Origin of the sequence: Nocardia exalbida NBRC 100660 (assembly GCF_000308575.1) — a bacterium.
Lineage (GTDB): Bacteria > Actinomycetota > Actinomycetes > Mycobacteriales > Mycobacteriaceae > Nocardia > Nocardia exalbida.
In genome coordinates, this window is the sequence record NZ_BAFZ01000048.1 from 1 (window position 1) to 56057 (window position 56057).

At 69.6% G+C, this 56057-nt stretch carries 57 protein-coding genes, 1 tRNA gene and 1 pseudogene (1 of these 59 running past the window's edge); 42 read left to right on the plus strand and 17 right to left on the minus strand.

From position 1 onward, the window contains the following. A partial coding sequence (locus tag ON29_RS10460; RefSeq protein ID WP_245548894.1) for a DNA glycosylase AlkZ-like family protein occupies window positions 1–669 on the minus strand: 669 nt, incomplete at its 3' end. Window positions 670–781: 112 nt separating this feature from the next. Beyond that, window positions 782–1120, minus strand: coding sequence for an ArsR/SmtB family transcription factor (locus ON29_RS10470; RefSeq protein ID WP_040866015.1), 339 nt, complete (start codon window positions 1118–1120; stop codon window positions 782–784). A gap of 105 nt (window positions 1121–1225) precedes the next feature. On the opposite strand from ON29_RS10470, the gene ON29_RS10475 reads away from it, so the two are divergent. The 9 genes from ON29_RS10475 to hisH all read left to right on the plus strand — a co-directional run bounded on the left by ON29_RS10475 (window position 1226) and on the right by hisH (window position 11879). Continuing rightward, on the plus strand, window positions 1226–2452 hold the full coding sequence (locus ON29_RS10475) for an MFS transporter (RefSeq protein ID WP_051175068.1): 1227 nt from the start codon (window positions 1226–1228) through the stop codon (window positions 2450–2452). Window positions 2453–2464: 12 nt separating this feature from the next. Further along, window positions 2465–3466, plus strand: coding sequence for an alpha/beta hydrolase family protein (locus tag ON29_RS10480; RefSeq protein WP_051175069.1), 1002 nt, complete (start codon window positions 2465–2467; stop codon window positions 3464–3466). 68 nt (window positions 3467–3534) lie between these two features. Next, the gene (locus ON29_RS10485; protein WP_040866085.1) at window positions 3535–4401 is read left to right on the plus strand and encodes an arylamine N-acetyltransferase family protein; all 867 of its coding nucleotides are present in this window, start codon (window positions 3535–3537) and stop codon (window positions 4399–4401) included. 47 nt (window positions 4402–4448) lie between these two features. Further along, on the plus strand, window positions 4449–6200 hold the full coding sequence (locus ON29_RS10490) for a penicillin-binding transpeptidase domain-containing protein (protein WP_051175082.1): 1752 nt from the start codon (window positions 4449–4451) through the stop codon (window positions 6198–6200). 99 nt (window positions 6201–6299) lie between these two features. Continuing rightward, window positions 6300–7931 carry a serine/threonine-protein kinase gene (locus ON29_RS10495; RefSeq protein ID WP_083863349.1) on the plus strand — a complete coding sequence of 544 codons (1632 nt, stop codon included), beginning with the start codon at window positions 6300–6302 and terminating at the stop codon, window positions 7929–7931. Between the two features lie 188 nt (window positions 7932–8119). After that, window positions 8120–9457, plus strand: a complete 1338-nt coding sequence (gene hisD, locus ON29_RS10500; RefSeq protein WP_040866017.1) for a histidinol dehydrogenase — start codon at window positions 8120–8122, stop codon at window positions 9455–9457. Then, entirely contained in the window at window positions 9454–10587 is a 1134-nt protein-coding gene (locus tag ON29_RS10505) for a histidinol-phosphate transaminase (protein WP_040866018.1), read from the plus strand. The genes hisD and ON29_RS10505 overlap by 4 nt, the downstream gene beginning before the upstream one ends. Window positions 10588–10632: 45 nt before the next feature. Beyond that, a complete protein-coding gene (gene hisB, locus ON29_RS10510) occupies window positions 10633–11247 on the plus strand; it encodes an imidazoleglycerol-phosphate dehydratase HisB (RefSeq protein ID WP_040866019.1) in 615 nt (204 codons plus the stop codon). Continuing rightward, window positions 11244–11879, plus strand: a complete 636-nt coding sequence (hisH, locus tag ON29_RS10515) for an imidazole glycerol phosphate synthase subunit HisH (RefSeq protein WP_040866020.1) — start codon at window positions 11244–11246, stop codon at window positions 11877–11879. The genes hisB and hisH overlap by 4 nt, the downstream gene beginning before the upstream one ends. Before the next feature lie 41 nt (window positions 11880–11920). On the opposite strand, the gene ON29_RS10520 is transcribed toward hisH, so the two are convergent. Then, a complete protein-coding gene (locus ON29_RS10520; protein ID WP_040866021.1) occupies window positions 11921–12382 on the minus strand; it encodes an Rv1363c family protein in 462 nt (153 codons plus the stop codon). A 279-nt stretch (window positions 12383–12661) separates the two neighbouring features. Beyond that, window positions 12662–13180: a nuclear transport factor 2 family protein gene (locus ON29_RS33765; RefSeq protein ID WP_051175070.1), complete on the minus strand. Its 519-nt coding sequence runs from the start codon at window positions 13178–13180 to the stop codon at window positions 12662–12664. 99 nt (window positions 13181–13279) lie between these two features. On the opposite strand from ON29_RS33765, the gene ON29_RS10530 reads away from it, so the two are divergent. The 6 genes from ON29_RS10530 (at window position 13280) to hisI (ending at window position 17519) form a co-directional block, all read left to right on the plus strand. After that, on the plus strand, window positions 13280–13741 hold the full coding sequence (locus ON29_RS10530) for a MarR family winged helix-turn-helix transcriptional regulator (protein WP_040866022.1): 462 nt from the start codon (window positions 13280–13282) through the stop codon (window positions 13739–13741). A 63-nt stretch (window positions 13742–13804) separates the two neighbouring features. Next, a complete protein-coding gene (gene priA / locus ON29_RS10535) occupies window positions 13805–14536 on the plus strand; it encodes a bifunctional 1-(5-phosphoribosyl)-5-((5-phosphoribosylamino)methylideneamino)imidazole-4-carboxamide isomerase/phosphoribosylanthranilate isomerase PriA (RefSeq protein ID WP_040866023.1) in 732 nt (243 codons plus the stop codon). Then, on the plus strand, window positions 14533–15348 hold the full coding sequence (locus ON29_RS10540; RefSeq protein WP_040866024.1) for an inositol monophosphatase family protein: 816 nt from the start codon (window positions 14533–14535) through the stop codon (window positions 15346–15348). The genes priA and ON29_RS10540 overlap by 4 nt, the downstream gene beginning before the upstream one ends. Window positions 15349–15352: 4 nt before the next feature. Further along, window positions 15353–16126 carry an imidazole glycerol phosphate synthase subunit HisF gene (gene hisF / locus ON29_RS10545; RefSeq protein WP_040866025.1) on the plus strand — a complete coding sequence of 258 codons (774 nt, stop codon included), beginning with the start codon at window positions 15353–15355 and terminating at the stop codon, window positions 16124–16126. Between the two features lie 59 nt (window positions 16127–16185). Beyond that, window positions 16186–17130, plus strand: a complete 945-nt coding sequence (locus ON29_RS10550) for a TIGR03564 family F420-dependent LLM class oxidoreductase (RefSeq protein WP_040866026.1) — start codon at window positions 16186–16188, stop codon at window positions 17128–17130. A gap of 41 nt (window positions 17131–17171) precedes the next feature. Continuing rightward, window positions 17172–17519: a phosphoribosyl-AMP cyclohydrolase gene (hisI, locus tag ON29_RS10555; RefSeq protein WP_040866027.1), complete on the plus strand. Its 348-nt coding sequence runs from the start codon at window positions 17172–17174 to the stop codon at window positions 17517–17519. A 12-nt stretch (window positions 17520–17531) separates the two neighbouring features. Here hisI and ON29_RS10560 read toward each other — a convergent pair whose 3' ends face one another. The 4 genes from ON29_RS10560 to ON29_RS10575 form a co-directional block, all read right to left on the minus strand. Beyond that, window positions 17532–18047, minus strand: a complete 516-nt coding sequence (locus ON29_RS10560; protein WP_051175071.1) for a MarR family winged helix-turn-helix transcriptional regulator — start codon at window positions 18045–18047, stop codon at window positions 17532–17534. A 144-nt stretch (window positions 18048–18191) separates the two neighbouring features. Then, complete coding sequence (locus ON29_RS10565; RefSeq protein ID WP_040866028.1) at window positions 18192–18746, minus strand: hypothetical protein; 555 nt, start codon at window positions 18744–18746, stop codon at window positions 18192–18194. A 63-nt stretch (window positions 18747–18809) separates the two neighbouring features. Continuing rightward, on the minus strand, window positions 18810–19265 hold the full coding sequence (locus ON29_RS10570; protein ID WP_040866029.1) for a peroxiredoxin: 456 nt from the start codon (window positions 19263–19265) through the stop codon (window positions 18810–18812). Window positions 19266–19417: 152 nt separating this feature from the next. Beyond that, window positions 19418–19729 carry a hypothetical protein gene (locus ON29_RS10575; protein ID WP_040866030.1) on the minus strand — a complete coding sequence of 104 codons (312 nt, stop codon included), beginning with the start codon at window positions 19727–19729 and terminating at the stop codon, window positions 19418–19420. A gap of 188 nt (window positions 19730–19917) precedes the next feature. Between ON29_RS10575 and ON29_RS10580 the strand changes: the two genes are divergently transcribed. The 11 genes from ON29_RS10580 (at window position 19918) to ON29_RS10630 (ending at window position 31618) form a co-directional block, all read left to right on the plus strand. Next, window positions 19918–21477: an anthranilate synthase component I gene (locus tag ON29_RS10580; RefSeq protein ID WP_040866031.1), complete on the plus strand. Its 1560-nt coding sequence runs from the start codon at window positions 19918–19920 to the stop codon at window positions 21475–21477. Then, window positions 21474–22298, plus strand: coding sequence for a TIGR02234 family membrane protein (locus ON29_RS10585; protein WP_083863350.1), 825 nt, complete (start codon window positions 21474–21476; stop codon window positions 22296–22298). The genes ON29_RS10580 and ON29_RS10585 overlap by 4 nt, the downstream gene beginning before the upstream one ends. A gap of 183 nt (window positions 22299–22481) precedes the next feature. Next, complete coding sequence (gene trpC / locus ON29_RS10590; protein WP_040866032.1) at window positions 22482–23300, plus strand: indole-3-glycerol phosphate synthase TrpC; 819 nt, start codon at window positions 22482–22484, stop codon at window positions 23298–23300. Window positions 23301–23305: 5 nt separating this feature from the next. Further along, window positions 23306–24565 carry a tryptophan synthase subunit beta gene (gene trpB, locus ON29_RS10595; RefSeq protein ID WP_373283862.1) on the plus strand — a complete coding sequence of 420 codons (1260 nt, stop codon included), beginning with the start codon at window positions 23306–23308 and terminating at the stop codon, window positions 24563–24565. Beyond that, the gene (gene trpA / locus ON29_RS10600; protein WP_040866034.1) at window positions 24562–25362 is read left to right on the plus strand and encodes a tryptophan synthase subunit alpha; all 801 of its coding nucleotides are present in this window, start codon (window positions 24562–24564) and stop codon (window positions 25360–25362) included. Before trpB ends, trpA begins: the two co-directional genes overlap by 4 nt. 283 nt (window positions 25363–25645) lie before the next feature. Continuing rightward, the gene (gene lgt / locus ON29_RS10605) at window positions 25646–26794 is read left to right on the plus strand and encodes a prolipoprotein diacylglyceryl transferase (RefSeq protein ID WP_245548895.1); all 1149 of its coding nucleotides are present in this window, start codon (window positions 25646–25648) and stop codon (window positions 26792–26794) included. A gap of 241 nt (window positions 26795–27035) precedes the next feature. Then, window positions 27036–27569: a TM2 domain-containing protein gene (locus tag ON29_RS10610; protein WP_040866035.1), complete on the plus strand. Its 534-nt coding sequence runs from the start codon at window positions 27036–27038 to the stop codon at window positions 27567–27569. A 179-nt stretch (window positions 27570–27748) separates the two neighbouring features. Continuing rightward, complete coding sequence (locus ON29_RS10615) at window positions 27749–28501, plus strand: amino acid ABC transporter substrate-binding protein (RefSeq protein WP_040866036.1); 753 nt, start codon at window positions 27749–27751, stop codon at window positions 28499–28501. A 12-nt stretch (window positions 28502–28513) separates the two neighbouring features. Then, window positions 28514–29182: an amino acid ABC transporter permease gene (locus tag ON29_RS10620; RefSeq protein ID WP_040866037.1), complete on the plus strand. Its 669-nt coding sequence runs from the start codon at window positions 28514–28516 to the stop codon at window positions 29180–29182. Window positions 29183–29285: 103 nt separating this feature from the next. Then, window positions 29286–30704, plus strand: a complete 1419-nt coding sequence (gene pyk / locus ON29_RS10625) for a pyruvate kinase (protein ID WP_174371804.1) — start codon at window positions 29286–29288, stop codon at window positions 30702–30704. Between the two features lie 95 nt (window positions 30705–30799). Beyond that, window positions 30800–31618 carry an acyl-CoA thioesterase gene (locus ON29_RS10630; protein WP_245548901.1) on the plus strand — a complete coding sequence of 273 codons (819 nt, stop codon included), beginning with the start codon at window positions 30800–30802 and terminating at the stop codon, window positions 31616–31618. Here ON29_RS10630 and ON29_RS10635 read toward each other — a convergent pair. The 5 genes from ON29_RS10635 to ON29_RS10655 all read right to left on the minus strand — a co-directional run bounded on the left by ON29_RS10635 (window position 31615) and on the right by ON29_RS10655 (window position 34868). After that, window positions 31615–32199: a hypothetical protein gene (locus tag ON29_RS10635; RefSeq protein ID WP_245548896.1), complete on the minus strand. Its 585-nt coding sequence runs from the start codon at window positions 32197–32199 to the stop codon at window positions 31615–31617. The genes ON29_RS10630 and ON29_RS10635 overlap by 4 nt on opposite strands. After that, entirely contained in the window at window positions 32196–32816 is a 621-nt protein-coding gene (locus ON29_RS10640) for an arsenate reductase/protein-tyrosine-phosphatase family protein (protein WP_040866039.1), read from the minus strand. Before ON29_RS10640 ends, ON29_RS10635 begins: the two co-directional genes overlap by 4 nt. Before the next feature lie 244 nt (window positions 32817–33060). Further along, window positions 33061–33573 carry a monooxygenase family protein gene (locus tag ON29_RS10645; RefSeq protein WP_040866093.1) on the minus strand — a complete coding sequence of 171 codons (513 nt, stop codon included), beginning with the start codon at window positions 33571–33573 and terminating at the stop codon, window positions 33061–33063. Between the two features lie 155 nt (window positions 33574–33728). Beyond that, window positions 33729–34427 (minus strand): hypothetical protein, encoded by a 699-nt coding sequence (locus ON29_RS10650; protein WP_157172734.1) that lies wholly within the window; start codon window positions 34425–34427, stop codon window positions 33729–33731. Between the two features lie 354 nt (window positions 34428–34781). Further along, window positions 34782–34868 (minus strand) — tRNA-Leu (locus ON29_RS10655). Window positions 34869–35092: 224 nt separating this feature from the next. Between ON29_RS10655 and ON29_RS10660 the strand changes: the two genes are divergently transcribed. From ON29_RS10660 to ON29_RS10695, 9 genes and pseudogenes are all read left to right on the plus strand, one after another. Next, the gene (locus ON29_RS10660; protein ID WP_040866041.1) at window positions 35093–35710 is read left to right on the plus strand and encodes an ANTAR domain-containing response regulator; all 618 of its coding nucleotides are present in this window, start codon (window positions 35093–35095) and stop codon (window positions 35708–35710) included. 184 nt (window positions 35711–35894) lie between these two features. Beyond that, window positions 35895–37136, plus strand: coding sequence for a branched-chain amino acid ABC transporter substrate-binding protein (locus ON29_RS10665; RefSeq protein ID WP_373283863.1), 1242 nt, complete (start codon window positions 35895–35897; stop codon window positions 37134–37136). A 94-nt stretch (window positions 37137–37230) separates the two neighbouring features. Further along, a complete protein-coding gene (locus tag ON29_RS10670) occupies window positions 37231–38268 on the plus strand; it encodes a branched-chain amino acid ABC transporter permease (RefSeq protein WP_040866042.1) in 1038 nt (345 codons plus the stop codon). Beyond that, window positions 38265–39683 (plus strand): branched-chain amino acid ABC transporter permease, encoded by a 1419-nt coding sequence (locus ON29_RS10675; protein WP_040866043.1) that lies wholly within the window; start codon window positions 38265–38267, stop codon window positions 39681–39683. The genes ON29_RS10670 and ON29_RS10675 overlap by 4 nt, the downstream gene beginning before the upstream one ends. Then, window positions 39680–40636 (plus strand): annotated as a pseudogene (locus ON29_RS36955) (ABC transporter ATP-binding protein); the annotation flags it as partial. The gene ON29_RS10675 and the pseudogene ON29_RS36955, both read left to right, overlap by 4 nt. Before the next feature lie 165 nt (window positions 40637–40801). Then, window positions 40802–41497, plus strand: coding sequence for an ABC transporter ATP-binding protein (locus ON29_RS36960; protein ID WP_245548902.1), 696 nt, complete (start codon window positions 40802–40804; stop codon window positions 41495–41497). 108 nt (window positions 41498–41605) lie between these two features. After that, the gene (locus ON29_RS10685; RefSeq protein ID WP_245548897.1) at window positions 41606–43282 is read left to right on the plus strand and encodes a DUF885 domain-containing protein; all 1677 of its coding nucleotides are present in this window, start codon (window positions 41606–41608) and stop codon (window positions 43280–43282) included. A gap of 73 nt (window positions 43283–43355) precedes the next feature. Beyond that, on the plus strand, window positions 43356–46136 hold the full coding sequence (gene polA, locus ON29_RS10690) for a DNA polymerase I (RefSeq protein ID WP_051175073.1): 2781 nt from the start codon (window positions 43356–43358) through the stop codon (window positions 46134–46136). A 196-nt stretch (window positions 46137–46332) separates the two neighbouring features. After that, window positions 46333–46830, plus strand: a complete 498-nt coding sequence (locus tag ON29_RS10695) for a beta-class carbonic anhydrase (RefSeq protein ID WP_040866045.1) — start codon at window positions 46333–46335, stop codon at window positions 46828–46830. A gap of 69 nt (window positions 46831–46899) precedes the next feature. On the opposite strand, the gene ON29_RS10700 is transcribed toward ON29_RS10695, so the two are convergent. Beyond that, the gene (locus ON29_RS10700; protein WP_040866046.1) at window positions 46900–47214 is read right to left on the minus strand and encodes a DUF6191 domain-containing protein; all 315 of its coding nucleotides are present in this window, start codon (window positions 47212–47214) and stop codon (window positions 46900–46902) included. Between the two features lie 427 nt (window positions 47215–47641). Here ON29_RS10700 and ON29_RS10705 point away from each other — a divergent pair, with 427 nt between their 5' ends. Beyond that, a complete protein-coding gene (locus ON29_RS10705) occupies window positions 47642–48079 on the plus strand; it encodes an alpha-isopropylmalate synthase regulatory domain-containing protein (RefSeq protein ID WP_040866047.1) in 438 nt (145 codons plus the stop codon). A gap of 165 nt (window positions 48080–48244) precedes the next feature. Here the strand turns inward: ON29_RS10705 and trxA are convergent, their stop codons facing one another. Together trxA and ON29_RS10715 are read right to left on the minus strand one after the other, a co-directional pair. Next, window positions 48245–48616 carry a thioredoxin gene (gene trxA, locus ON29_RS10710; protein WP_040866048.1) on the minus strand — a complete coding sequence of 124 codons (372 nt, stop codon included), beginning with the start codon at window positions 48614–48616 and terminating at the stop codon, window positions 48245–48247. Window positions 48617–48663: 47 nt separating this feature from the next. Further along, window positions 48664–49194: a 2'-5' RNA ligase family protein gene (locus tag ON29_RS10715; RefSeq protein ID WP_040866049.1), complete on the minus strand. Its 531-nt coding sequence runs from the start codon at window positions 49192–49194 to the stop codon at window positions 48664–48666. A gap of 78 nt (window positions 49195–49272) precedes the next feature. On the opposite strand from ON29_RS10715, the gene ON29_RS10720 reads away from it, so the two are divergent. The 4 genes from ON29_RS10720 (at window position 49273) to ON29_RS10735 (ending at window position 53271) form a co-directional block, all read left to right on the plus strand. Continuing rightward, on the plus strand, window positions 49273–50367 hold the full coding sequence (locus tag ON29_RS10720; RefSeq protein WP_051175074.1) for an isocitrate/isopropylmalate dehydrogenase family protein: 1095 nt from the start codon (window positions 49273–49275) through the stop codon (window positions 50365–50367). A gap of 292 nt (window positions 50368–50659) precedes the next feature. Continuing rightward, entirely contained in the window at window positions 50660–51523 is an 864-nt protein-coding gene (locus tag ON29_RS10725; protein ID WP_245548903.1) for an ABC transporter substrate-binding protein, read from the plus strand. Window positions 51524–51526: 3 nt separating this feature from the next. After that, window positions 51527–52486, plus strand: a complete 960-nt coding sequence (locus tag ON29_RS10730) for an amino acid ABC transporter permease (RefSeq protein WP_040866051.1) — start codon at window positions 51527–51529, stop codon at window positions 52484–52486. A 32-nt stretch (window positions 52487–52518) separates the two neighbouring features. After that, window positions 52519–53271, plus strand: coding sequence for an amino acid ABC transporter ATP-binding protein (locus ON29_RS10735; protein ID WP_040866098.1), 753 nt, complete (start codon window positions 52519–52521; stop codon window positions 53269–53271). A 6-nt stretch (window positions 53272–53277) separates the two neighbouring features. On the opposite strand, the gene ON29_RS10740 is transcribed toward ON29_RS10735, so the two are convergent. Continuing rightward, window positions 53278–54177: a LysR family transcriptional regulator gene (locus ON29_RS10740; protein WP_040866052.1), complete on the minus strand. Its 900-nt coding sequence runs from the start codon at window positions 54175–54177 to the stop codon at window positions 53278–53280. Between the two features lie 71 nt (window positions 54178–54248). Between ON29_RS10740 and ON29_RS10745 the strand changes: the two genes are divergently transcribed. Continuing rightward, the gene (locus ON29_RS10745) at window positions 54249–55583 is read left to right on the plus strand and encodes an FAD-binding oxidoreductase (protein WP_040866053.1); all 1335 of its coding nucleotides are present in this window, start codon (window positions 54249–54251) and stop codon (window positions 55581–55583) included. A gap of 78 nt (window positions 55584–55661) precedes the next feature. Further along, a protein-coding gene (locus ON29_RS10750; protein WP_040866054.1) for an SPFH domain-containing protein crosses the window boundary here: on the plus strand, window positions 55662–56057 show its beginning. It continues 489 nt past the right edge of the window; the window shows 396 of its 885 coding nt (coding positions 1–396); the start codon lies at window positions 55662–55664; its stop codon lies beyond the right edge, outside the window.

The window sequence follows — 56057 nt, forward strand, 5'->3', positions numbered from 1 at the left end:
GGTCGCCGCGCCGCGGGCCAGCAACGCTTTGTGCGTCTCGGCTTCGACCTCGGCCCACCAGCCGGCCGTATCGCCGTCCCCGATGCCCGCCTGCGTCAGGTACTTGCCGTAGGTGCGCCGCTGCTTGTGCGCCAGGGCGTCCGCGCACGAAGCCTGGAGAATCGGAACCGATTCCACCGGCACGACGAACATGGTGCGCCGCATGGCGAGCATTCGCAGCAGCGAACGATCCTCGTAGAGCGCCTGTTCGACGTCGGAGGGCGTGAGCCCGTCGGCACGGGCCGCGACGGAGAGGTACACGGTCGCCGGATCGGTCGCGTGCAGCGCGACCATCGAGCGGGCGATCTCCGCGACCCGCCCGGTGCGCTCCGGCATCGCCAACCGGTGCCGCACCGCCAGCCGAGCGCGCCGCTGCGCGGCATCAATCGAACGCATAGGCGAATCGTAACGTCCGCGCCGTGGCTCAGAGGCCGCCGGCTTGCCGCCCGCTTCGGCGATCTGCCGCAGCACGTGCGCGCAACCGCGGATCGGATCGTTCGCCAGCCGATTGCAGTTGTCCTCGAAAAGGGCGCGCAAGTCGTCGACCGGGAAATTGCGCAGGACCGGATCGGTCGTGACCAGCTCGGCGACGGTGGCGCGGCCGGTCGCCGCGGTCGCGTCGTCGGCCACGGCGACCAGCGCGCACAGGGCGACGGCGGCGTCACGGAAACTCCCGCCGCGCAGCCGGTTCCGGTCGGCCTAACAGGGCCGCGACGCCGGGGCCTGCCCCCAAAAATCGGAATCAGCTCGCGGGTTCCCAGGCGCGGACCAGGTCGAGCAAGCCAGGGAAGCGCGCTTCGAGGTCGGCGACGCGCACCTGGCTGCGGCGCTCGAGTCCGTAGCGCCGCTGCCGGGTGACGCCCGCCTCGCGCAGCACTCGGAAATGGTGCGTCAGCGTGGATTTCGGCCGGTCGATGCCGAACCAGGAGCAGGGCCGGTCGTTCTCGGGGGAGTCCAGCAGGAGCTTGCGGACCATGGCCAGGCGCAGTGGGTCGCTCAATGCGGCGAGGACCTGGTCGAGGCGCAGATCGGCGTGATCCGGCTCGGGCAGCACGGCGGTGTCCTCGGTAGCCGCTGGCATCGCGTCTCCTCGCTCTCGGCTGCTTTGTACGACTTCTATCGTACTACTGCCGCATGTTCGGTTATTGTCGTACCAGTACGAGTAAATTCGAACAAAGGAGTGGTGATGGGATCGACGGTGACGCGGCCCCGCGCGGAAGTGCGCCGAACGAACGGCTCGTCGGTGTGGCGGGCGGCCTGGCCGGTGTTCGCGGTGTTCGTGCTGTCGAACGCGCCGACGCCGCTGTATGTGGTGTGGCAGCGGACGATCGGTTTCTCGTCCGGGACGCTGACCGCGGTGTTCGCCTGCTACATCGTCGGTTTGCTGGGAGCGCTGCTGGTCGCGGGCGTGGTGTCGGACCGGGTGGGGCGCAAGCCGGTCCTGCTGCCCGCGGTGGCGGCGGCGATGGCGGCCTGCGTGCTGTTCGCGATCGCGCAGTCGGTCCTACTGCTGGCACTAGCACGGCTGCTCACCGGTGTGGCGGTCGGCGCGGCCGTCTCGGCGGGCATGGCGGCGGTCACGGACGTGGGCGGGCCCGACCGCAGACGCGTCGCCGCGCTGGCCGCCTCCACGGCGATGGTGCTCGGGGCCGGAAGCGGCCCGTTGCTGGCGGGCCTCCTGTCCGAAACGCTGCCCGGTCCCACGGTGACGGTCTTCGGGCTCGAGATCGCCGTGCTGGCGACGGCTTTCGCGGTGACAGCCCGGCTGCCGTTGCCCGCGGGTCCCGGCGGACGCGGGCCGTGGATCCGGATTCCTTCGGTCGCGTGGGAGGGGCGGACCGCCGTGCTGCTCGGGATCGCGGTGTTCGGACCGGGGATCACCGCGACGTCGTTCGTCCTGTCGCTGGGGCCGTCGGTGCTGACGCATCTGCTCGGCGCCGCCGACCGGGTGCTCGCGGGTGCGGTGGCGTTCACGATGTTCCTCGCCGCGACCGGAGTTCAGTTCGCCGCGCGGCGATTCGGCGTGCGCACCGTCCTGCTCGGCGGCGCGGCCGCGACCGTGACGAGCATGATCGCGCTGGTGCTGTCGCTCGCGACGACCTCGCTCGCGTTGTTCGTGACGGCCGCCGCGCTCGCCGGGGCCGGTCAAGGGCTCGGCCAGTTCGGGGGCCTGACGGCGATCGGCGCGAGCGTGCCGGGCGGGCGGCTGGCCGAGGCGAACGCCGCGCAGAACGTCGGCGGCTATCTTCCGGCCGCGGCGCTGCCGCTGACCGCCGGGTTCCTCGCCGACGCCTACGGGTTGAGCGCCGGGGTGGCCGTGTTCGGCGCGGTGGTGGGTCTCGCCGCCGCCGGGGGCGGACTGCTCGTCCTGACGCGCCTGCGCCGGGACGCCGCGACGCCGCTGACGGCGTGACATCATCCGAGGATGCGACGGGCCCATCCGGTACTGCTTCTCTGCTGCGCGCTGGCCGGCGTGCTCGTGACGACAATCGCTGCCGCGCCGCGTGTCTCGGCGGATCCGGCTTGCGCGACGGGTGTGACGGTGCGTCCGGTCTCGCTGACCGTGGACGGTGAGGAGGCGACCGGGCGGGTGTACGAGCCCTACCGGTGCGCCGAGGGGGACGTGACCCCGGAGGCGCTCGTGGTCGCGGTGCACGGGCACGACGGGTCGTCGGCGGATTTCGCCGGTTACCTCGAGTCGATCGCGCGGCGCACCGCGACTCCGATCCTGTCGATGGATCTACGCTCCGCCGACAGCCGGTGGCGCACCGGAGAGTGGAATCTGTGGGCGGGCCGGCGCGACGTCGTCGCCGCGACCGCGTGGTACCGCCAGGTCCACGGCTCGATCACCCGCACGGTGCTGTGGGGCTGGAGTCAGGGCGGCATCACCAGCGGTCTCGCGGCGGCGCACGGTCCGCGCGGGATGTTCGACTACTGGGTCGACAACTACGGTCCCGCCGACGATTTCACGATGTGGCTGGGTGCGGTGGCCGTGGACCCGGCACTGCCCGCGCAGATCGAGCGCGACGCGGGTGGCTGCCCGCCCGCCGCTTGCCCGCTCGCCTACGCCGAACGCTCACCCGCCCTGCTGGCGGCCCGGATGGACGTGCGGCGCGCGTTTCTCGTCCACGGCACCGCCGACGACGTGGTGCCCTACGCCACGAGCGTCGAGATGCGCGCGGGGCTGGCCGCCGCGGGCAAGCCCACCTCCATGTACACCGTCGTCACCGGGCGCGACCTGAACGGGCGGGTGGCGCCGGGCGACCACAGCGTCGGCCCGGCCTTCTTCGAAGGCGGCTGCGTCGTCGAGCGCCTGCTGCTCGGCACGGAACCGGTCGACGGCCCGGACCGCGACTACCTCGTCGACGTCGCGCACGGCGTCGTCACCGCCCCGCCCGCACCCGCGGGCGCGAAGTGCGCGGCGTGAGGCGCCGGGAACACGATCGTCGTCCAGCGCGGTTGATCGAGAAGACCGAACGACGAAGCGAGGACGTGATGAGCAAGCCGACCGACCCGGCCTACCACTGGAACGGAGCGGATCTCGATCTGGACGCGTATCTGGCCCGGATCGGTTTCGACGGCGAGCGCGCCCCTACCGTCCGTACGCTGCACGAGCTGGTGCGGGCGCACACCACCGCCATCCCGTTCGAGAACCTGGAGATCATCCTGGGCCGGTCGATTCCCCTCGACCTGGCGACCTTGCAGGACAAGATGGTGCGCCGCCGCCGCGGCGGCTACTGCTACGAGAACGTCGGACTGTTCGCGGCCGCGCTGGAACGACTCGGTTTCGGCGTCACCGGGCTGAGCGGGCGGGTGAGCATGGGCGCGGGCGCCGGGTTGCGGCCCGCCACCCACGCGTTGCTGCGCGTGACGACCACCGACGACGACCGGGTGTGGCTGTGCGACGTGGGCTTCGGCGCCGGACCGCTCGCGCCGTTCGAATTGTCCTCGGAGACCGGCGAATTCGCGGCGGGGGAGTGGAAGTTCCGGCTGGAGCGCACGCGCGGGGAGCTGGATTCCGAGCTGTGGGTGCTGCACCAATACGGCCGCGAGGGATGGATCGACCGGCACAGTTTCACGCTGAATCCGCAGTACCGCATCGACTACGCCGTCGGCAACCACTTCGTGTCGACCTCACCGCGTTCCCCGTTCACCACCCGGCCGTACGTGCAGCGTTTCCACCCGGACGCGCACCACGTGCTGGACGGCACCACGTTCGTCACCGAGTATCCCGACGGCACGAGCGACACGCGGGAACTGGAACCCGCCGAACTCCCCAAGATCCTCGCCGAGGTGTTCGACATCGACCTCACCGACGACGACGCCGCCGCGCTGGCCGAGGCCAGATGGGCGCGCGACTGACATCGCGCCCCGCCCGGCATCGCGCTCGGCCCGATAGGGTCGTCGGCGTGCGTACCAACCGGAAGTCCCTCGTCCTGTTCGCCGCACCGGTGCTCGTGCTCGCCGCCTGCTCATCCGGACCGGATCAACCCGATACCGTGGCCGGGCAGTTCGCCGAGGCGCTGAACCACGACGACGTCGCCGCGGCGGCCGCGCTCACCGACAACCCGGCCCTGGCCTCCGACACCCTCGGCGCGCTCTACGAGGGGCTCGGCAAGGACGTGCGCTATGAGGTCCGCTCGGTCGACGACGAGAGTTTCACGCTGGCCGCCACCTGGAAACTGGGCGGGGACGGCAAGTCCGAGTGGACCTACACCACCAACGGCACCGCGCACGACGACGGGAGGGGGTGGCGGGTGAAGTGGGATCCCGCCACGGTCGCCCCTGGCCTGGCCGGCGGGCCGTTGAGCTACAGCAGGGTCTATCCGGAACCGGCACGCATCCTCGATGCCGCGGGCGGCGAACTGATGACCGAGCAGATCGTCACACTGGTGAATCTGGCCCCCGGCGCCGACCTCGCCGCGGTCGCGGAGCTCCTCGGCCCGCTCTCGCCCGGCCTCGGCGCGCCGTCGCTGCAAACGGAACTGGCCGCGGCGCAAGGCAAGCCGATCACCGCGATCACCCTGCGCGAGACGGACCTCGCCCCGATCCGGGAGCGCCTGACCGCGCTGCCGGGCGTCACCCTCGCCCCGCAGACCCGGCTGCTGACCACCGACAAGGCGCTGGCCGCCCCGACGCTGTCCGGACTGGCCGAGTTGTGGCAGGAGTCCGCCGACGCGAACGCCGGGTGGGCGGTGCGCGCCCAGACCCCGCAGGGCACCCAGCGCGTCGCCGGGACGGACCCGAGGCCCACCGCCGACATCGCGACCACGCTCGATCCCGGCCTGCAGCGCGCGGCCGAGGCGGCGCTGGACCCGGTCGCCCAGCCCGCCGCGATCGTCGCCCTGCGGCCCTCGACCGGTGCGGTCGTCGCGATCGCGCAGAACGCCGCCGCCGACGCGCAGGGCCCGATCGCGCTCACCGGGCTCTACCCGCCGGGATCGACGTTCAAGACGGTCACCGTCTCCGCCGCGCTGCAGGCCGGCGCCGTGACACCCGACACCGTGCTGCCCTGCCCCGGTACGGCGAACATCGAGGGCCGCCGCATCCCCAACGACAACAACTTCGATCTCGGCTCCGTCCCGCTGCACACCGCGTTCGCCCGGTCCTGCAACACCACGATGGGCGCGCTCGGCGCGCAGTTGCCCGCCGATGCCCTGACGAAAGCCGCCGCACAGCTCGGACTCGGCATCGACTACGTCACACCGGGCCTGACCACCGTCACCGGAAAAGTTCCCGCGGCGCAGACCTCGGCGCTGCGGGTGGAATCGGCGATCGGTCAAGGGCAGGTGACAGCGTCGCCGTTCGGCATGGCTCTACTCGCGGCGTCCATCGCCCGCGGCGCCGTGCCCGCGCCCACCCTCGTCGCGGGCAAGCCGGGCACCCCCGACCGGACGGCGGACGCACTGCCGCCGCAGGTCGACGACCAGCTGAAAGCCATGATGCGCGAGACGATCACAGACGGCACCGCGACCCAATTGCGCGACCTCCCGGGGCTGCTCGGCAAGACCGGTACCGCGGAGTACATCGATGACGCCCACGCGCACGGCTGGTTCGTCGGCATCGACGGCGACCTGGCATTTGCCGTGTTCATCAGCGACGCGAGCAGTTCGGCGCCCGCGGTGGACGCCGCGGGCCGGATGCTGCGTGCTCGCGGATAGTCCGTGCCGGGCGATTCGGGGCCGCGGAAAGGTCCGGCTGACGCGTGCGAGTGTTCCGGCGCCCGCTACACTCATCCCCGGACCGCGTGAGTAATCAATATGCGGGATGTCACGATTTCGAGAAGGTTCGGAGTAGGCGCCATCGATACCGGTCAGTTGATCGCGGAGCATTACCGCCTGGTCGAGCGGATTGGTAGCGGCGGCACGGGCGTGGTCTGGCGTGCCGTCGACGAACGCCTCCAGCGCTCCGTTGCCGTCAAGCAGATCCACATCCAGCCGAGCCTGCCCGAGGCCGAACGCGTCGTGGTGCGCCAGCGCGCCATCCGGGAGGCCCGCAACGCCGCCCGCTTCCAGCATCCGAACGCGATCGTGGTGTTCGACATCACCGAGCACGACGGCGATCCCTGCCTGGTGATGGAGTATCTGAAGTCCAAGAGCCTGGCGGCGGTGATCGGCGCCCAGGGCACGTTGCCGCTGACCCAGGTCGCGCGGATCGGCGAGCAGGTCGCCTCGGCGCTGATCGCCGCGCACCAGGCGGGCATCGTGCACCGCGACGTGAAGCCGGGCAACATCCTGCTCGACGATCACGGCACGGTGAAGATCACCGACTTCGGCATCTCCCGGGCGACCGGCGACGTCACGCTCACCGAGACCGGATTGATCTGCGGCACCGCCGCCTACCTCGCGCCGGAGGTCGCCCGCGGCTCCGATCCGAGCCCCGCCTCCGATGTGTTCGCGCTGGGCGCCACGCTGTTCCACGCGCTCGAGGGCGAACCGCCCTACGGCGCGGGCTCCAACCCGCTCGCGGTGCTCTACGCCGCCGCCAACGGTCAGCTGAGCGAACCGCGCAACGCCGGGCCCGCCACGGATTTCCTGCTCGACCTGCTCAGCCCCGAGCCACGCGAGCGCCCGAGCATGCGGGCCGCGCGCGACCACCTCGCCGCGTTCGCCGATGCGGGCCCCGCGCCGGTGGCCGCCGGGTTCGTACCCGCCAGCGAAGCCTTCACCCGGCCGAGGGCGGGGGAGCCGGAATCGGCGACCCGCGCGCTGCGGCCCTCGGCGATGGCCTCGGCGCCCTACACGCCGACCGAGCGCCAGCCGCGTCCCCGTCCCACGCCCCCGCCGCCGGTGCACTCGGACACCGCGGCCCATCCCCGCACCATGGCGCAGCCGCGCCCGGCACCGAGTCAGGGCTCGGGAGGGAAACGGCGTGCGGTGCTGATCGGCGCGCTGATCGGCGCGGTCGTGGTGGCCGCAGCCGTCATGGTGAACATGCTGAGTTCGTCGGGCTCGAACACCAACGCCTCGCAGGGCGGTACCTCGTCGGTGGTCGCCTCCACGCGCCCCGGCGGCAACACGACCTCGGCCGCCGTCCCCGTGGGGGAGACGAAGAGCGTCGGCAAGGCCGACTCGCGGCAGTCCATCGATATGGTGGTGAACTTCTACAACAACCTCACCTACCTGAGCCTCTCCGCTGCCTGGAAGCAGCTGACCCCGGCCGCCCAGCAGGTCTACGGGAGCCAGCAGGCCTTCGAGGACTACTGGACGCAGAACCGGGTCACCGGCTTCAACACCGTCGACACGGCCGGAGGGGGTACCGGTACCAATGCGGACGGTTCGGTGGACGTCAACGTGGCCAGCGTGACCTACGGCGGCCAGAACAAGTCGGTCACGCTCCGGGTGATCAACCCCGGCAGCGGGTCTGTGCAGATCGACAGCGACACTCGCTGACGCGGGCGCAGGAGAGCAACGCCACAGTTCGGCGCACCGCGGGCACCTACCGACCGCCGACCTGCGCACACCGCTGCCTCGCGACCCGGCCGCCCGGACCACCGCGAAAACGGCTCGCGTCGGCCCATTAGGCTGGTAGCGGCAACTTTCCTGTTGCGGATTCAGCTGGAGACAAGGACCGACACCACATGACATCCCGCATCGAGCTCGCCCGCGTCGATCTGCGCGGTCGTACTCCCTCCGTCGCCGAGCTGCGCGCCGCGCTGCCGCGCGGGGGAGTCGACGTGGACTCGGTGCTGCATCAGGTGCGTCCGGTGGTCGAGGCGATCCGTGATCAGGGCGTGTCGGCGGCGCTGGAGTTCAGCGAGCGCTTCGACGGGGTGATCCCGGCGACGGTGCGGGTGCCCGCGGCCGAGCTGGAAGCCGCGCTGGAGCGGCTGGACCCGGCGGTCCGCGCGGCGCTGGAGGAGTCCATCGCCAGGGCGCGCAAGGTGCACGCCGATCAGCGTCGCACGGACAAGACCACCGAGGTGGTGCCGGGCGGCACGGTCACCGAGCGCTGGGTGCCGGTCGAGCGGGTCGGCCTGTACGTGCCGGGCGGTAACGCCGTCTACCCGTCCAGCGTCGTGATGAACGTGGTGCCCGCGCAGACCGCGGGCGTCGGCTCGCTGGTGGTGGCGTCCCCGCCGCAGGCGCGGTTCGGCGGGCTGCCGCACCCCACCATCCTGGCGGCCGCGCAGCTGCTCGGCGTCGAGGAGGTATGGGCGGTCGGCGGAGCCCAGGGCGTGGCGCTGCTGTCCTACGGCGGCGTCGACACCGACGGCGCGCAGCTGGAGCCGGTGGACCTGATCACCGGGCCGGGCAACATCTACGTCACCGCGGCCAAGCGGCTGTGCCGCGGCCTGGTCGGCATCGACGCCGAGGCGGGCCCCACCGAGATCGCCGTCCTCGCCGACGCGACCGCCGATCCGGTGCACGTCGCCGCCGACCTGATCAGCCAGGCCGAGCACGACGTGCTCGCCGCCAGCGTGCTGGTCACCGACAGCGAGCAGTTGGCCGACGCGGTGGACGCGGCGCTGACCACGCAGCTGACCGTGGTCAAGCACGCCCACCGGGTGGGTGAGGCGCTGCGCGGCAAGCAGTCCGGCACCGTCCTGGTCGACGACATCGAGCAGGGCCTGCGCGTGGTGAACGCCTACGCCGCCGAGCACCTGGAGATCCAGACCGCCGACGCCGCCGCGGTCGCGGCGCGGGTGCGCAGCGCCGGAGCGGTGTTCGTCGGCGCGTACGCGCCGGTCAGCCTGGGCGACTACTGCGCAGGCTCCAACCACGTGCTGCCCACCGCGGGCTGCGCGCGGCACTCCTCCGGGCTGAGCGTGCAGACCTTCCTGCGCGGGATCCACGTCGTGGAGTACACCGAAGCGGCGCTGAAGGATGTCGCGGGCCACGTGGTGGCGCTTGCGAACGCCGAGGACCTGCCCGCGCACGGCCAGGCCGTGCAGGCGCGTTTCGAGGCCCTCTCGTGACGCGCGCGGCGAGCGCGCCCGGCGCGGACCTGACCCTGGACGACCTGCCGCTGCGGGAGAACCTGCGGGGCAAGAAGCCTTACGGCGCACCGCAGTTGACGGTCCCCGTGCAGCTGAACACGAACGAGAACCCGCATCCGCCCAGCCGGGCGCTGATCGACGACGTCGCCGAGTCGATCCGCGCGGCCGCCGCGGACCTGCACCGCTACCCGGACCGCGACGCCGTCGCGCTGCGCACCGACCTGGCGCGGTATCTGACCACGCAGACCGGTATCGCGGTGGACACCGGCAACGTCTGGGCCGCCAACGGCTCCAACGAGATCCTGCAGCAGCTGTTGCAGGCCTTCGGCGGACCGGGCCGCTGCGCGCTGGGGTTCGTGCCCTCGTACTCGATGCACCCGATCATCTCCGAAGGCATCGACACCGAGTGGATCGAGGCGAAGCGCAACGCCGACTTCTCCCTCGACATCGACCAGGCTCTGGCCGCGATCGCCGAGCGCGCACCCGACGTGGTGTTCGTGACCAGCCCGAACAACCCCACCGGGCACAGCATCCCGCAGGAGGACCTGGCGCGCATCCTCGCGGCCGCCCCCGGCATCGTGGTGGTCGACGAGGCCTACGGCGAGTTCTCCGCGCAGCCGAGCGCCATCGGGCTGATCGACCGGTTCCCCGCGAAGCTCGTGGTGACCAGGACGATGAGCAAGGCGTTCGCGTTCGCCGGTGGGCGCCTGGGCTATCTGGTCGCCGCGCCCGCGGTGATCGACGCGATGCTGCTGGTGCGGTTGCCCTACCACCTGTCGGTGGTCACCCAGGCCGCCGCGCGCGCGGCCCTGCGGCATGCCGACGAGACGCTCGGCAGCGTCGCCGAACTGGCCGCCCAGCGCGACCGGGTGGCCGCGGCATTGCGCGAACTCGGATTCGACGTGATCCCCAGCGACGCCAACTTCCTGCTGTTCGGCCGCTTCGCCGACGCCGCGCGCAGCTGGCAGCGCTACCTCGAGCACGGCGTGCTGATCCGCGACGTCGGCCTTCCCGGCTATCTGCGCACCACGATCGGCCTCGCCGCCGAGAACGACGAACTGCTGCGGGTCAGCGGGCTGCTGGCAGGCAGCGACCTGGCACCGCGATGAACCAGCGCCGAGAAGCCATCGGCGACAACCCGATTGGACGTGAGCATGAGTAGGACCGCCCGGGTGGAGCGGGTCACCAAGGAATCCGGCATCGTCGTCGAGCTGGATCTGGACGGCACCGGCAAGACCGAGATCGCCACCGGCGTCCCGTTCTACGACCACATGCTGACCGCGCTCGGCGCGCACGCGAGCTTCGACCTGACCGTGCGCGCGGAGGGCGACACCGAGATCGAGGCGCACCACACGGTCGAGGACACCGCGATCGTGTTCGGTCAGGCGCTCGGCAAGGCGCTGGGTGACAAGGCGGGCATCCGCCGGTTCGGCGATGCCTACATCCCGATGGACGAGACGCTGGCGCACGCCGCCGTCGACGTGTCCGGCCGCCCCTACTGCGTGCACACCGGAGAGCCGGAGCACTTGGTGCACACGGTGATTCCCGGGTCCGGTCCCGGCGCGCCGTACTCCACCGTGCTCAACCGCCACGTGTTCGAGTCGATCGCGTTGAACGCGCGCATCGCGCTGCACGTGCGGGTGCTCTACGGCCGCGATCAGCACCACGTCACCGAGGCCGAATTCAAGGCGGTGGCGCGTGCGCTGCGCGCCGCGGTGGAACTCGACCCGCGGGTGAGCGGGGTCCCCTCGACGAAGGGAACGCTGTGAGCGCGAAAACGGTGGCCCTGCTCGACTACGGGTCCGGCAACCTGCACTCCGCCGAACGAGCGCTGACCAGGGCGGGCGCCCGCGTCGATGTGACCGCGGACCCGCAGGCCGTGCTCGCCGCCGACGGGCTGGTCGTGCCGGGAGTCGGGGCGTTCGCCGCGTGCATGGCGGGACTGCGTGCGGTGCGGGGCGAGCGCCTGATCGGTCAGCGGCTGGCCGGCGGGCGCCCGGTACTGGGCATCTGCGTCGGCATGCAGATCCTGTTCGAGCGGGGTGTGGAATTCGGCGAGCAGAGCGACGGGTGCGCCGAATGGCCGGGCACGGTCGAACGGCTGTCGGCGCCGGTGCTGCCGCACATGGGATGGAACACCGTCTCCGCCCCGGCCGACAGCGTGCTGTTCGCGGGCCTCGACGCGCAGACGCGCTTCTACTTCGTGCACTCCTACGCCGCGCAGACCTGGGACCTGCCGCCCAGTGAGCACTTCGCCGCGCCCAAGCTGACCTGGGCCGAGCACGGGGTGCCGTTCCTGGCGGCGGTGGAGAACGGCGCGCTGTCGGCGACCCAGTTCCACCCGGAGAAATCCGGTGACGCGGGCGCCCACCTGCTGCGCAACTGGGTGAACTCGCTGTAGGGCGATCCCGCGCACCGAGGCGCGCGGGACCGCCGCTGCGGTCAGTGCTTGCGGACCTTGCTGACCAGCCAGCGTCCGTCGACGTTGTCCACCGTCACGGTCATCGCCATGCGGCTGGTCTGCGGCAGACCGTCGGTCTCATCGCTGGTCACCGTCCGCACCACGTCGACGTCCACCTCGGCCCGGTTGTCGTCGCCGGAGACGATGCGGCAGTCGGCCGAGTTCGCCTCGGCGCGGATGTGCGCGGCCTCGGCACTGGATTGGATGTTGGCGCGGAAGTTCTCGAACTCGGCGCGGAACTCTCCGGTGCTGAGGTCGAGCATCCGGCGGGTGTGTTCGCCGAACCGCGCGTAGTCGTAGGTCGCCGCGGCGGAGCCGAATTCGCATCCCGCCAGACGCGCCTCCTCGGGCGCGGCGGCGTTGGCGGCGGGCGCGGCGACGAAGGCCGCGAAGCAGGCTGCTGCCGAAAGCGACAGGGCGGCAGCGATTTCAGATCGTGACATGCACTTCCTCGGTGCGAAAGGGAAGCGGCGACCGGGGATGATCACCGAGCGGAGACGTTACCTTCCGCACCGCCCGGGCCGCGGTTATGCCGACGACCGGGCTGGTAGGTCCGGGCATACGCCGACCCGTCTTCGGGGCTCGGTGCGGATTCGCGAGTGGCCGTCCGGTCCTGCGGTCGACGGGGATTCGGTGTTCAACGGCTACCCCGTGGGACGCGTGCGGGGCACAGTGCGCAGTGCTCGCCTCCGCTGTCACCGCACGCGTGCTCGCCGCGCCGATCAAGGACGCGTGCCGGTGGACCAGATCGGGGTGGTCTGCACCCGGGACAGCCGCCAGCCCTCCTCGGTGCGGACCGCGTCGAAACGGTAGACCTCGCCGAGGGTGTACTGCGGACGCGGAATCGTCCCGTCGGAGGAGGCGGGTGCGAACGTGGCGATCAAGTTGGCCCGCACGTCGGCCGTGTCGCCGCGCAGATCGATCAGCACGTTGCCGATCACGTGCTGAATGCGCTTGTCCTCGCCGTGGTTGCGGCGCGCCTGGGCGATCAGCGCGTCGCGCCCCTCGGCGGTACCGCCGGGCGTCTTCGCGGTCGCGTCCGGGGTGTAGATCGCCCGCAGTTCCTCGAAGCGGCCCTCGTCCAAGGCGCGGCCGAGCCGGTCGACCAGAGCGGTGACCTGCCCGCGGTCCAGCATCTCGCGCACCTCCGGCGCGGGGGTCGCGGCGGCGGAGGCGCAGGCGGCGGTCAGGGCGGCCAGCGGGAGAACGAGCAGGGGGAGGGCCGAGCGAATCTTGCGCATCGGAGTCGCCTTCCGAACAGAACGTTGGTGTGTCCAACGTTGGTAGCTCCAACGTAACAGATCGTGGGTGCTGCCAACAAGTCTTGTTAGAGTGGCCGCATGGACATCGCGCACGAAGACGCCGCCGGGCGGCTCCGCGTCCTGCCCACCAGGCTGGTCAATCAGGTCGCGCTGGTGGCGAATCGGGCGACCGAGCGGGCGCTGGAGCCCACCGGCTCCCGGCGGCACCATTACGCGCTGCTGGCCACGCTCGGTGAGTTCGGTCCGGCCAGCCAGGCGGAGCTGGGCAGGCGCACCCGGATCGACCGCAGTGACGTGGTCGCGGCGGTGAACGATCTCGCCGCCCGCGGGCTGGTCGAGCGCAACCCCGACGCCGCCGACCGCCGACGCAACATCGTCACGCTCACCGCGGCGGGCGCGCGCCACCTCGACGATCTCGACGAGCGCCTGAAGGTCGCCCAGGACGAATTGCTCGCGGGCTTCTCCGAGCGCGATCGGCAGACCCTGGTCACGCTGCTGACCCGCATCCTGGACGCGCACGCGGCAGGCCCGTCGCGGTGATCGACGTCCCATCCGCCCAGGCCCTGCACTCGGACGCGGCCGGGTAACCACTAGGCTGCTCTCGTGAGTCTTGTGCTGCTACCCGCCGTCGATGTCGCCAACGGAGAGGCTGTGCGCCTCGTGCAAGGAGAGGCCGGCAGCGAAACCAGCTACGGCTCGCCTCGCGAGGCGGCGCTGGCCTGGCAGGAAGCCGGCGCGGAATGGGTGCATCTGGTCGACCTCGACGCGGCGTTCGGGCGCGGCTCGAATCGGGAACTGCTGGCGGGCGTGGTCGGTGAACTCGACGTCAAGGTGGAACTGTCCGGCGGCATCCGCGACGACGAGAGCCTCGAGGCGGCCTTGTCCACCGGCTGCGCCCGGGTGAATCTCGGCACCGCCGCGCTGGAGGACCCGGTCTGGTGCGCGAAGGCCATCGCCCGGCACGGCGAGCGCATCGCGGTCGGCCTGGACGTGCGCATCATCGAGGGCGAGTACCGGCTGCGCGGCCGCGGCTGGGTCAGCGACGGCGGCGATCTGTGGGAGGTGCTCGAGCGCCTGGAGCGCGACGGCTGCTCGCGTTACGTGGTGACCGACGTGACCAAGGACGGCACGCTCACCGGCCCGAACCTGGACCTGCTGCGCGAGGTCTGCGCGGCCACCGACGCGCCCGTCATCGCCTCCGGCGGCGTGTCCACCATCGCGGACCTGGTCGCGATCGCCGAACTCGTGCCCGACGGCGTCGAGGGGTCGATCGTCGGCAAGGCGCTCTACGCGGGCCGGTTCACCCTGCCCGAGGCGCTGGCCGCGGTGAGATGACCCGGGAACTGTCGAACCTGCTCGCGGCGGCGAGCGAGGTCCTGGATTCGGTGTGTTCGCGGTTCGTCGAGGGTATCGGCGCGCCGAGCGCGGTCGAGAAGGGCCGCAACGATTTCGCCACGGAACTCGACCTGGAGCTGGAGCGCACCGTCTCCGCCGAGTTGCTGCGCCGCACCGGCATCGAGGTGCACGGCGAGGAGTTCGGCGGACCGCAGCTCGCCACCGGCACCGCGTGGGTGCTCGACCCGATCGACGGCACGTTCAACTACTCCTCCGGGCATCCGCTCTCGGGCATGCTGCTCGCGCTGGTCCGCGACGGGGAACCGGTGCTGGGACTGACCTGGCTGCCGCTGCTCGGCCGCCGCTACGCCGCCATGGCCGGGGGCCCCGTGCTGCTGGACGGGCAGCCGCTGCCGCCGCTTCCGCACGGGAAACTCTCCGAGGCCATGATCGGTTTCGGCGCGTTCAACGTGGACGCGCACGGCCGCATTCCCGGACAATTCCGCTTCGACCTGCTCGGACCGCTGAGCAGGCTGTCCTCCCGGGTGCGCATGCACGGCTCGACCGGCATCGATCTGGCGTTCACGGCCTCCGGCGTGCTCGGCGGCGCGATCGTGTTCGGGCACCACCCCTGGGACAACGCGGCGGGCGTCGCCTTGGTGCGCGCGGCGGGCGGCGTGGTCACCGACCTGGTGGGCAGGCCGTGGACCATCTCCTCCGGCTCCGTGCTCGCGGCCGCGCCCGGCGTGCACGAGGAACTGCTCGACATGATCTGCACGGTCGCCGACCCGGCGGCCGCGGAGGAAGGGTGAGGCAATGACGTTGGCCGTACGGGTGATCCCGTGTCTGGACGTCGACGCGGGGCGGGTGGTCAAGGGCGTCAACTTCGAGAACCTGCGCGACGCGGGCGATCCCGTCGAACTGGCCGCCCTCTACGACGCGCAGGGCGCCGACGAGCTGACCTTCCTCGACGTGACCGCCTCCACCGGTGACCGCGGCACGATGATCGACGTGGTGACCCGCACCGCCGAGCAGATCTTCATCCCGCTCACCGTCGGCGGCGGGGTGCGCACGGTCGAGGACGTGGACCGCCTGCTGCGCGCGGGCGCGGACAAGGTCTCGGTGAACACCGCCGCGATCGCGCGGCCGGAGGTGCTGCGCGAGATGTCCGAGCGCTTCGGCTCCCAGTGCATCGTGCTGTCGGTGGACGCGCGCACCGTGCCGGACGGGCAGCCGGAGACGCCCTCCGGCTGGGAGGTCACCACGCACGGCGGCAAACGCGGCACCGGCATCGACGCTGTCGAATGGGCGGCGCGCGGCGCCGAACTCGGCGTCGGCGAGATCCTGCTCAACTCCATGGACGCCGACGGAACCAAGGCCGGTTTCGACCTGCCGATGATCCGCGCCGTGCGGGAGGCGGTGACGGTCCCGGTGATCGCCAGCGGGGGCGCGGGCACGGTCGAGCACTTCGCCCCGGCCGTGCACGCGGGCGCCGACGCCGTGCTCGCGGCCAGCGTGTTCCACTTCGGCGATCTCACCATCGGCCAGGTCAAGGATTCGATGCGGGCGGAGAAGATCGTCATCCGGTAGTAGTCGGCGGAAATCCGCCGAGGCGGAAGGCGCTTCGCGGCAGCACGGTTGCATCGGGGATGAGCATCGGAATCGCGCTGTCCCCGTTCGCCCTCGACGCCACGGGCAATGCCGTGGACGCGGCGGTGTCACTGGGTACGACGGCGGCCGCCGCCGGTTTGTCGTCGCTGTGGTTCGGCCAGACGTTCACCCATGACGCCATCGCGCTGGCCGGGATCGTCGGCCGCGCCGTGCCCGGACTCGCGGTCGGCACCTCCGCCGTGCCGATCACGGCGCGTCATCCGCTGCTGATCTCCGGGCAGGCGCAGACCGCGCAGGCGGCCACCGGCGGCCGGTTCACCCTCGGACTCGGCCTCGGCGCGGAATCCTTCGCGGCCCCCGTGTTCGGCGGATCCTTCGACCGGCCGATCACCCGGCTGCGCGAGTTCCTCACCGCGCTACGCACCGTGCTGCACACCGGCACGGTCGATTTCCACGGCGAGACGCTCACCGCCGCCGCGCCGCTGACCGCCGCGGTGGCCGGGGCGCGTCCACCCGTGCCGCTCCTGGTGGCCGCCATGGGACCGCAGGCGCTGCGCGTCACCGGTGAGCTGGCCGACGGCACCCTGCCCTTCCTGGTCGGCCCCGAGGCGCTGGCCGAGCACATCGTCGCGCCGTTCACCGCCGCCGCCGAGCGGGGGGGCCGGCCCGCGCCACGGGTCACCGTCCTGGTCCCCGGCGTGGTCACCGCCGACCTGGACACCGCGCGCGCGGCGGCCGCCGCCCAGACGGCGTTCTACGACGACATCCCGTCCTATGCCCGGGTGATCGAGCTGTCCGGGGCGGCGCGGGCGGCGGAACTCGTGGTGATCGGTGACGAGGAGCTGATCGCGGCCCGGGTCGCGGAGTACTTCGCGGCGGGCGCGACGGAGGTGGTCTTCTCGCAGACCGATCTGACCACCCCGGAGGACCAGCGGCGCACCTGGGAGGTGCTCGGCGAACTCCAGCGCTCCCGGCTGTGCTGACCGCGTACTCCGCGCCACGACGCCCCTGTTATAACGGTGCCATGAGTCTCGATCCCGCTATCGCCGCCCGTCTCAAGCGCAACCACGCCGGGCTGGTCTCGGCCGTCGCGCAGGAACGCGCCACCGGTGACGTGCTGATGGTCGCGTGGATGGACGACGAGGCGCTGGCGCGCACGCTGGAAACCCGTAAGGCGACGTACTATTCGCGCTCCCGTCAGCAGTACTGGGTCAAAGGGGAGACTTCCGGCCACACCCAGTACGTGCACGAAGTGCGGCTCGACTGTGACGGCGATACGATCCTGCTGGTCGTCGATCAAGAGGGGGCGGCCTGCCACACCGGCACGCACACCTGCTTCGACTCGGATGTGCTCCTGGCCCCGCGATCCTGAGCAGGCGCCGGGCTAGCCGCCGTTCGGGCGTCGGTCGTCCGTCGCCGGGGTGAGTCCGCCGAGCTGGTCGAGTTGGTCGAGCGCGTCGACGAGCCGCTCGGCCAGCAGTTCCCCCAGTTCGGCGACCTGGGCCTTCTGCGCGTCGTCCAAGCCGTCGAAGACCAGGTGCCGCACGGCCGCCAGATAGCCCGGCGCGGCCTCGACCACCTTCAGATACCCGTCGTCGGTGAGCACGGCGTGCACACCGCGCCGTCCCGCCGTCGCCGAGCGCTGCGCCCAGCCCATCCGTTCCAGCTTGGAAACCACGTGTGACAAGCGCGATAGCGATGCATTTGCCTTGTGGGCAAGCTCACTCATCTGCAATCGGTGGCCCGGTTCCTCCGACAACAGGGTCAGTACCCAGTACTCGAAATGCGTCACGCCGGACTCGCGCTGGAGCTGGGTGTCCAGAGCCCCTGGCAGTCGCGTCATCAACGCCACGATCGCACGCCAAGCGCGTTGTTCGACCGGGTCGAGCCACTTCGTCACTGTGTGCCTTCTTTCAAGCCAAGTGACGTGGTTTTGTTCGTTGTCCTAGTGATTGTCGAGAAGCTTGTGCACAGTCACCCGCGACAACGAGTTTGCCACGACTTCGCTCGACCGTCATAAAGATGCCGCATGACGTGAGTTCACTCACACGCCGCTCGCGGGCGTCTCCTCTGCCTTCGGTCGGCGCGGGTGCGTGCGCCGCCACCGGCGCAGCAGCAACAGCGCTACCGCGAGCAGGAGCAGCAGTGCCGCGACGACGGCACCGGTGAGCGCGGCACCACGGAAGGCGGGCGCGTCGACATCCAGGATCCGTTCGCCCGCGTGGGCGGCGCTGCTGTTGCCGAGCACGATGGTCAGCGTCATCAGGTTGGGCAGCGCGAACAGGATGGCGACGACCCCGGCCGCACCGGCGAGAAACTTGCCGGCCTTGCGCCGCCACACCAGCACGGCGAACAGCAGCAGGAAAAGGGTGACGAGGGTGCAGATCCCGCCGAAGAACAGGCCCCAGCCGATGCCCTTGGCGAAACTACCGTGCACCATCGACCCCACCCGCTGTGCCCACCAGCGCGGGATGAACGCGGACAGGATGAAGTAGAGAACGACGAGGACGGCCAGCAGCACGGCGCCGCCGATGATCCGGGTGCGCCAGACCGCTGCGGTGGGTTTGCCCTCGCCGGGCTGGACCTCGGTCGAAGTCATGGATCCAGCCTAGGCCGCACCGCCGCCCGGCAACGGCTGCGCGGCCGCGGCGCGCCGCGCGGACTACCTGGTGCGCAGGTAGTTCAGGGCTTCGTCGGCGTGCACCGCGGCGCGCAACTCGCCGGTAATGATCTTGCGAACGGTGCGGTCCGTGTCGATGACGAACGTTTGCCGCTTCACCGGCGCGAGTTTGCCGAGCAGTCCGCGCTTCACGCCGAACTTCGCCGAGACGGCGCCGTCGGCGTCGGAGAGCAACGGATAACCGAGACGCTGCTTGTCGGCGAATCCGGCCTGGGTGTCCACGTTGTCGGTGCTGATGCCGACGCAGGTGGCGCCGAGCGCGGCGAACTCGGCGGCGAGGTCACGGAAATGACAGGCCTCGGCCGTGCACACGGGCGTATTGGCGGCGGGATAGAAGAAGAGGACCAGGGGGCCGTCCGCCAGCAGCGCGTCGAGCGAGCGGGGGGTGCCGGACTGATCGGGAAGCTCGAAAGCGGGGGCGAGCTGTCCTTGCTGCATGTCGAAAGCCTACCGGGCGCTTGGTCGAATCGGGTATCCCGCTTTCCGGCGACGGCGGTCGGGAAACCGCGCTCCGTTGCTCGTGCCCGTCGAAGCGCCGTCCGCGCTCCGATCGCCGCGCCGGTGGCCGGGCACGAGCCGAGGTGTGGCGGCTACGCGCCGATGAGCGCTGCCACCTCAGGGTTCTTGATCGCCATCACATCGAGGATGCCATGGGCTCGCAGGAACGGCCGAAGCTCTTTGATGCGGTGGCTGTGGACGGCGTATTCGTCGGGAAAACGGTTCTTGTCCAGGGACTCCAGTGCTTTGACGTAGGTGACGAAGGACGCGAGCGCGTTGCTCGGAGCACCCTGGGGGTAGGCCGGATGGCCGGTGGCCCCTGGGTGCGGGGCGTGCGGGCGCGGGACGCTGTGGTTCGGAATGTGCCGAGGACCCTCGGGCGCTACCGATTGCGAGGGGTACATCAGTTGTCTCCTCTCGAGATGGATACCGCATGCGACGTGGAACGCCGCGAGTGTAGTGAGCGCCGCCACACCTCCGGCGGCCGCGTGAGAACCGGACGGTCGACCTGATTTGTCGCGTTTGTCGCGTCCGGCCCCGTGTCACCGGCACCGCTCACCGGTCGATCGGCCCGGCCTGGGATGATGAGTGCATGCCAGGCGCGTCCACTCCCACCACCACGACCCGTGAACAGTTCCATCAACTGGCCGCGGAGCACCGGGTGGTCCCGGTGACCCGAAAGGTCTTGGCGGACTCCGAGACTCCGCTGTCGGCCTACCGCAAACTCGCGGCCGACCGGGCGGGCACCTTCTTGTTCGAGTCCGCGGAGAACGGCCGGTCGTGGTCGCGCTGGTCGTTCATCGGCGCGGGGAGCCCGTCGGCGCTGACCGTGGTGGACGGCGAGGCGGCCTGGCTGGGCAGCGTCCCGGCCGACGCGCCCTCCGGCGGCGATCCGCTGGTCGCGCTGCGCGAGACGCTGGAGTTGCTGCGCACCGAGCGCTTGCCCGGACTGCCGCCGCTGACCGGCGGCATGGTCGGGTACCTCGGCTACGACGCGGTGCGCCGGATCGAGCGGCTGCCCAGCCTGGCGCTGGACGACTTGCGGCTGCCGGAGATGGTCCTGCTGCTCGCCACCGACCTGGCCGCGTTCGACCACCACGAGGGCGCCATCACGCTGATCGCCAACGCGGTCAACTGGAACGGCACCGCCGAGCGCGTCGACGAGGCCTACGACGACGCGGTGGCCCGGCTGGACCGGATGACCGCCGCACTCGGCGCGCCCGCCGAATCCACCGTGTCGGTCTTCGACCAGCCCGAGCCGCGGTACCGGCGCAGGCGCACCACCGAGGAGTTCGGGGCGGGCGTGCGCCGCCTGGTCAAGGAGATCGAGGCGGGCGAGGCGTTCCAGGTGGTGCTGTCCCAGCGTTTCGAGATGGACTACGACGGGTCGCCGATCGACCTGTATCGGATGCTGCGCGCGTCCAATCCCAGCCCGTACATGTATCTGCTGCACGTCCCGGACGGCCAGGGCGGCACCGCGTTCTCCATCGTCGGCTCCAGCCCGGAATCGCTGGTCACCGTGAAAGACGGTGTGGCGACGACCCATCCGATCGCGGGCACCCGCTGGCGGGGCGGCACCGAGGAGGAGGACCTGCTGCTGGAGAAGGGTCTGCTCGCCGACGAGAAGGAGAACGCCGAGCACCTCATGCTCGTCGACCTCGGCCGCAACGACCTGGGCCGGGTGTGCGAGCCGGGCACCGTGCGGGTCACCGAGTACCGGCACATCGAGCGCTACAGCCACGTCATGCACCTGGTGTCGACGGTCTCGGGCCGGTTGGCGCCCGGCCGGATCGCGCTGGACGCGGTGCGGGCGTGCTTCCCGGCGGGCACCCTGTCCGGTGCGCCCAAGGTGCGCGCGATGGAACTGATCGAGGAACTCGAACCGACCCGGCGCGGCGTCTACGGCGGCGTCGTCGGGTACCTGGACTTCGCCGGTGACGCCGATACCGCCATCGCCATCCGCACCGCGCTGCTGAAGGACGGCACGGCCTACGTGCAGGCGGGCGCGGGCGTGGTCGCGGACTCGAATCCGGAATACGAGGACGTGGAGTCGCGTAACAAGGCGATGGCGGTGCTGAAGGCGGTCGCGGCGGCCGGAACGGTGCGGGCCTACGGCACGGAGCCGGATGCGGCGGACGGCGGATCGCTATGACAGCTGCCCATCCCGAAGACGAACCCGGCACGGCGCGGGAGTCCGCCCCGGAGACCGGCGGGCCGGAAGCCGGTCCAGCCGCGGCGGATTCCGCCGCACGCACCGAGCCGCCGGACACCGGAAGCGACTCGCGCCGGAGATACCCCGTGGCCCCGGTCGCGTTGCTCGCCGTCGCCGCCGCCGCGCTGTGGGCGTCGTCCAGGATGACCTGGGTGACCGTCAGCTCTTCCGACGGCCTCACCCAGCCCCGCACCGATCATCTCGAGGGCGGGGTGTGGTTCGGCGCGCTCACGCCGCTGGCACTCGTGCTGCTCGCCTCGATCGCGGCCGTGCTGGCCACCAGGGGCTGGTTGCGCCGCGTGGTCGGCGTGCTGATCGCGTTGGTCGCGGCGGTGGCCGCGGTGCCCGCGTTCGCGCTGCTGACCGATTCCGGCAAGATCGCCGAGCGGGCCGCGACACTCGCCGAGCTCCCGGCGCGCGCCCAGGTGGAGACGGCGATCACGTCGGGGTTCCCGGCCGTGCTCGCGCTGCTCGGCGCGCTCGCCGCGTTCGGCGCCGGCGCGCTGCTGGCCCGGATGCCCGCCGAGGCGGCACGGATGTCCGGCAAGTACGACAACCCGGTCTTCCGGCGCGCCGACGCCACCGCGGAGGTCGCGCAGCGGCGCGCGCAATCCACGGACGATGTGTCCTCGCCCCAGCTGTCCGAGCGCGTGCTGTGGGACGCGCTGGACGCCGGGACCGACCCGACCGACGAGCCCGCTGCCGGGCCGTCGGGCCCGGAGGACACGAAGCACGGTGAGGCGGACCGACGTGGCCGCTGAGCTGTTCCCGCCCGGCGGGTGTGGCGGGTACCACCTTGCGCGGAGCCCTTCCGCGTGGTTGAACCCGAGCCCCGGCGCATCCGCGCCCGGTAGGTCCATTTATTCTTTGTCAGCATCGGTGAGACAGCGCCTGGGGGGATTCTCAGGTAGCAAGTCCGTCTCCCCAGAAAGGATTCGAGCCAGATGACGGTACTCGACTCGATTCTCGACGGGGTCCGCGCGGATGTGGCCGCTCGGGAAGCCCTTCTCGACTTCCAGGCGGTCAAGGCGGCCGCCGCGGCCGCGCCCGCGCCGCTGGACGCCCGCGCGGCGCTGCTCGAGGACGGCATCGGCGTGATCGCCGAGGTCAAGCGGGCAAGCCCGTCCAAGGGCGAGCTGGCGGACATCCCGGACCCGGCGAGCCTGGCCAAGTCCTACGAGGACGGCGGCGCGCGGATCATCAGCGTGCTCACCGAGGGCCGCCGCTTCCACGGGTCGCTCGACGACCTGGACGCGGTCCGCGCCACGGTGAACATCCCGATCCTGCGCAAGGACTTCGTCGTCGGCCCCTACCAGATCCACGAGGCGCGCGCGCACGGCGCGGACGTCATCCTGCTGATCGTCGCGGCACTGGAGCAGGACGTGCTGTCCTCCCTGATCGACCGCACCGAGTCGCTCGGCATGACCGCGCTGGTCGAGGTGCACACCGAGGAGGAGGCCGACCGCGCGCTGGAGGCGGGCGCGTCGGTGATCGGTGTGAACGCCCGCAACCTCAAGACGCTCGAGGTCGACCGCGACGTGTTCGCGCGGATCGCGCCCGGACTGCCCACCGAGGTGATCCGGATCGCGGAATCCGGCATCCGCGGCACCGCCGACCTGCTGGCCTACGCGGGCGCGGGCGCGGACGCCGTTCTCGTCGGCGAGGGCTTGGTGACCAGTGGCGACCCCCGCGCGGCGGTCTCGGAACTGGTGACCGCGGGCACCCACCCGTCCTGCCCGAAGCCCGCACGGCGGGGCCGGTGACCGGCGTGGCAGCGGTACCACAGGCCAGTGACGGCGTCGCCCAGCGCAGTGGCCACGAGCCGGATGTGGGCGGACACTTCGGCGTCTACGGCGGCAGGCACGTCCCCGAGGCCCTGATGGCAGTCATCGAGGAGGTGACCGCCGAATACGAGAAGTCCCGGATCGACGAGTCCTTCCTCAACGAGCTGGACCGGTTGCAGCGTGACTACACCGGGCGCCCGTCGCCGGTGTTCGAGTGCACGCGCCTGGCCGAGCACGCGGGCGGCGCGCGCATCCTGCTCAAGCGCGAAGACCTGAACCACACCGGCTCGCACAAGATCAACAACGTGCTCGGCCAGGCGCTGCTCGCCAAGCGGATGGGCAAGACCAGGGTGATCGCGGAGACCGGCGCGGGCCAGCACGGCGTCGCCACGGCGACCGCCTGCGCGCTGCTCGGCCTGGACTGCGTCGTCTACATGGGCGCGGTCGACACCGCCCGCCAGGCGCTGAACGTGGCGCGCATGCGCCTGCTCGGTGCCGAGGTGATCTCGGTGACCTCCGGTTCGCAGACCCTCAAGGACGCCATCAACGAGGCGCTGCGCGACTGGGTGACCAACGCCGACGACACCTACTACTGCTTCGGCACCGCCGCGGGCCCGCACCCGTTCCCGATGCTGGTGCGCGATTTCCAGCGCATCATCGGCATGGAGGCTCGCGCCCAGGTGCAGGCCGCCACCGGCGGGCTGCCCGACGCGGTCGTCGCCTGCGTCGGCGGCGGATCCAATGCCATCGGCATCTTCCACGCGTTCCTCGACGACGCCGGCGTCCGGCTGATCGGCTACGAAGCGGCCGGTGACGGCGTCGACACCGGCAGGCATGCGGCCACCTTCACCGGCGGCACGCCGGGAGCGTTCCAGGGCGCCTACTCGTACCTGCTGCAGGACGAGGACGGCCAGACCATCGAGTCGCATTCGATCTCGGCGGGCCTGGACTATCCGGGTGTCGGCCCGGAGCACGCCTACCTCAAGGACGTGGGCCGCGCCGAGTACCGGCCGATCACCGACACCGAGGCGATGGACGCGCTGCTGCTGCTCAGCCGCACCGAGGGCATCATCCCCGCGATCGAGTCGGCGCACGCGGTGGCCGGCGCGCTGCAACTGGGCAAGGAACTCGGCCCCGGCGCGGTCATCCTGGTGAACCTCTCGGGCCGCGGTGACAAGGACATGGACACGGCAGCGCGGTGGTTCGGGCTGTTCGACGACGAGTCGAAGGAGGAGGGCCGGTGAGCCAGCAGTCCCGCTTGGCGAACACCTTCGCCGCCTGCCGCGCCGAAGGCCGCGCGGCGCTGATCGGCTACCTGCCCGCCGGCTACCCCGATCTGGCCGGTTCGATCGAGGTCGTGCGCGCCATGGTCGACGCCGGATGCGACATCGTCGAGGTCGGCGTCGCCTACTCCGATCCGGTGATGGACGGCCCGACCATCCAGGCCGCCGCCGAGCAGGCACTGCGCGGCGGCGTGCGGGTGCGCGACGTGTTCACGGTGGTCGAGGCGATCACCGGCGCGGGCGGCAAGGCCGTCGTGATGAGCTACTGGAACCCCGTGCTCCAGTACGGCGTGGATCGCTTCGCGCGGGATCTGGCCGCCGCGGGCGGCGCGGGCATCATCACCCCGAACCTGATTCCGGAGGAGGCCGACGACTGGTTCGTCGCCTCGTCCACGCACAACCTGGACCGCATCTTCCTGGTCGCGCCGTCGTCCACCGAGGAGCGCCTGGTGAAAACGCTCGAGGCCAGCCGCGGCTTCGTCTACGCGGCCTCGACCATGGGCGTCACCGGCGCGCGGGACGTGGTGTCCTCGGCCGCGCCCGCCCTGTGCGCGCGGATCCGGACGCACTCCGACATCCCGATCGGCGTCGGGCTCGGCGTCCGCTCGGGCGAGCAGGCCGCCGAGATCGCGTCCTTCGCCGATGGCGTGATCGTCGGCTCGGCGCTGGTGAGCGCGGCGGGACAGGGTCTCGATGCCGTCCGCGCACTGACGGCGGAACTCGCCGAAGGCGTGCGCTCGGCCACCGTGGCGTCCTAGGAAGGCGGTTCGGCCGGGCGGCGAAATCGGCCCGGCACCGCCGCTGTGACACGAGACCGGCGATCCCGTCCGGCGAACCGGACGCGGACGAGCCGGTGCGCCGGGTGGCGCGATTCCTGTCGAAGGACGTGCAAGTCACGGGATGCGCGCGGCTGCGCTCGCCGCGACCACGGCGGATCTCGCGGCGCTACCGGTGGGCGGGGCGTCGCGATGGCGCGCCTCACCACGACAAGGGCGGTGCGGTGGTGGCGTGGCGGCCGAGCTTCTCCGCTACGGTGACCCCGTGACGTTACGAGTCCTCGCAGACAGTGTCCTGGCCGACGGCGGCGTCAGCGGCGCCCTGCTGGCCTACATCCCCAGCCCCGCGCGGGGCGTGTGGCAGCTCGGGCCGTTCCCGCTGCGGGCCTACGCCCTGTGCATCATCCTCGGCATCGTCGTCGCGATCTGGTGGGGCGAACGGCGCTGGCGCGCACGCGGCGGGCAGCCCGGCGCGATCCTGGACGTCGCGATGTTCGCGGTGCCGTTCGGTCTGGTCGGCGGCAGGCTCTACCACGTGGCCACCGACTGGCAGAAGTACTTCGGCGCGGACGGGAATCCGGTCGACGCGCTGAAGATCTACCAGGGCGGGCTCGGCATCTGGGGCGCGGTGCTGCTCGGCGGCATCGGGGCGTGGATCGGCTGCCGGGTGTACCGGATCCCGTTGCCCGCCCTGGGCGACGCGGTCGCCCCGCCGATCCTGCTCGCCCAGGCCATCGGCAGGCTCGGCAACTACTTCAACCAGGAACTGTACGGCCGCGAGACCGACCTGCCCTGGGGCCTGGAGATCTACCGGCGGGTGGGCGACGACGGCAGGCTCGACATGATGAACGGCGCCTCCACCGGCGTGGTCGACAAGATCGTGCATCCCACCTTCCTGTACGAACTGCTGTGGAACGTGCTCGTCGTCGTGCTGCTGGTGTACGTGGACAAGCGTTTCCGGATCGGGCACGGCCGCCTGTTCGCGCTGTACGTCGCCGGCTACTGCTTCGGCCGGTTCTTCATCGAGCTGATGCGCGCCGACGAGGCGACGAAGATCGCTGGCATCCGGATCAACTCGTTCACCTCGGCCGTCGTGTTCCTTGCCGCGATCGCCTACTTCGTGTTCGCGACGAAGGGCCGCGAAACGCCCGAGCAGCTGCAACCCGGCGCGAGCCCGCGTCCGTGGCCGTGGCAGATCCGGGCCCTGCGCGCCGCCGGGGCTGCGCCCGGAAAGCCCGCGCAGACCGGCGAATCCACGACCGGCAGCGATGCACCGACCGCCGAGAGCGCGGTGTCCGATGCCGAGTCCGGCTCGACGGAGCCGGGCGGGCAGCAGGCGGGCGCGACCGACGAGTCTTCCCGGACCGCCTCGGAGAAGGCCGATTCGGGAAAGTCGGCCTCCGACAAGAATTGATCGCCCGGTACGGCCGGGACGCCGAAGGGCACGGTTCTCGACTCCGCCGGCACGGAATCGCCGCGGCGGCAACGTTCGGGCGCTCCGTCGCGATAACTGTGCGCGGGGCCGAATGCCACCGGGGCGACAACCAGGTCGATCCCCGTGACAATGGCTCGTGATCGTCGCGAAACGGCAGTTCGGCGATTCAGCAGGACCGGGGGCCGACCAGAGGGTGCCCGCACGACCGAGGAGGACCTGAGTGACCGACCCTTACCAGCAGAATCCGGAAACCGGTGGCCCGCAGTACGGCCCGCCCGGCACCGGTCCCGATCTGACCAAGCGGCTGGACGCGCAGAACCAGCCGCAGTACAGCGCCCCCTCGGACCCCTACGGCCAGCCGCAGTACAGCGCCCCGTCGGACCCCTACGGTCAGCCCCAGTACGGCCAGCCCGTCGATCCCTACGGTCAACAGCCGGGGGGCTACCCGGCGGCCCCCTATCCGGTCGGGCCGCAGGGCTACAACCCCAACGACCCGGAGGCGCCCTGGGGCCGTGACCCTTTCGGTGTACCGCTGTCGGACAAGCAGAAGCTCGTCGCCGGGCTCCTGCAAATCTTCTTGGGCAGTTTCGGCGTCGGCCGCTTCTACCTCGGATACACCGGCCTGGGTGTAGCTCAGCTGGTCGTCGGCATCCTCACCTGTTTCACCGTCGGCTGGATCTGGGGCATCGTCGACGGCGTGCTGATGCTCACCGGCAAGGTGCCGGACAGCAACGGCCGCCCGCTGCGCGACTGATCTCGGCGGAACCGGCAGGCGGGAGCGGGGTGCCCGCCTCCCGGTCGACGCGGGTGACAGCGCTGCGCAACTCTTCCGCGCACCATGATCGCGATACTGTCGCTCGCGGCGGTCCGGGCGTAGCATGACCGGATTCGCGTGCCGTGTGTGGAGCTCCACGCACCGAAGAGAGGGATTCCGTGCGCCGTAAGTTGTTCGCCGCCGCCGTGCTCGCCGTCCTCGCCGCCACCGGGTTGACCGCGTGCGGCGGCAGCGACCCGAACGTGCTGAAGGTCGGTACCGAGGGCACCTACACCCCGTTCAGCTACCAGGGCTCCGACGGCAAGCTCACCGGTTACGACGTCGAGGTGATCCAGGCGGTCGGCGACAAACTCGGCAAGAAGGTCGAATTCGTGCAGACGCCGTGGGACGCCATCTTCGCAGGCCTGGAGTCGAAGCGCTTCGATCTGGTGGCGAATCAGGTGACCGTGAACGACGAGCGCACGGCGAAATACGCGCTGTCGGCGCCCTACACCACCTCGGCGGGCGTGATCGTCACCCGCGCCGACAACAACGCCGTCACCGGGCTTGCCGACCTCGCCGGGAAGACCTGCGCGCAGTCGGCCACCAGCAACTGGAGCAAGGTCGCCACCGACGCGGGCGCGAAGGTCGAGGCCGTGGAGGGCTTCGTGCAGGCCATCCAGCTGCTCAAGAACGGCCGCGTGGACGCCACCGTCAACGACAACCTGGCCGTCGCGGAGTACACCGCGAAGACCGGTGACACCAGCGTGAAGATCGCCGCCCGGACCGGTTCGGTGAGCAAGCAGGCGTTCGCTGCGCGCAAGGGCGACGCGCTGATCACCGACGTGGACAACGCGCTGAACCAGCTGCGCGCCGACGGCACGCTGGCGAAGATCTCCGAGAAATATTTCGGCACCGACGTCAGCCGGTAGCCGACTTCGTTCATGGACGCCGCCACCCGGAATCTCATCTGGCACAACCTGTGGCCGATGCTGCAGGCCACCCTCACCAAGACCCTGCCGCTCACCGCGATCAGCTTCGCCATCGGCCTGGCGCTCGCGCTGTTCGTCGCGCTGGCCAGGATGTCGCCGGTGTGGCCACTGTCGGCGGCGGCCCGCTGCTACATCTCGATCATTCGCGGCACACCGCTGCTGGTGCAGTTGTTCATCGTGTTCTACGCGCTGCCGCAGTTCGGCATCGTGATCGATCCGTTTCCCGCCGCGGTGATCGCGTTCAGTCTCAACGTCGGCGGCTACGCGGCCGAAGTGGTGCGGGCCGCCATCCTCAGCGTCGCGGCGGGGCAGTGGGAGGCGGCGCAGGCGCTCGGCATGTCGTATCCCTTGATGCTGCGGCAGATCATCCTGCCGCAGGCCGCGCGCATCGCCGTACCGCCGCTGTCGAATACGCTGATCTCCCTGGTGAAGGACACCTCGCTGGCCTCGACCATCCTGGTGACCGAGCTGCTGCGCGTCGCCCAGCTCGCCGCCGCGCCGACGTTCGATTTCTTCGCGCTCTACGGGGTCGCGGCGCTGTACTACTGGGTGATCTGCCTGATCCTCGGGTTCGGGCAGACCCGGCTGGAAACGAGGTTGGCCCGTCATGTCGCTCGATGAGTATCTGTTTGTACCTGCCGCGAGCCTGTCGTTCATATTTTTCACCAAGGTTTCACCGTGGCCACGGCGGGACCTGCCCACCGAGCGGGACTAGGCTCTACTCGTGATGCGACGGACGAAGATTGTGTGCACGCTCGGCCCGGCCACTGCCACCGAGGACCGTATCCGCGAACTCGTCGAGAGCGGCATGGACGTGGCTCGGCTGAACTTCAGCCACGGCGAGCACAGCGACCATGCCGAGAACTACAAGAAGGTGCGTCAGGCGGCCGACCACCTCGGCCGGGCGGTCGGCATTCTCGCCGACCTGCAGGGTCCCAAGATCCGCCTGGGACGTTTCCTGGAAGGCAGAACCGTCTGGGCGACGGGCGAAGAGGTCCGCATCACCGTCGACGACGTCGACGGGACCCACGACCGCGTGTCCACCACCTACAAGGAGCTGGCGCAGGACGCCAAAGCGGGCGACCGCCTGCTGGTCGACGACGGCAAGGTGGGCCTCACCGTCACTCGCGTCGACGGTAACGACGTGGTCTGCCGGGTCACCGAGGGCGGCCCGGTCTCCAACAACAAAGGCGTCTCGCTGCCGGGCATGGACGTGTCGGTGCCCGCGCTGTCGGAGAAGGACATCGAAGACCTGGAATTCGCGCTGAAGCTCGGCGTGGACTTCATCGCCCTGTCGTTCGTGCGGTCCCCGTCCGACGTCGAGCTGGTGCACGACGTGATGGACCGGGTGGGCCGCCGGGTTCCGGTGATCGGCAAGCTGGAGAAGCCGGAGGCGATCGACAACCTGGAGGCCGTGGTGCTGGCCTTCGACGCGGTGATGGTCGCGCGCGGCGACCTCGGTGTCGAACTGCCGCTCGAGCAGGTGCCGATCGTGCAGAAGCGCGCCATCCAGATGGCCCGGGAGAACGCCAAGCCGGTCATCGTCGCCACGCAGATGCTGGAATCGATGATCGAGAACTCCCGCCCCACCCGCGCCGAGGCCTCGGATGTGGCGAACGCGGTGCTCGACGGCGCCGACGCGGTGATGCTGTCGGGCGAGACCTCGGTGGGCAAGTACCCGATCGAGACGGTGCGCACGATGGCGCGCATCGTGCACGCGGTGGAGACCGAGTCGACCAGGGTGCCGCCGCTGACCCACGTGCCGCGCACCAAGCGCGGTGTGATCTCCTACGCCGCCCGTGACATCGGCGAGCGGCTCAACGCCAAGGCGCTGGTCGCGTTCACCCAGTCGGGCGACACGGTGCGCCGCCTGGCCCGGCTGCACACTCCGCTGCCGCTGCTGGCGTTCACGCCGCTGCCGGAGGTGCGCAGTCAGCTGGCGCTGACCTGGGGCACCGAGACCTTCATCGTGCCCACGGTCGACAGCACCGACGCCATGATCCACCAGGTGGATGTAGCACTTCTGTCGATGGACCGATACCAGAAGGGTGACCTGGTGGTCATCGTCGCCGGGTCGCCGCCCGGTACCGTCGGTTCCACCAACCTGATCCACGTTCACCGAATCGGTGAGGAGGACCACTAGTGAGTGCTTCCCTGAGCAGCCCCGTCGACATCGCGGATCCACACGCGCCGCGCTCCGATCTGGATGTGCTGCTCGGCCTGCTCGATCTCGAGCAGATGGACGACGACGTGTTCGTCGGCCAGCACCCGGAGAAGGTGTGGAGCCGGACCTTCGGCGGTCAGCTCGTCTCGCAGGCCATCATCGCGGCGGGCCGGACGGTCGGTGACCGTCCGGTGCACGCCGTCAACGCGCATTTCGTGCGCGGCGGCGATGTGAAGAAGCCGATCGAGTACCGGGTGGACCGGCATCGCGACGGTCGCGCGTTCGCCAACCGCACGGTGACCGCCAGCCAGGACGGCCAGGAGCTGTTCGTGATGCTCGCCGCGTTCCAGGATTGGGGCACGGGGCTCGAGCACGCGCACGCCCAGCCGGATGTACCGGATCCGGAGACGTTGCCGCGCGTGGAGGAGAGCTTCGAAGGCTTGGAGGACAAGCTGGAGATGTTCGTCAAGGCGCCGCATCCGATCGACATGCGCTACACCAACGATCCGGCCTGGATTCTCAAGGGCACCGGGGAGCGGCTCAACCACAACCGCGTGTGGATGCGCGCGGACGGCAGGTTGCCCGACGACCCGCTGATCCATGTGGCGACGCTGGGCTATTCGTCCGACACGACGGTGCTGGACTCGATCATCACCACCCACGGGCTGTCGTGGGGTCTGGACCGCATCGTCGCGGCCACGGTCAACCACTCGATCTGGTTCCACCGCCCGTTCCGTTTCGACGAGTGGGCGCTGTACTGCACCGAGTCACCGGTAGCCGCGGGCTCTCGTGGCCTCGCGACCGGCCGCTTCTACTCCCGTAGCGGCGATCTGCTGGCCACCACGGTGCAAGAGGGACTCATCCGCCACTTCCCGCCGCGGCGTCGGGACTAGAGCAGTTCGCGGTCGCGATCGATGTCCAGATCGACGTCGGTGCGTTGCGATGCGCGAATCGAGACCGGGATCCCGCCTCCCGGCTCGGTTCGCGCCAGCCCCGAGAGGGCATGCAGCAGTTCATGTTCCAATGCGGCCATGTGGGCGTCGGTCAGCTGATCCGGTGCGCCGACCAGACTGAGCGCGATTTCGTACGTGCCGCGGTTGCCGGGAATTCCGCCGGGCGGATCCGCGCGGCAGCCGCTCTCGAGCGCCAGGTGGGCCGGGTCGTCGGCGTCGACCGGCAAGGTGAAGCGCCAGGCGAATACGTCACGGTCGGCGAGGTGGTCGTCGACCACCTCACGCACGGTGTCGACGACGCGTTCGAGTATTTCCGGTGTCACATAAACATGGAGCGAAACATCCGAAATGCGTTTCGGCATGTCTGATTCCTGTCCTGTGTCGACGCAGCAACGGCGGAGAATGGTGTCCGGCGGGAGTTTAGTGCGTCGGGGACGGAAAAGAACACAGCCGCGTGGTAACAGGTTGATACGCGGTGTATCCGGCGCGTTGCCCGGTGCGGTCGTCGCCGCGGCGGTCACCGGGTGCGCTGGGCGGCGAGGAAGGTCGCCAGTGGCGCGGGGGCGCCACCCGGGCGGATCACCAGTCCCCGGCGCTCGTCGTGGGGCCAGCGCGGCTGCTCGTGCGGGGCGAGCGCCAGTAGCAGCGGCACGAGCGCCTCGGCGATGCGATCGCCGACGTCGCAGAAAGCCTGGGCGGACAGCCCCACCGGGTCGGCGATGTTCTCCCGGCCGACCAGCGACAGGTCGTTGCGCGCGCGGTGCAATTCGGCGACCGTTCGCGCGCCGGTGACGTGCGCGATGCGGTGTGCCTCCAGCAGCGTAAAGGTGCGCGCGCCCGCGCCGAAGGCCAAGTCGATCGCGTGCTCGCGAATCTGTTCGGTCATCGTGAGGACCAGGTCGGCCTTATCGATCATCTCCGGCTTCAGGCGACGGGCCCGGAAGTTGCTCGCGTCCGCGCCGAGCCCGGTGATGGTCTGCGCGGCGAGCGGCTCGACCGGAAATCCGACCAAGGCGCGGGTGCCGGCGCTTTCGGCGGTGAGATAGGGGAGATCGTGTTCGACCGCGAGGGCGCGAGTGAGCCGCTCGGCGATCACCGACCGACAAACATTGCCGTTGCAGACGAACAGGACGTGCATACAGAACACGATAAACGGCGGGGAGACTACCAGACGGTCCCAAGTCGTTGGTCCCACATGTGGGAACAACATATTCATCTGCCCGTAGCGTGCCGTACACGAAGCACGCCGCTTTCGGCCACCGGCCTGCGACGTGCGTCACTCCGAAGAGCGGTGCGGTGCGATTCTATTCATGGCTGTACCCGGGGCTCACGCGCTCAAACGCTGCTTTGTGATTTCCTTGTGATATGACAGCTCGCGCGGACTACTCGGATTCGCCGCTGTAGTAGATGGATTCGGGCACGACCGGTTCGACCTCGGACGGACTGCCCTCGACTCGGCCGCGGGTGGAGAACCGGTGGCCACGTGAGGCGACGACGGGCGCGAACCGCGCCAGTCCCGTCGCCGGGTCCATGTCGTCGTACATCGCGTCTATGCCGCCGCGGGCGAAGTATGCCTCGTGCCAGAACCCGGTGCCCCCGGAGTCGCGCAGGAACTTCTGCCACCAGTCCCGGTGTGGCGCCGTCCGGGTCCACGCTTCGAGGCTGTCCAGATCGCGCCAGTACTGGCGCGCGCCCCAGTGCGGCGGGAACAGCGCCCACACGACGTCTTCGTGCAGCAACAACCCGTCCGGGCGATCTTTGTGCGAGCGATAGAGTTTGGGCCCCAACCCGAGCAGCCGCAGCATCCCCCTCGGCCGCCGCACCCGCATGCCGATGTAGATGACCACCAGATCCGGATACCCGGACAGATCCACGGTGGTCCTGTTCACTCGCATCGCATACCTCACCGCCTGGCCGCCTATGCCGCCACATGGACAACGATCCATCAACCGTATCGGTTCGATGAAGACGGAACTCCGGTTACTCGTGACCGCGCCGCCGCATCCTCGAGGAATCGAGGGAACCGGCTGCTGCCGAAGCATCACCTATTTCAGCGGCGGACTCCACCCGGATCCGGCATCGGCGGCGGGTACCACCCGGCCGGGGGGCTCGGCGGCCGCTGATGCACAGGAGGTAGAGGCTGCATCGGAGTACGGGGCCGCCCCCCGCGCTCGCCACTTCTGTTCGAGGAGGCCAGTTTCCGATGACGATCGTAGGACAGAGCCGCCCACCTGAAGAAGAAGGCCGGGACCAGACCGGTGAGAATTCCGATGACGAGAACGCCGAGCAAGGTGCCCACAACATTTTCGTACGGCGGAAATCCGGCAGCGATAACACCTAGCGCGAAAACCGAGACCATCCAGGCGAATATGATGTAGTAAAGCCCCCGCAGTATTCTTCCGCCCGTCGTGTCGATGCTGCCGATCAACCACATCTCACTGACCTTGTTGTGCTGGCGAGCCGTCTGCGGCTGGTGGATCGACTGCGCTTGGAGGAGTGATTCCAACGCTGTGGATATTATCGACTCCGCTTTTCTCGAGAATTCGGGGGAATCGCTGCCGTTGGCACCCTTGATCGATTCCCATATTTGTACGGCAGCGAGCTGGTCATGAGCCGAGCTGACCAACTTGTTTCGGCGTGCCTCCAGGTCACGAGCCGCCCGGCGCTGCTCCGATATGCCTATCGCGGCTACCAGGCCGGCCGTTATGGGACCTGCCAGAATTGCGACTGTTACTTCCGTCCCATCCATCCGACAATTCCTCTCCCGCGTGGGGTGAGTCGATGACGACTTGGCCGCAAACTCTGAGCAAATTCTAGCACCGCGGATGTCGCCGGCTGAAGTCTCGAAGCGTGCGGAAGGGCAGTCGTGTGTTGCCGGGTTGTGTTCCGCAAAAGGTCGCGCGGGGCGCTCCGGCGTGCCGGAACGGCTTCCATTTCTCGGAGCGAGGAATCGGTCTGCCGTCGATGCGCCGGGAGCGGTGCGAGCCGACGCTCGTGGACGCCATGCGCTGCCGCCGGGTGGGTTCCGGCCACTGGCGCCGGTGCCGGGATCGGTGAGGTGATCGCTCTGCGCGAGGCGCAGCGCGGAGCCTGCGTACCCCCGTGGTGCCGAGTGTGGGACTCGAACCCACACGTCCTTTCGGACAACGGTTTTTGAGACCGTCGCGTCTGCCAGTTCCGCCAACTCGGCGCACCGGGTGGCAACTATAGCGGGTCGGGTGGCGTGAGCGCGAATGGGTTGTCCTCCGCGGCGCGAGGGCACGGTTTGCGCAGGGTATATGCGTTCTATGTCGAAGTGAAAGGTACTCTTTACATCACTCGACAGCCCGATGGATGGCCGATGGTCGCCCGGTGCGAGCGCGGCTTTCTTTCGGTTGGGTCGGGACAGGGCATCGGAACCAGAGGGGTCTACCTATGAGCACAGCAGCTGGGGGCACCGGCACCAAGCGGGACGCCGGCGCGAAGCGGGTCGTCGTCGCCGAAGACGAGGCGCTCATTCGCATGGATCTGGTCGAGATGCTGACCGAAGAGGGCTATCAGGTGGTCGGCGAGGCGGGTGACGGCCAGCAGGCGGTGGATCTCGCGGTGGAGCACCGGCCGGATCTGGTCATCATGGATGTGAAGATGCCGCGCCGCGACGGCATCGACGCGGCGGCCGAGATCGCGTCGAAACGCGTTGCCCCGGTGGTCATCCTGACCGCGTTCAGTCAGCGCGATCTGGTGGAGCGGGCGCGCGACGCGGGCGCGATGGCCTACCTGGTGAAGCCGTTCACGAAATCGGATCTGGTGCCCGCCATCGAATTGGCGGCCAGCCGCTTCCACGAGATCACCGCGCTGGAGAGCGAGGTCGCGAATCTCGCCGAGCGGCTGGAGACGCGCAAGCTGGTCGAGCGCGCCAAGGGTGTTCTGATGCAGACGCAGGGCCTTTCGGAGCCGCAGGCGTTCAAGTGGATTCAGCGCACCGCAATGGACCGCCGCACCACGATGAAGGCGGTCGCGGAGGTCGTCTTGGAGAACCTGACGCCGAAGTGACCGTGCGCGCGGCGGGAGAATTTACGCAGTCGAAACGTCGCGGTGAAGAAGAATGCGAAACGATGTCGCGCGCATGATCCGAATGTGATGCGGAACTAACGTACCGACGCTATGTTCTGACCGGGCTGATGTCTCGGCCTCCTCGGCGACCCCGGGGGAGCACAGAACTTAGATGAGGTGAAACGTGCTTAGTTCGACATGGCGCAGTCGCTCGACGCGAGCTGTTCTGGCCGTCGGCGCCGCCGCCGCGCTGGTGCTGACCGGTTGTAGCGACAAATCCACCAGCAGCGGTTCGGATTCCTCGGGCACCAACGGCGCGGGCGGTCTGTCCATCCAGCCGCTTCTCCAGGTCGACCAGCAGGGCAAGGAAGTGCCGAAGGCGGACGCGGCCGCGGCGGCCGATCCCGCGGGCGACGGCAAGGCGACCTGCGCGCCCGGTACGGCCATCGCGATGGCGGGTGCGCTGACCGGCCCCGACGCCGCGCTGGGCATCAACATCGTCAACGGCGTCAAGCTCGCCCTGGACAAGCACAACAAGGCCAACCCGGGCTGCAAGATCGAGCTGAAGCAGTTCGACACCGAAGGTGACCCGCAGAAGGCCACCCAGGTGATCCCGCAGATCGTCAACGACCGCTCGATCATCGGGCTGGTCGGTCCCGCCTTCTCCGGCGAGACGAAGGCGACCGGCAAGATTCTCAGCGATGCGGGCCTGGTCTCGGTCACCTCGTCGGCGACCAACGCCACGCTGACCCAGAACGGTTGGACCACCTTCTTCCGCGGTCTCGCCAACGACGACGTGCAAGGTCCCTCGGTGGCGAAGTACCTGGTCAACGGTGCGGGCTACAAGAAGGTCTGCGTCATCCAGGACAACACCGACTACGGCACCGGCCTGGCGAAGTCGATCACCGAGGGCCTCGGCGCCGCCGCCGACCCGGCGTGCGCCGCCAGCATCAAGAAGGGTGACAAGGACTTCTCCGCGACGGTCACCAAGGTGGCGGCCGCGAATCCCGACGCCATCTTCTACTCCGGCTACTACTCCGAGGGCGCGCCGCTGGCCCAGCAGTTGAAGTCCGGTGGGGTGAAGGCGGTCTTCGTCTCCGCCGACGGCACCAACGACCCGCAATTCGTCGCCCAGGCGGGCAGCGCCGCCAAGGGCGCGAAGCTGTCGTGCCCGTGCGGTCCCGCCCCGGAGAAGTTCGCCCAGGACTACCAGGCGCTCAACGGCCAGGCGCCCGGTGTCTACTCCGTCGAGGCGTACGACCTGACCACGATCCTGGCCAAGGGCATCGACGGCGGTAAGGTCACCCGCCCGGACCTGCTCGACTATGTACGGACGTACGACGGTGCCGGCCTCGCGCGTCAGTACAAGTGGAACCCGAACGGCGAGCTGACGAACGCGCTGATCTGGGTGTACGAGGTCAAGTAGTCCCGGATCCCGGGCGAACGGCACGTACGGGGGTTCATCCGAATCCCCGTACGTGCCGTTGTTCGGTGGGCGAAAGGATGAGGGGCAGAAATCAATGAAACAAACGCTATCGGCCGGTGGGATTCAACTCGCTGCCGGTTCGATCGACTTCAACTACGAGGGGTTGGTCGACAGTTTCTGGCGACTGACCGTCGACGGCGTGACATACGGCGCCATCTATGCGTTGGTCGCCGTGGGCTACACCTTGGTGTACGGCGTATTGCGGCTGATCAATTTCGCCCATTCGGAAATTTTCATGCTCGGGCTGTTCGGGCAATTGGTCGGTTTGATGATCTTCGGATTCGTCGCGAGTCCGGACGTTTACACCCAGGGCGTGGTGCTCACCGTCGTCTATCTGGGCTTGGCGATGATCGTGGGCATGCTGGTCTCCGGCGGCGCGGCCGTCGGATTGGAGCGGGTGGCCTACCGGCCCCTGCGCAAACGCGGCGCGAAACCGCTGGCCTTCCTGATCACGGCGATCGGCATGTCGTTCGTGCTGCAGGAGCTGGTGCACTTCGTGTTGCCCAAGCTGCGCCCCGATCTCGGTGGCACCAACGCTCAGCAGCCGATCCGGCTGGTCGAGCCGACCATTCAGTTCAGTTTCGGCGGTGCGGACGTCACCAACATCATGCTGCTGATCGTCGCGGCGGCGGTGGTGCTGGCGATCGCCACCGAGGTGCTGATCAACCGGACGAAGTTCGGCCGCGGCATCCGGGCCGTGGCCCAGGACCCGAACACCGCGACGCTGATGGGCGTCTCGCGCGAACGGGTGATCATGCTGACCTTCCTCATCGGCGGCGTGCTCGCGGGCGCGGCGGCGATGCTGTTCACGCTGAAGATCCCGAACGGGATCATCTACTCCGGCGGGTTCGTCCTCGGCATCAAGGCGTTCAGCGCCGCGGTGCTCGGCGGTATCGGCAATCTGCGCGGTGCGCTGCTCGGCGGCCTGCTGCTCGGTGTGGTGGAGCAATACGGCCAGATCCTCTTCGGCACCGAGTGGCGCGACGTCGTCGCGTTCGTGGTGCTGGTCCTGGTGCTGATGGTTCGCCCGACCGGCATCCTCGGCGAGAGTCTCGGAAGGGCGCGCGCATGACCGACACGACCAAGACGGCATCGGCGCCGGACACCGCGCGCCGCGGCCTCGGCGATGCGATCCGCACCTGGTGGGACGGCCTGAGCAGGCCCGCGCAGTGGGGCGTCGGCGTCCCGATCCTTCTGCTGCTCGCGCTGCTGCCGCTGTTCCCGCCGCCGCTGCTGAACACCCCCTCCTACAACTTCGGCCTGGTGATGGCGCAGGTCGCGATGTACGCGCTGCTGGCCATCGGCCTCAATGTGGTGGTCGGGCAGGCGGGTCTGCTCGACCTGGGCTACGTCGGTTTCTACGCCGTCGGCGCCTACACCGTCGGCCTGCTCACCAGCCCCAACAGTCCGTGGAACCAGACCGACGGCGGCTGGCTCGATCCGAAGTGGGCATGGCTGGCCTGCCTGCCGATCGCGGTGGCGGTGACCGCGGTATCCGGCCTGATCCTCGGTTCGCCGACGCTGCGGCTGCGCGGCGACTATCTGGCGATCGTGACCCTCGGCTTCGGTGAGATCGTGCGCCTGCTCGCCGAGAACCTCACCGAGATCACCAACGGCAGCCTCGGCCTGTCGGGTGTGGCCTACCCGCACGTGGGCGAATCCGCGAGCAAACCGGAGGGCGTGTTCTCCGGCGGCAACAGCGGCGACCCCGACAGCGTCAACCTTCTCGACCGCGCCAGCTACGGCACCTACTGGTATTGGTTCGGCATGGCGCTGGTGGTCGTGGTGCTGCTGGTGGTCGGCAACCTGGAGCGCAGCCGGGTCGGCCGCGCCTGGGTGGCCATCCGCGAGGACGAGGACGCGGCCGAGATCATGGGCGTGCCGACGTTCAAGTTCAAGCTGTGGGCCTTCATGATCGGCGCCGCGGTGGGCGGCATGTCCGGCGCGATCTACGCCGGCCAGGTGCAGTTCATCAACCCCACCGGCTTCAACATCATCAACTCGATGCTGTTCCTGTGCGCGGTGGTCATCGGCGGGCAGGGCAACAAACTCGGAGTGATCTTCGGCGCGTTCGTCATCGCCTACCTGCCCGCGCGGCTGCAGTCGGTGAACCTGGTCAGCAATGAGTCGACCGGGTATGTCCTGCTGGCGATCGATGTCGCGGTGTTCGTCGCGCTGATCGTCGCCTGGCGGTTGTGGGCCGGCAGGCTGGGCGTCTGGCCACGGCGCGGCGTGATCACCGGCATGGTGGTGACCGGCGTGCTGGCGCTGCTGTTGCTCGGCAGCGTGCTGCTGTTCCGCAAGGGCGGCGCGCAGTCACTGGGCGACCTCAAATATCTGTACTTCGGTATCGCGTTGGTGGTGATGATGATCTTGCGTCCGCAGGGGCTGTTCCCGGTGCGCCAGAAGCTGCTCACCTACGGCAGGCAGGTGTACCTGGCCGTGCGCAGACCGGTCGCCGCCGAGCCGATCGGAGCGGGACGATGACCGGGCCGGGCGCGGGCGACGCGCTGTTCGACAACGAGGACATGGCCGCGGGCTACGTGGCCGAACCGCAGCCGGAATCGGCGGGCACGGTCGACGTCACCCAGGTGATCCCGGACCTCGCCGACGCCGAGACCGTCGCGGAAGTCGTCGCGCCGCATCGCGATATCGAGACCGCGGTGGGTGAGCCGCTGCTGCGCACCGAGGGCCTGACGGTGCGGTTCGGCGGTCTCACCGCCCTGGACCAAGTGAGTTTCGAGATCCGCCGCGGCGAGATCCTCGGTCTCATCGGGCCCAACGGCGCGGGCAAGACCACCTGCTTCAACGCGATCACCGGTGTCTACCAGCCCGCCTCCGGGCTGGTGTACTTCGACGGCAAGCCCCTGACCAAGACCAAGCGCAACGCGATCACCCGCCTCGGCATCGCGCGCACGTTCCAGAACGTGCGGCTCTTCGGCGAGATGACCGCCTTGGAGAACGTCGTGGTCGGCACCGATGCACGGCACCGGACCTCGGTGCCCGGCGCGGTGTTCCGCACGCCGCGGCATCGGCGTGAGGAACGCGACGCCATCGAGCGCGGAATGGCGCTGCTGGAGTTCGTCGGCATCGCCCCGCGCGCGGTGGAGAAGGCGCGCAATCTGTCCTACGGCGACCAGCGTCGCCTGGAGATCGCCCGCGCGCTGGCCACCGAGCCGAAACTGCTGTGCCTGGACGAGCCCGCGGCCGGGTTCAATCCGAGTGAGAAGTCCGCGCTCATGGATCTGATCCGCAAGATCCGCGACGACGGGTTCACCGTGCTGCTGATCGAGCACGACATGCGGCTGGTCATGGGCGTGACCGACCGGATCGTGGTGCTCGAGTTCGGCCGCAAGATCGCCGACGGGCTGCCCGCCGACATCCGGGACAACCCCGCCGTGATCGCCGCCTACCTCGGCGTGCCGGATACCGAGGTGAGTGAATCGAGTTCTCCCGCAACGGAAGACGGCGAGAACGTATCGCCGTCGGATGCGGAGCCCGCAGCGGTGCCGCTCGGCAGGACGGCGGTCACCGAGCCGGTGCCAGAGGCGACGCGCGAGCCCGCGGGCGCCGGTCGGGGAGCCCCGCTGCTCGAAGTCGAGGACATGGTCGTCAACTACGGCAGGATCCAGGCGCTGCACGGGATCTCACTGAGCGTCGCCGAGGGCGAGCTGGTCACCCTGCTCGGCGCCAACGGCGCGGGCAAGACGACGTCGATGCGCGCGATGTCCGGGCTGCTGCCGCTGACCCGCGGCCGGATCATGTTCGAGGGCCGCGACATCACCCGGATGAAGGCGCACGAGCGGGTGACGCACGGGCTGATCCAGGCGCCGGAGGGCCGGGGCGTGTTCCCCGGTATGACGGTGCAGGAGAACCTCGACATGGGGTGCTATGGAAGGGGTTTCAAGCAGAAGGCCGAGTACGACCGGACGCTGGAGTGGGTGTTCGAACTGTTTCCCCGGCTGCTCGAGCGGCGCAAGCAGGTGGGCGGCACGCTCTCCGGTGGTGAACAGCAGATGCTCGCCATCGCTCGCGCGCTGATGGCACGGCCGCGGCTGCTGCTGCTCGACGAGCCGTCGATGGGCCTGGCGCCCATGGTGATCCAGCAGATCTTCCGGATCATCAGCGAGATCAACCAGCAGGGCACCACGGTGCTGCTGGTGGAGCAGAACGCCCAGCAGGCGCTGGCCCGCAGCGACCGCGCCTACATCATGGAGACCGGTGAGGTCACCAAAACCGGTCGCGGCGCGGAACTGCTCACCGATCCCGCCGTGAAATCGGCGTATCTGGGCGTGGGTTAGGCGCCCGCCTCGCCGTGCGCGGGCCCGGGACGTGTCATGCGTGCCCGGTGCCCGGCAGGCGCGCCGACTCCGGTGCCACGCGGGCCGGCTCGAGGCATGATCGTGACCATGGATGGTCACGACGAGCTGATGAGCCTGGCCGAGCGGTATTGGGACAGTGTGCTCGAGGCGGCGCCGAGCGAGGCTACCTTGCTCGGCGACCGCCGCTTCGACGATCGGATCGAGGATCTGTCCGTCGACGCGGAGCAGCGGTTGCTGTCGACCTGGCGCGATCTGCTGCGCGCGGTCGACACGCTCGACGCGGAGCCGTTGAGCCCGACCGACCGCATCACTCGCAGCCTGCTGCGCACCGAGTTGAGCGGCGCGGTCGAGCATCTGGAATGGCGGCCGGTGGAGATGGCCTCCGACCAGATGAACGGCGTGCACGCGGGCGTGCTGATGGTGGCGCCGCAGACGAACGCGCCGCGGCCCGAGCACGCGCTGGCACTGGTGCGGCGCTACCGGCAGTTCGGTGACATGCTCGGCCAGGCCGTGGAACGGTTCCGGGCGGGCCTGGCCGCCGGACGAGCGCCCGCGCGGATCACCATCGAGCGTTCGCTCAACCAGCTGGACGGCTACCTGGATTCCGACATCGCCGCCGACCCGTTCGTCACCTTCGCGGGACCGGAGGGCTGGGACGGCGAGGCCGCGTGGCGCTCCGAAATGGCCGACGTGACGCGGGATGTCATCCGGCCCGCGTTCCAGGTCTACCGCGACGCGCTGTACGACGAGCTGCTGCCCGCCGCCCGTCCCGACGACCGGCCCGGCCTGGGCTGGCTCGGCGCCGACGGCGAGGACATCTACCAGCGACTGCTGCGCCACCACACGACGCTGCCCGATCTGGGCGCCGACGAGATCCACGACCTCGGGCTCACCGAGCTGGCGAAGCTGCGCGAGGAGTACGCGACGGTGGGCGCGCGGCTGTTCGGCACCGGCGATCTCGGCGAGATCTTCGCCCGCCTGCGTGACGATCCCGCGCTGTGCTACGACGACGCGGAGCAGATCATGTTCGACGCCCGCCGTGCGCTGGCCATGGCGGGCACCGAGATGGGGAACTGGTTCGGGCGCCTGCCGAAGGAGTCCTGCGACATCGTCCCGGTGCCGGAATTCCTGGCCGCGGATTCGCCCGCGGCGTACTACTTCCCGCCCGCCGCCGACGGTTCCCGGCCCGGCACGTATTTCGTCAACCAGCACCATCCCACCGGCCGCGGCCGCTACGAGACCGCGTCGGTGGCCTACCACGAGGCGATCCCCGGCCATCACCTGCAACTCACCATCGCCAACGAACTCGACCATCTGCCACGCTTCCAGCGCCAGTCCTTCGCCAACACCGCTTTCGTCGAAGGATGGGCGCTCTACACCGAGCGGCTGGCCGACGAAATGGGTTTGTACGAGGACGATCTGGGCCGGCTCGGCATGCTGGCCGGAGACTCGTGGCGCTCCTGCCGTCTGGTGGTCGACACCGGCTTGCACGCGAAGGGGTGGAGCAGGCAGCAGGCCATCGACTTCATGGTGGCCAACGCGCCGGTCGGACTGGCCGAGATCACCGTCGAGGTGGACCGCTACATCGCCATGCCGGGACAGGCGGTCGCCTACAAGGTCGGCCAGCTGGAGATCCTGCGCCAGCGGGTGGCGGCCACCGAGCGGCTCGGCGCGGACTTCGACATCAAGGCATTCCACGACGTGGTGCTCGGCTCCGGATCGGTGAGCCTGCCGGTGCTGCGAGAACTGGTCGCCACGCTGTGACGGCCGCGGGGCGCGATCGACACGCGTCCCGTGAGCCGGAAGTCCGGCGCCGGGCGCACCTGGGTGTCGGCGTATGGCCTTGTCGGTGCCGGTCCCTAGACTCTGGGGCGTGAGTTCACCCACGACCGCTCCGCGTCCCGCCCCCGCGTCCGGCTCCGGCGATCCCGGCTCGGGAGACCGGCCGACGTTGCTGTTGCTGGACGGGCATTCGATCGCCTATCGCGCGTTCTTCGCGCTACCGGCGGAGAACTTCAAGACGGTCACCGGGCAGACCACGAACGCGGTCTACGGCTTCACCGCGATGCTGATCAACCTGCTGCGCGACGAGAAGCCCACGCACGTGGCCGCGGCGTTCGACGTCTCGCGCCAGACCTTCCGCGCCGAGGCGTACCCGGAGTACAAGGCCAATCGCAGCGCCACCCCGGACGAGTTCCGCGGCCAGGTGGAACTCACCAAGGACGTGCTGGGCGCCCTGGGCATCCCGGTGATGGCGATCGAGGGCTTCGAGGCCGACGACCTCATCGCCACGCTCACCACGCAGGCGACGGCCGCGGGTTTCCGCGTGTTGATCGTCACCGGCGATCGGGATTCCATCCAGTTGGTGAACGAGAACGTCACGGTGCTGTACCCGCGCAAAGGCGTCTCCGACCTGACCCGGTTCACCCCGGACGAGGTGATGGCGAAATACGGCCTCACGCCCAACCAGTACCCCGATTACGCGGCGCTGCGCGGCGACCCGAGCGACAATCTGCCCGGCATTCCGGGCGTGGGGGAGAAGACCGCCGCCAAGTGGATCCGCGAGTACGGCGACCTGAACACTTTGGTCGAGAAGGTCGATCAGGTGAAGGGCAAGGTCGGTGACGCGCTGCGGGCGAACCTGAGCAGCGTGGTGCTCAACCGGCAGCTCACCGAGCTGATGCGGGACGTGCCGCTGCCGTACACCCCCGACCAGCTGGCGCAGGGGCCGTGGGACCGCGAGAAGATCCATCAGCTGTTCGACGACCTCGAATTCCGCGTGCTGCGCGACCGGCTGTTCGAGACGCTGGCGCCGCCGGAGCCGGAGGCGGAGGCGGGTTTCGAGATCAGCGGCGGCGCGCTGGAGATCGGCGCGGTCGCGGACTGGCTCGGCGAGCACGCGAAAGCCGGTGTGCGTCACGGTGTCTCGATTCTCGGCACGGGCTCCCCGGCCGGTGGTGACGTCCGCGCGCTGGCCATCGCGGCGGGTGACGGCGAGAGCGGTTACATCGACGTCACCGTGCTCACCCCCGAGGACGAGGCCGCGCTGGGCGCCTGGCTCGCCGACCCGGCGGTGCCGAAGGCGCTGCACGAGGCCAAGGCCGCCGTGCACGCGCTGCGCGGCCGCGGCTGGACCCTCGGCGGGCTGGCCAGCGACACCGCGCTGGCGGCGTATCTGGTCCGCCCGGGCCAGCGCACGTTCAACCTCGACGACCTGTCGCTGCGCTACCTGCACCGGGAGTTGCGCGCCGAGACCGGCGAGACCGCGCAGCTGTCGCTGCTCGACGAAGAAGACGCCGTCGACGCCGAGCTGGCGCGGGCGCAGATGCTGCGCGCGCGTGCCGTCGCGGACCTGGCCGACGCGCTCGACGGGGAACTGGCCCAGATCGAGGCCACCCCGCTGCTGGCGGAGATGGAACTGCCGCTGCTGGGCGTGCTGTCCACCTTGGAAGAGGCGGGCATCGCGGTGGACACCGACCAGCTCGCGACGCTGCAGCGGCAATTCGCCGACCGGGTGGCCGAGGCGGCCGAGGCGGCCTACGAGGTGATCGGCAAGCAGATCAACCTCGGCTCGCCCAAGCAGTTGCAGGTGGTGCTGTTCGACGAGCTGGACATGCCGAAGACCAAGCGCACCAAGACCGGCTACACCACCGACGCGGACGCGCTGGAGTCGCTGTACGAGAAGACCCAGCACCCGTTCCTGGAGCATCTGCTCACGCACCGCGACGCCACCCGCCTCAAGGTCACCGTCGACGGCCTGCTCAAATGCGTCGCCGACGACGGCCGCATCCACACCACGTTCAATCAGACGATCGCGGCCACCGGGCGACTGTCCTCGACCGAACCGAACCTGCAGAACATCCCGATCCGCACCGACACCGGCAGGCAGATCCGCGACACCTTCGTGGTCGGCTCCGGCTACCAGTCGCTGATGACCGCCGACTACAGCCAGATCGAGATGCGGATCATGGCGCACCTGTCCGGCGACGAGGGGCTGATCGAGGCCTTCAACTCCGGTGAGGACCTGCACACCTTCGTGGCGTCCAAAGCGTTCGACATCCCGATCTCCGAAGTGAGTCCGGAACTGCGCCGCCGGATCAAGGCGATGTCCTACGGCCTGGCCTACGGGTTGAGTTCCTACGGCCTGTCCGCGCAGCTGAAGATCAGCACGACCGAGGCGAAGGAGCAGATGGAGGTCTACTTCGCCCGCTTCGGCCGCATCCGCGACTACCTCTACGAGGTGGTGGAGCAGGCGCGCAAGGTCGGCTACACCGAGACGCTGTTCGGCCGCCGCCGCTACCTGCCCGATCTGGACTCCAGCAACCGGCAGCGCCGGGAATCGGCCGAGCGGATGGCGCTCAACGCCCCGATCCAGGGCACCGCGGCCGACATCATCAAGGTGGCGATGATCAACGTGCACCGGGCGATGCGCGCGGCGGGGCTGCGCTCCAGGATGCTGTTGCAGATCCACGACGAACTGCTGTTCGAGGTCGCCGACGGGGAACGAGAGACGCTCGAGGCGCTGGCACGCGAGCAGATGTCCGCCGCCATCGCCCTTTCCGTGCCGCTGGAGGTATCGGTCGGCGTCGGCCACAGCTGGGACTCCGCCGCGCACTGACCGGCGCGGCGCAGCAGGACATGCCGGGCCCGACCGCAGGGGCCCGGCATCCGGCATCCGGAGAGCTATCATCGGGCCGCCGCGTGCAAGTAAACGAATCACGGTGAACGGGACGGATGTCCCGTGCCGCGCGGTCACCTACCGTGGGGCTGGTCGTACCGAGGGATTCACGCATACCGAGCGCAGGGGATGGCCCATGACTGTCACCGATGAGTACCTGGAGAACAACGCGGCCTACGCGAGCACCTTCCGGGGCCCGCTGCCGCTACCGCCCTCGAAGGGCGCGGCCGTGGTCGCGTGCATGGACGCGCGGCTGAACGTCTACGGCGCGCTCGGCCTCGCCGAGGGCGAGGCGCACGTCATCCGTAACGCGGGCGGGGTGATCACCTCCGACGAGATCCGCTCGCTGGCGATCAGCCAGCGACTGCTCGGGACCAGGGAGATCATCCTGATCCACCACACCGATTGCGGCATGCTCACCTTCACCGACGACGACTTCAAGGCGAGCATCCAGGAGGAGACCGGCATCAAGCCGGAGTGGTCGGCGGAGTCGTTCTCCGACCTGGAAACCGATGTGCGCCAATCGATCGCGCGCATCGTCGCCAGCCCGTTCGTGCCGCACAAGGACTCGATCCGCGGTTTCGTGTTCGACGTGGCCACCGGCAAACTGAACGAGGTCCTTGCTCGCCGGTAAGCCGAATTTCCCGCTATGCCAGTGAGATCCGGGTGAGATTCCCCGGATCTCACTGTGTTCCGGCGTGTTTCACGAGAGCTGGTGCGGAACGAGGCGCGCCGAACCCGCTGTGAGGTCTACGTCGTCGCGCGGCGGCGCGCCGTCGGAGGGGTCCTCCCGGTGCATCAGCGTCGTCAGGCGCTGCTCGAACTCGTGGTGTTTGCCGCCCTGGAAGACTGCCGTGACCTCCTCGAAGCCCGCGGCCGCCACGGGGCGGCCGGACCGCGCGCGAGTCCAGGGCAGTGCTCGGCTGCCGGTGAGCCTGTTCCAGGCCACTTCGGCGAAGGCCAGGAGGATGAGCAGCACCGCCAGGCCCGGAATGGTCATGGCCACGAGGAGACCCATGTCACCGACGCTACCCCCGGTACCGGCCGCAACGTCCTGAAGTGCAGGAATGGTACTCGTCAGTAGACAAATCGGGCATCGGATGTGGTTGCTATTGCGCCGCGATGTCCCTATCCTCGATGCCGTGCCGAATCCCGCCGACCGCCGCAGTGCAGCGCTCACCGTCGCAGACCGCGACAGCGCTCTGCTTTCGGCGTCGCTCATCGGGTCCTCCGTGGCTGCGCAGGCTACCGCCTCCGAGTCCGAGGTTCGCGCCGAGCTACTTCCGCTCACCGCGACGGTGGCGCCGCGTCCCCGAGTTCTCGTAGTAGCCCGCCGTAGCGGGGTCTGATCCGGGCCGGCCCCCTCGCTGCGGGCTTTTCCACTTGTTAGTGCTGGTCCCCTCTGTCAACTGAGCCACGACATTCTTCGGGAAGACCTACTTTCAATGACCATCCTGACTCTTGATACAGACCTGTTCCACGCCGCCGCTCCCAAGGCCCTACGTGCCGAAGCGGCCGGGCTGACCTCGGCGGAGTTCCACAGCCGCTACTGTGCGCACGGCGGTCCGATCCGCCTCGGGGAATGGTCGCCCGCCGGCGCAAGGACCGCGGAGTTCACCGCCACGCTGGAGTTCGCCGGCCATCTGCGGACCGTCATCGCCACCGGCAGCCCCGTCGCGGCGATGACCTCGGCCCTCTACGAGGAGGGCTATCCCGTGGAGATCCTGCAATTCCACCAGCGGCGCACCGCGGAGGGCACCGCCACGTTCGTGCAGTGCGAATACAACGGCAGGCGCGGCTGGGGCGCGGCGATCGCGGACGACGGCGCCGAGTCGACGGTCCGCGCCATGATCGCGGGCGTCAACCTGCTCGGCGTGTCCTGAGATCCGGTGTCCGGGCGCGGGGCGGCAGCACGTCGCCCCGCGCCCGGACGCTGACCGGTGGCCGGACGTGGAGCGAGCCCGGATACGGACTGCCGCTTTCGCGTGTCCGTACCCGGGCCCGAATCAATACCGTTGCGGCGCAAGGCCTGTCGCGCCGCGTGGTCGCTACTCGGCGGCCTGCTGCTGCTCGGCGATCTGCTTGCGCACCTCGTCCATGTCCAGCGCCTTGACCTGGCTCACCAGATCCTCGAGCGCCGCGGGCGGCAGTGCGCCGGGCTGCGCGAACACCAGCACGCCCTCCCGGAAAGCCATGATCGTCGGAATGGAGCGGATGTTAGCGGCCGCCGCGAGGCCCTGCTCGGATTCGGTGTCGACCTTTCCGTGCACCACGTCGGGGTGCTTGGCGGAGGAGGCCTCGAAAGTCGGTGCGAAACTCTTGCACGGACCGCACCAATCGGCCCAGAAATCGACGAGTACCACGTCGTTTCCGGTGACTACCTCGTCGAAGTTCTGCTGGGTCAGCGTCTGGGTGGCCATGACGTCCTCTCGTTTCGGTGTGCCTGCTACAACGCGGGCTGCTCCGGTTATCTTCCACGGCGGATCCGGCCGACCGGCCACTCGCGCCGCTGATCCCCGTCCCATCGACGGATACCCAGCACGGTCGCCGGAAAATCCCGGTCCCTGGCGACGGCGTGGATCGCCTCGCCGAGTTGGTGCGGCGGCACCCGCCTGGCCAGGGTGATGTGCGGGGTCCACGCGTCCGGTTGCACATTCGCAGGCACGCCGGGGCACGGGGAGATCGTGTGGAAGATCCGGCGGTGCAGGGTGAGCAGCGCCTCGGTCGGCACCACCAGCCGCACCAGGATGCAACGGCGCGCACCGAAGACCACCACGCCACCGAGCCGTACCGGGATCGGCGCGAAGATCTGCTCGTCGAGCGCCTGCTCGATGCGCGGCCAGATCTGCTTCGCCACCGCGGCGGTGATGTGCGGACGATTGGACTCGTCGGTGCGCGCGGCGAGACTCCGCACACCGGCCTCCGCGAGCAGTTGCCACTGCCTGCGGATCTCGGCGTCGGCGGCCTCGTCGAGGAGTAGTTCGACCGACTGCACCATGGTCCCCGAAGGTAACCGCACTCGGCGTGTCCGCGGGCCGCTTCGGGCAGCCGGGCGCGTCGGCGGGAGGATGTTGCGGTGAACGACGCGAACCAACCCCGCCGGAACCGGGCGCTGCGGCTCGGCCTGATCGATGGCGACGGTATCGGCCCCGAAGTGGTGCGAGCGGCCGGGCAGGTGGTCGACGAGGCGCTGGCCGCCGCGGGCGCCCCGCCGGTCGAATGGGTGCCGCTGCTGATGGGGCACCGCGCCATCGACGAGTTCGGCACCCCGCTGCCCGAGCAGACGCTCGAGGAGTTGGCCGGGGTGGACGCGTGGATTCTCGGCCCGCACGACAACGCGTCCTATCCGGCCGAACATCGCGTCGCGCCCGGCGGCCTGATCCGCAAGCATTTCGGCCTCTACGCCAATATCCGTCCCGCGCGTGCCTTCGCCGGTGTGCACGCCGCGGCGCCGGACATCGACCTGGTGATCGTGCGGGAGAACAGCGAAGGGTTCTACGCCGACCGCAACATGTTCGCCGGGTCGGGGGAGTTCCGGCCGACGCCGGATGTCGCGATGTCGGTGGGGCTGGTGACCCGTGCGGCCTGCGAGCGGATCGCGCACGAGGCGTTCCGGCTGGCCGCGACACGGCGCAAGCGGGTGACCATCGTGCACAAGGCCAATGTCCTGCCGTTGACGATGGGGCTGTTCCGCGACGTCTGCCTCGAGGTCGGCCGGGCGTACCCGGGGATCGAGGTGGACGACGAACACGTCGACGCGGCGGCCGCGCACCTGGTCCGAGCCGCCGCCGACTACGACGTACTGGTCACCGAGAACCTGTTCGGTGACATCCTGTCCGACCTGGCCGGGGAATTGAGCGGATCGCTCGGGCTGGCCGCGTCGCTGAACTGTTCGGCCACCACGGCGATGGCCCAGGCGGTGCACGGCGCGGCGCCGTCGCTGGCCGGGCACAACCGGGCGAACCCGGCGGCGCTGCAGTTGTCGTCGGCGATGCTGTTGCGCTGGCTGGCGACCCGGGACGCCGAGGTGACCTTGGCGCGCGCGGGCGAGCGGATCGAGCGGGCCGTGGCCGCGACCTTCGAGGCGGGCATCGCCACCGCCGACCTCGGGGGGCTGGCCTCCACCAGTGAGTTCACCGAGCAGGTGTGCGCCAGGGTGCACCGCCGGTAGCCGGAGCCGGTCATTCGTACGCCGTCGGCGTTCGCTCGCCCGGGGCGCCGCACGGCCCGCGCCCGGTCCTGAATTCGCAGGTCAGCGACCGGGAGGGTAGGGTGTGCCGCCGGTGAACCGGCATCGGACGGCGCGCCCGGTCGTGTTGCTGTTGCATTACTGTCCAGCGCGGAGCGCCCTGGTCGCTTAGATTGCCAAACGGGTGGTAACGCCCGGGTTTCGTGGAGCCGAAATGTGGAGGGCTGTTGTGTCTGATCGTTCGTTTCTCGGCAGGCGCGCCCTGCGAGCCACCATGGGTGCGCTCGCCGCGGGTGCGTTGGTACTGACGGGCTGTACTACGAACACCGAGGACACCGGACCCTCGGCGGCCAAGGTGCAGGTGGACAAGGTCGACGAGATCGCCGCGCAACTCCCCGACAAGATCAAGCAGTCCGGCAAGCTCGCCATCGGCGTGAACATCCCCTACCAGCCGAACGAGTACAAGGACGCCAGCGGCCGGATCGTCGGCTTCGACGTGGACCTGATGGACGCGGTCGCCTCCGTGCTCGGCGTCGAGGCCGAATACGTCGAGTCGGCCTTCGAGAAGATCATCCCCTCGATCCAGGCCGGAACCTACGACGTGGGCATGTCGTCGATCACCGACTCCAGGGAGCGCGAGCAGCAGGTCGACTTCACCACCTACTTCAACGCGGGCGTCCAGTGGGCCCAGCAGAAGGGCAAGCCGGTCGACCCGGAGAACGCCTGCGGCAAGAAGGTCGCCGTGCAGGCCACCACGGTGGAGCACACCGACGAGGTGCCCGCCAAGAGCGCCAAGTGCGTCGCCGAGGGCAAACCCGCCATCGACATCAAGCCGTTCGACGAGCAGAGCGCCGCGACCAACGCGCTGGTGCTCGGCCAGGTCGACGCCATGTCGGCCGACTCACCGGTGACGGCGTACGCGATCAAGCAGAGCGGCGGCAAGATCGAGAACGCGGGCCCGGTGTTCGACTCCGCGCCCTACGGCTGGGCGGTGCCCAAGGGCGCGCCGCTGGCCGCCGTGCTGCAGAAGGCGGTCCAGCACCTGATCGACACCGGCAAGTACCTCGAGATCACGAAGAACTGGGGCGTCCAGGAAGGCGCCATCACCAAGTCCGTCGTCAACGGCGCTGTGAGCTGATCGATGGCGGACGACGACACTCGGCCGGCGCCCGGCGATCCCGGGCCCGGCGGAGCGGATCAGGCGCGGGAGCCGGAGCCGATCAAAGCGGTTCCGCTGCGCAGGCCGGGGCGCTGGATAGCGGCGGCGGTCATCCTCGTCTTGGTGGCGCTGTTCGTCTACGGCGCCGCGACGAACCCGGCCTATCGCTGGGATACCTACGGGAAATACCTGTTCGACACCCGGATCACCGCGGGCGCCATCGTGACGCTGGAGCTGACCGTGTGCGCGATGGCGATCGCGGTCGCGCTCGGGACGACACTCGCCGTCATGCGGCTGTCACCGAATCCGGTGTTGCGGAGCACGGCGTGGGTGTATCTCTGGATCTTCCGCGGCACCCCGGTGTTCGTGCAGCTGGTGTTCTGGGGGTTGGTCCCCTCGCTGTACCGGCAGATCCACCTGGGCGTTCCGTTCGGGCCGCAGTTCTTCGAGTTCGACGTGCAGCACCTGCAGGCCGCGTTCGCCTTCGCGGTGCTCGGCCTCGGTCTCAACGAAGCCGCCTACATGGCCGAAATCGTCCGGGCCGGAATCAATTCCGTCGGTGAGGGGCAGCGGGAGGCGTCGTTCGCGCTCGGCATGTCCTGGAGCCAGACCATGCGCCGCACGGTGCTGCCGCAGGCCATGCGCGTGATCATCCCGCCGACCGGCAACGAGCTCATCGGCATGCTGAAGACCACCTCGCTGGTCACCGGCATCCCGCTGAGCACCGATCTGTTCGGCCGGGCGCGCGACATCTACGGCGTGAACTTCCAGCCCATCCCGCTGCTGCTGGTCGCCGCCACCTGGTACTTGGCCATCACGAGTGTGCTCATGGTCGGGCAGTACTACTTGGAGCGCTACTACTCGCGCGGCGTCTCCCGCAGGTTGACCGGCAAGCAGCTGCAGGAACTCGCCGACGCTCAGCAGGTGGAGAAGGCGAAATGAGCGTGAATGTCGAGAAGACCACCGCTGCTCCGATGATCGTCGCGGACCGGGTCTGCAAGAACTTCGGCGCGCTACAGGTACTCAAGGGCGTTTCCCTCGAAGTGGGCCGCGGCGAGGTGATGTGCCTGATCGGTCCGTCCGGCTCGGGCAAGTCCACCTTCCTGCGCTGCATCAATCACCTGGAACAGGTGAACGCGGGCCGGCTCTACGTCGACGGCGAGATCGTGGGCTACCGGGAGAAGAACGGCAGGCTCTACGAGATGCACCCGCGCGACGCGGCCAAGCAGCGCCGCGAGATCGGCATGGTGTTCCAGCACTTCAACCTGTTCCCGCACCGGACCGCGCTGGAGAACGTCATCGAGGCGCCCACCCAGGTGAAGAAACAGCGCAAGGCGGACGCGGTGACCAGGGCGAGGGAACTGCTGGACCGGGTCGGCCTGGCGGACAAGGCGAACGCCTACCCGGCTCAGCTGTCCGGCGGTCAGCAGCAGCGCGTGGCGATCGCCCGTGCGCTGGCCATGGACCCCAAGCTCATGCTGTTCGACGAGCCGACCTCCGCGCTGGATCCGGAGCTGGTCGGGGAGGTCCTCACGGTCATGCGGGAACTGGCTCGCTCGGGCATGACGATGGTCGTGGTGACCCACGAGATGGGCTTCGCGCGGGAGGTCGCCGATCAGTTGGTCTTCATGGACGGCGGGGTGGTCGTGGAGGCGGGAGCGCCCAGGGAGCTGCTGGCCGATCCGCGGCAGGAGCGCACCAAGGCGTTCCTTTCGCGCCTGCTCTGAGCCGACTCACGCGTCGGCGCGCAGGGCGATGCGCAGCTGCCCGAGCAGGACTTTGGCCGCCGGGCTCGCGGGACGGTCGGTGCGCCAGGCCAGCGCCAGGCGCCCGCGCAGTTCCGGCTCGGCGATGCGGGCGGTCCGCACCCCGAAAGCCGCGGCCTCCTCGGCGGTGAGTTCGGGTACGACGGCGACGCCGAGTCCGCGTGCGGCGAGGCGCAGCAGCAGGGCGGGCGCCGCCGCCTCGTAGGCAATGCCGGGCTCGAATCCGGCTGCCGCGCAGGCTCGCTCGAAGACGCCGCGAATGCCGGTGCCCGGCGTGAGGCAGATCAGCGGGCGATCCCGCAGCGCGGTGAGCGCGACCTCATCGCCAAAGCCGGGATCCGCCGCGGCCACCGCGGCCACCACCGCCGTCTCCAGCACCACTTCGATGCCGATGGCCGGATCGAGTTCCGTGCCGGTCATCCCGACCAGGGCCATATCCAGCTCACCGCGGCCGAGCGCGGCGAGCATCCGCTCGGAGGTGTCCTCGGTCAGGCTGATGCCGATCTGCGGGTGGTCGTGGTGGAAATCGGCGAGCACGGCGGCGACGTCGAATTCCTCGACCGCTGCCCCGGAGATCAGCCCGACCCGGACCTGACCCCATAGCAAGCCGGTGAACTCCTCCGTCGTGTGGGTGATCCGCTCGGTGGCGGCCAGCGCCGCCCGCGCGTGCGGCAGGACGGCGGCGCCGACCTCGGTCGGAGTCACCGTGCGACCGCCACGGTCCAGCAGTGGGTGGCCGAGTTCGCGCTCCAATTGCCGGATCTGCGCGCTGAGCCCCGGCTGGGCCAAGTGCAGCCGAGCAGCCGCGCGAGTGAAGCTCGCCTCCTGGACGACGGTGACGAAGTAGCGCAGCTGCCGCAATTCCATAAGCAACCATTATAGGAACAAGAAGAACTATCTGTTTTACTTCTTGCAGCTCGTGCAGCAGGGTCGGTGTCATGGGAAACAACATCTTCACCGGCCCGGTCTTCCGTCCGGGCGACGGGGGCTATGACGCGGAGATCGCCGGGTTCCAGACCGCCTACACGCACCGGCCCGGGTTGATCGTCGGCGCCGTGCACGCCGAAGACGTACGCGCCGCCGTGGAGTACGCCGCGCGCCGCGAGCTGCCGATCGCCGTGCAGGCCACCGGCCACGGTCTGTCCGTCGCCACGGACGGCGGCGTGCTGATCAGCACGCGGCGGATGACCGGCATCCGGATCGATCCGGCCCGCCGGACCGCGCGGGTCGGCGCGGGGGTGCGCGCGGGCGCGCTGGTCGACGCCGCGGCCGAGCACGGGCTCGCGCCGTTGAACGGTTCGTCGCCGTCGGTAGGTGTGGTGGGCTACCTGCTCGGCGGGGGAGTCGGGCTGCTCGCGCGGCAGTTCGGGTACGCGGCCGAGCACGTGCGGACGATCGAGCTGGTCACCGCCGACGGCCGGGTGCGCACGCTGACACCGGACGACGAGCTGTTCGGCGCCGTCCTCGGCAGCGGAGGCAACTTCGGCGTGGTCACGGCGCTGGAGGTCGGGCTGGTCCCCGTCACGACGGTGTACGGCGGACAGCTCGTGTTCGACACGCCGCTGGTCGAGCGGGCGCTGGAGGCGTGGCGGCGCTGGACGGCGACCGTGCCGGAAGAACTGACCTCGACGGTGAGCATGCTCGCCTTCCCGGACATTCCGCAGGTCCCCGCACCGATGCGCGGGCGGTACGTCGCCTCGATCCGCATCGCGTACAGCGGTCTCGCCGAGGAAGGCGAGCGTCTGGTCGCACCGCTGCGGGCGGTGGGGGAACGACTGAAGGACGACCTGCGCGCGATGCCGTACACCGAGTCGCACACCATTCACAGCGACCCCGACCAGCCGCATGCCTACGCCGCCACCAACGCACTGCTCGGCGAGTTCACCGAGGAGACGGCCGCGGCGTTGCTCGAGGTCTCGGGACCGGAATCCGGCGCCGGAGCGGTTGTCGACGTCCGTCACCTCGGTGGCGCGCTGGCTCGTGCGGGCGACGCCGGAATCGCGGTGGACCATCGCGAAGCCGCCTACATCGTGCGGATCATCACCGGCCCGGAGGGCGCCGCGGCCCGAGGCGGCATCCGTGCCGCGCTGACGCCGTGGACGCAGGGACACAGCCTCAATTTCCTCTACGGCGCGGGCGCCGACGCGGACGAGGCGCAGACCCGCGCGGGCTATCGGCCGGACACCTACGCCCGGCTGGCCGCGCTCAAGGCCCGGCACGATCCGCGCAACCTGTTCCGCTTCAACCGCAACATCCGGCCGCACGCAGGGTGATCTCCCGCCGCCGCGCCTGGTGTGGCGCGGCGGCGCCATGCTATCTTCGTGATATCACTTTGATATTCGGAGGATGTCATGCAGTTTCGACCCGCGTTCCACGTCAACGGTTTCCTGGTGCTGCTGGGATGGTTCGTGCTCACCCTCTTGTTCGGCGGCGCGGCGGTGCTCGGCTTCGTCGTGGGCGCCCGGCACGACAACGCCTTCGCCGTGGCCGGCGCGGTGGCCGCGATCGTCGTGGTCGTCGTCTTGCTGCTGGCGGCGACCGGCTTGACCGTGGTGAACCCGAACGAGGCCAAAGTGGTGCAATTCTTCGGCCGCTACATCGGCTCGGTGAGCGAGCCGGGTTTCTTCTCGGTGCTCCCGCTGACCGATCGCAAGAGCATCTCGCTGCGCGTGCGGAACTTCGAGACCCAGAAGCTCAAGGTCAACGATGCCGACGGCAACCCGGTGGAAATCGCCGCGGTGGTCGTC

Excerpts from the sequence above, each read along its gene's own strand:
- ON29_RS10570 (WP_040866029.1), bottom strand. The coding sequence starts at position 19,265 with ATGCAGCAAGGACAGCTCGCCCCCGCTTTCGAGCTTCCCGATCAGTCC.
- ON29_RS10530 (WP_040866022.1), top strand. The coding sequence starts at position 13,280 with ATGGACATCGCGCACGAAGACGCCGCCGGGCGGCTCCGCGTCCTGCCC.
- ON29_RS10640 (WP_040866039.1), bottom strand. The coding sequence starts at position 32,816 with ATGCACGTCCTGTTCGTCTGCAACGGCAATGTTTGTCGGTCGGTGATC.
- ON29_RS10480 (WP_051175069.1), top strand. The coding sequence starts at position 2,465 with ATGCGACGGGCCCATCCGGTACTGCTTCTCTGCTGCGCGCTGGCCGGC.
- ON29_RS10725 (WP_245548903.1), top strand. The coding sequence starts at position 50,660 with ATGGGTGCGCTCGCCGCGGGTGCGTTGGTACTGACGGGCTGTACTACG.
- ON29_RS10485 (WP_040866085.1), top strand. The coding sequence starts at position 3,535 with ATGAGCAAGCCGACCGACCCGGCCTACCACTGGAACGGAGCGGATCTC.
- ON29_RS10700 (WP_040866046.1), bottom strand. The coding sequence starts at position 47,214 with ATGGGTCTCCTCGTGGCCATGACCATTCCGGGCCTGGCGGTGCTGCTC.
- hisB (WP_040866019.1), top strand. The coding sequence starts at position 10,633 with ATGAGTAGGACCGCCCGGGTGGAGCGGGTCACCAAGGAATCCGGCATC.
- ON29_RS10565 (WP_040866028.1), bottom strand. The coding sequence starts at position 18,746 with ATGACTTCGACCGAGGTCCAGCCCGGCGAGGGCAAACCCACCGCAGCG.
- hisF (WP_040866025.1), top strand. The coding sequence starts at position 15,353 with ATGACGTTGGCCGTACGGGTGATCCCGTGTCTGGACGTCGACGCGGGG.
- ON29_RS10675 (WP_040866043.1), top strand. The coding sequence starts at position 38,265 with ATGACCGACACGACCAAGACGGCATCGGCGCCGGACACCGCGCGCCGC.
- ON29_RS10630 (WP_245548901.1), top strand. The coding sequence starts at position 30,800 with ATGGACGACGACGTGTTCGTCGGCCAGCACCCGGAGAAGGTGTGGAGC.
- ON29_RS10550 (WP_040866026.1), top strand. The coding sequence starts at position 16,186 with ATGAGCATCGGAATCGCGCTGTCCCCGTTCGCCCTCGACGCCACGGGC.
- ON29_RS10660 (WP_040866041.1), top strand. The coding sequence starts at position 35,093 with ATGAGCACAGCAGCTGGGGGCACCGGCACCAAGCGGGACGCCGGCGCG.
- ON29_RS10670 (WP_040866042.1), top strand. The coding sequence starts at position 37,231 with ATGAAACAAACGCTATCGGCCGGTGGGATTCAACTCGCTGCCGGTTCG.
- hisI (WP_040866027.1), top strand. The coding sequence starts at position 17,172 with ATGAGTCTCGATCCCGCTATCGCCGCCCGTCTCAAGCGCAACCACGCC.
- hisD (WP_040866017.1), top strand. The coding sequence starts at position 8,120 with ATGACATCCCGCATCGAGCTCGCCCGCGTCGATCTGCGCGGTCGTACT.
- ON29_RS10735 (WP_040866098.1), top strand. The coding sequence starts at position 52,519 with ATGATCGTCGCGGACCGGGTCTGCAAGAACTTCGGCGCGCTACAGGTA.
- ON29_RS10575 (WP_040866030.1), bottom strand. The coding sequence starts at position 19,729 with ATGTACCCCTCGCAATCGGTAGCGCCCGAGGGTCCTCGGCACATTCCG.
- ON29_RS10695 (WP_040866045.1), top strand. The coding sequence starts at position 46,333 with ATGACTGTCACCGATGAGTACCTGGAGAACAACGCGGCCTACGCGAGC.
- ON29_RS10730 (WP_040866051.1), top strand. The coding sequence starts at position 51,527 with ATGGCGGACGACGACACTCGGCCGGCGCCCGGCGATCCCGGGCCCGGC.
- ON29_RS10495 (WP_083863349.1), top strand. The coding sequence starts at position 6,300 with ATGCGGGATGTCACGATTTCGAGAAGGTTCGGAGTAGGCGCCATCGAT.
- ON29_RS36960 (WP_245548902.1), top strand. The coding sequence starts at position 40,802 with ATGGTCGTCAACTACGGCAGGATCCAGGCGCTGCACGGGATCTCACTG.
- ON29_RS10745 (WP_040866053.1), top strand. The coding sequence starts at position 54,249 with ATGGGAAACAACATCTTCACCGGCCCGGTCTTCCGTCCGGGCGACGGG.
- ON29_RS10685 (WP_245548897.1), top strand. The coding sequence starts at position 41,606 with ATGGATGGTCACGACGAGCTGATGAGCCTGGCCGAGCGGTATTGGGAC.
- ON29_RS10650 (WP_157172734.1), bottom strand. The coding sequence starts at position 34,427 with ATGGATGGGACGGAAGTAACAGTCGCAATTCTGGCAGGTCCCATAACG.
- polA (WP_051175073.1), top strand. The coding sequence starts at position 43,356 with ATGGCCTTGTCGGTGCCGGTCCCTAGACTCTGGGGCGTGAGTTCACCC.
- trxA (WP_040866048.1), bottom strand. The coding sequence starts at position 48,616 with ATGGCCACCCAGACGCTGACCCAGCAGAACTTCGACGAGGTAGTCACC.
- ON29_RS10580 (WP_040866031.1), top strand. The coding sequence starts at position 19,918 with ATGCCAGGCGCGTCCACTCCCACCACCACGACCCGTGAACAGTTCCAT.
- ON29_RS10705 (WP_040866047.1), top strand. The coding sequence starts at position 47,642 with ATGACCATCCTGACTCTTGATACAGACCTGTTCCACGCCGCCGCTCCC.
- trpC (WP_040866032.1), top strand. The coding sequence starts at position 22,482 with ATGACGGTACTCGACTCGATTCTCGACGGGGTCCGCGCGGATGTGGCC.
- ON29_RS10475 (WP_051175068.1), top strand. The coding sequence starts at position 1,226 with ATGGGATCGACGGTGACGCGGCCCCGCGCGGAAGTGCGCCGAACGAAC.
- ON29_RS10620 (WP_040866037.1), top strand. The coding sequence starts at position 28,514 with ATGGACGCCGCCACCCGGAATCTCATCTGGCACAACCTGTGGCCGATG.
- ON29_RS10520 (WP_040866021.1), bottom strand. The coding sequence starts at position 12,382 with ATGTCACGATCTGAAATCGCTGCCGCCCTGTCGCTTTCGGCAGCAGCC.
- ON29_RS10585 (WP_083863350.1), top strand. The coding sequence starts at position 21,474 with ATGACAGCTGCCCATCCCGAAGACGAACCCGGCACGGCGCGGGAGTCC.
- ON29_RS10740 (WP_040866052.1), bottom strand. The coding sequence starts at position 54,177 with ATGGAATTGCGGCAGCTGCGCTACTTCGTCACCGTCGTCCAGGAGGCG.
- ON29_RS33765 (WP_051175070.1), bottom strand. The coding sequence starts at position 13,180 with ATGCGCAAGATTCGCTCGGCCCTCCCCCTGCTCGTTCTCCCGCTGGCC.
- ON29_RS10645 (WP_040866093.1), bottom strand. The coding sequence starts at position 33,573 with ATGCGAGTGAACAGGACCACCGTGGATCTGTCCGGGTATCCGGATCTG.
- ON29_RS10470 (WP_040866015.1), bottom strand. The coding sequence starts at position 1,120 with ATGCCAGCGGCTACCGAGGACACCGCCGTGCTGCCCGAGCCGGATCAC.
- ON29_RS10540 (WP_040866024.1), top strand. The coding sequence starts at position 14,533 with ATGACCCGGGAACTGTCGAACCTGCTCGCGGCGGCGAGCGAGGTCCTG.
- ON29_RS10715 (WP_040866049.1), bottom strand. The coding sequence starts at position 49,194 with ATGGTGCAGTCGGTCGAACTACTCCTCGACGAGGCCGCCGACGCCGAG.